Source organism: Paraburkholderia lycopersici, assembly GCF_900096975.1.
GTDB lineage: Bacteria > Pseudomonadota > Gammaproteobacteria > Burkholderiales > Burkholderiaceae > Paraburkholderia > Paraburkholderia lycopersici.
Genome location: NZ_FMYQ01000009.1, coordinates 57,672 through 115,342 on the forward strand (window position 1 = coordinate 57,672; position 57,671 = coordinate 115,342).

46 protein-coding genes (2 of these 46 cut by a window edge) are annotated in these 57,671 nt (G+C 62.4%); 28 read left to right on the forward strand and 18 right to left on the reverse strand.

All coding sequences use genetic code 11. The features are described 5' to 3' along the window. The 19 genes from BLU17_RS12000 to BLU17_RS12105 all read left to right on the forward strand — a co-directional run. Positions 1 to 3,745, forward strand: partial view of a type I polyketide synthase gene (locus BLU17_RS12000; protein ID WP_091996953.1) — the 3' portion only. It extends 3,905 nt beyond the left edge of the window; only the last 3,745 of its 7,650 coding nucleotides appear in the window; its start codon lies off the left edge, out of view; its stop codon occupies positions 3,743 to 3,745. Then, positions 3,742 to 4,668 carry a UDP-3-O-acyl N-acetylglycosamine deacetylase gene (locus BLU17_RS12005; protein WP_091997070.1) on the forward strand — a complete coding sequence of 309 codons (927 nt, stop codon included), beginning with the start codon at positions 3,742 to 3,744 and terminating at the stop codon, positions 4,666 to 4,668. Before BLU17_RS12000 ends, BLU17_RS12005 begins: the two co-directional genes overlap by 4 nt. Positions 4,669 to 4,703: 35 nt before the next feature. Continuing rightward, positions 4,704 to 6,077: an aminotransferase class I/II-fold pyridoxal phosphate-dependent enzyme gene (locus BLU17_RS12010; RefSeq protein ID WP_091996954.1), complete on the forward strand. Its 1,374-nt coding sequence runs from the start codon at positions 4,704 to 4,706 to the stop codon at positions 6,075 to 6,077. Between the two features lie 360 nt (positions 6,078 to 6,437). Further along, a complete protein-coding gene (locus tag BLU17_RS12015; protein ID WP_245746818.1) occupies positions 6,438 to 7,529 on the forward strand; it encodes a polysaccharide biosynthesis/export family protein in 1,092 nt (363 codons plus the stop codon). A 29-nt stretch (positions 7,530 to 7,558) separates the two neighbouring features. After that, entirely contained in the window at positions 7,559 to 8,476 is a 918-nt protein-coding gene (locus BLU17_RS12020; RefSeq protein ID WP_245746819.1) for an ABC transporter permease, read from the forward strand. Next, positions 8,473 to 9,129 (forward strand): ABC transporter ATP-binding protein, encoded by a 657-nt coding sequence (locus tag BLU17_RS12025; RefSeq protein ID WP_091996956.1) that lies wholly within the window; start codon positions 8,473 to 8,475, stop codon positions 9,127 to 9,129. The genes BLU17_RS12020 and BLU17_RS12025 overlap by 4 nt, the downstream gene beginning before the upstream one ends. A 2-nt stretch (positions 9,130 to 9,131) precedes the next feature. Continuing rightward, the gene (locus tag BLU17_RS12030) at positions 9,132 to 10,283 is read left to right on the forward strand and encodes a KpsE/RkpR family capsule polysaccharide export protein (protein ID WP_245746820.1); all 1,152 of its coding nucleotides are present in this window, start codon (positions 9,132 to 9,134) and stop codon (positions 10,281 to 10,283) included. A gap of 19 nt (positions 10,284 to 10,302) precedes the next feature. After that, positions 10,303 to 12,681 carry a coiled-coil domain-containing protein gene (locus BLU17_RS32340; protein ID WP_143189235.1) on the forward strand — a complete coding sequence of 793 codons (2,379 nt, stop codon included), beginning with the start codon at positions 10,303 to 10,305 and terminating at the stop codon, positions 12,679 to 12,681. A gap of 6 nt (positions 12,682 to 12,687) precedes the next feature. Then, positions 12,688 to 13,806, forward strand: a complete 1,119-nt coding sequence (wecB, locus tag BLU17_RS12055; RefSeq protein ID WP_091996961.1) for a non-hydrolyzing UDP-N-acetylglucosamine 2-epimerase — start codon at positions 12,688 to 12,690, stop codon at positions 13,804 to 13,806. A gap of 17 nt (positions 13,807 to 13,823) precedes the next feature. Continuing rightward, on the forward strand, positions 13,824 to 15,086 hold the full coding sequence (wecC, locus tag BLU17_RS12060; RefSeq protein WP_091996962.1) for a UDP-N-acetyl-D-mannosamine dehydrogenase: 1,263 nt from the start codon (positions 13,824 to 13,826) through the stop codon (positions 15,084 to 15,086). 25 nt (positions 15,087 to 15,111) lie between these two features. Then, positions 15,112 to 19,629, forward strand: a complete 4,518-nt coding sequence (locus tag BLU17_RS12065; protein ID WP_176929038.1) for a glycosyltransferase family protein — start codon at positions 15,112 to 15,114, stop codon at positions 19,627 to 19,629. A 148-nt stretch (positions 19,630 to 19,777) separates the two neighbouring features. Then, on the forward strand, positions 19,778 to 21,205 hold the full coding sequence (locus BLU17_RS12070) for a methyltransferase domain-containing protein (RefSeq protein ID WP_091996964.1): 1,428 nt from the start codon (positions 19,778 to 19,780) through the stop codon (positions 21,203 to 21,205). Positions 21,206 to 21,309: 104 nt separating this feature from the next. Then, the gene (locus BLU17_RS12075) at positions 21,310 to 22,239 is read left to right on the forward strand and encodes a polysaccharide deacetylase family protein (protein WP_245746821.1); all 930 of its coding nucleotides are present in this window, start codon (positions 21,310 to 21,312) and stop codon (positions 22,237 to 22,239) included. Between the two features lie 74 nt (positions 22,240 to 22,313). Beyond that, a complete protein-coding gene (locus BLU17_RS12080; protein WP_091996966.1) occupies positions 22,314 to 23,282 on the forward strand; it encodes a polysaccharide deacetylase family protein in 969 nt (322 codons plus the stop codon). Between the two features lies 1 nt (position 23,283). Then, complete coding sequence (locus BLU17_RS12085; protein ID WP_091996967.1) at positions 23,284 to 24,582, forward strand: glycosyltransferase; 1,299 nt, start codon at positions 23,284 to 23,286, stop codon at positions 24,580 to 24,582. 5 nt (positions 24,583 to 24,587) lie between these two features. Further along, entirely contained in the window at positions 24,588 to 25,673 is a 1,086-nt protein-coding gene (locus BLU17_RS12090) for a CgeB family protein (protein WP_091996968.1), read from the forward strand. A 1-nt stretch (position 25,674) separates the two neighbouring features. Further along, positions 25,675 to 27,162, forward strand: coding sequence for a glycosyltransferase (locus tag BLU17_RS12095; protein ID WP_245746822.1), 1,488 nt, complete (start codon positions 25,675 to 25,677; stop codon positions 27,160 to 27,162). A 98-nt stretch (positions 27,163 to 27,260) separates the two neighbouring features. Next, on the forward strand, positions 27,261 to 27,932 hold the full coding sequence (locus BLU17_RS12100) for a GNAT family protein (protein WP_091996969.1): 672 nt from the start codon (positions 27,261 to 27,263) through the stop codon (positions 27,930 to 27,932). 65 nt (positions 27,933 to 27,997) lie between these two features. After that, positions 27,998 to 29,488, forward strand: coding sequence for a hypothetical protein (locus BLU17_RS12105; protein ID WP_091996970.1), 1,491 nt, complete (start codon positions 27,998 to 28,000; stop codon positions 29,486 to 29,488). Between the two features lie 146 nt (positions 29,489 to 29,634). Here the strand turns inward: BLU17_RS12105 and BLU17_RS12110 are convergent, their stop codons facing one another. Continuing rightward, entirely contained in the window at positions 29,635 to 32,265 is a 2,631-nt protein-coding gene (locus BLU17_RS12110) for a heparinase II/III domain-containing protein (protein ID WP_091996971.1), read from the reverse strand. 352 nt (positions 32,266 to 32,617) lie between these two features. Further along, a complete protein-coding gene (locus BLU17_RS32345) occupies positions 32,618 to 32,902 on the reverse strand; it encodes a hypothetical protein (protein ID WP_143189237.1) in 285 nt (94 codons plus the stop codon). Positions 32,903 to 32,935: 33 nt separating this feature from the next. Between BLU17_RS32345 and BLU17_RS12115 the strand changes: the two genes are divergently transcribed. From BLU17_RS12115 to BLU17_RS12125, 3 genes are all read left to right on the forward strand, one after another. Then, positions 32,936 to 33,307 (forward strand): CidA/LrgA family protein, encoded by a 372-nt coding sequence (locus tag BLU17_RS12115; protein ID WP_091996972.1) that lies wholly within the window; start codon positions 32,936 to 32,938, stop codon positions 33,305 to 33,307. Beyond that, on the forward strand, positions 33,304 to 34,047 hold the full coding sequence (locus BLU17_RS12120; protein WP_245746823.1) for an LrgB family protein: 744 nt from the start codon (positions 33,304 to 33,306) through the stop codon (positions 34,045 to 34,047). The genes BLU17_RS12115 and BLU17_RS12120 overlap by 4 nt, the downstream gene beginning before the upstream one ends. Before the next feature lie 126 nt (positions 34,048 to 34,173). Beyond that, positions 34,174 to 35,223: a glycosyltransferase family 9 protein gene (locus BLU17_RS12125; protein ID WP_091996973.1), complete on the forward strand. Its 1,050-nt coding sequence runs from the start codon at positions 34,174 to 34,176 to the stop codon at positions 35,221 to 35,223. 34 nt (positions 35,224 to 35,257) lie between these two features. On the opposite strand, the gene BLU17_RS12130 is transcribed toward BLU17_RS12125, so the two are convergent. Together BLU17_RS12130 and BLU17_RS33760 are read right to left on the reverse strand one after the other, a co-directional pair. Continuing rightward, positions 35,258 to 36,097 carry a glycosyltransferase gene (locus BLU17_RS12130; protein WP_091997075.1) on the reverse strand — a complete coding sequence of 280 codons (840 nt, stop codon included), beginning with the start codon at positions 36,095 to 36,097 and terminating at the stop codon, positions 35,258 to 35,260. Beyond that, a complete protein-coding gene (locus tag BLU17_RS33760; RefSeq protein ID WP_091996974.1) occupies positions 36,097 to 37,359 on the reverse strand; it encodes an oligosaccharide flippase family protein in 1,263 nt (420 codons plus the stop codon). The genes BLU17_RS12130 and BLU17_RS33760 overlap by 1 nt, the downstream gene beginning before the upstream one ends. Positions 37,360 to 37,607: 248 nt before the next feature. Here BLU17_RS33760 and BLU17_RS12140 point away from each other — a divergent pair, with 248 nt between their 5' ends. The 5 genes from BLU17_RS12140 (at position 37,608) to BLU17_RS12160 (ending at position 43,788) form a co-directional block, all read left to right on the forward strand. After that, positions 37,608 to 39,002: a phosphomannomutase/phosphoglucomutase gene (locus BLU17_RS12140; protein ID WP_091996975.1), complete on the forward strand. Its 1,395-nt coding sequence runs from the start codon at positions 37,608 to 37,610 to the stop codon at positions 39,000 to 39,002. Between the two features lie 174 nt (positions 39,003 to 39,176). After that, positions 39,177 to 40,178, forward strand: a complete 1,002-nt coding sequence (gene waaC, locus BLU17_RS12145) for a lipopolysaccharide heptosyltransferase I (RefSeq protein WP_176929044.1) — start codon at positions 39,177 to 39,179, stop codon at positions 40,176 to 40,178. A 253-nt stretch (positions 40,179 to 40,431) separates the two neighbouring features. Next, positions 40,432 to 41,316 (forward strand): Kdo hydroxylase KdoO, encoded by an 885-nt coding sequence (kdoO, locus tag BLU17_RS12150; RefSeq protein ID WP_091996976.1) that lies wholly within the window; start codon positions 40,432 to 40,434, stop codon positions 41,314 to 41,316. A gap of 88 nt (positions 41,317 to 41,404) precedes the next feature. After that, the gene (gene waaA, locus BLU17_RS12155) at positions 41,405 to 42,712 is read left to right on the forward strand and encodes a lipid IV(A) 3-deoxy-D-manno-octulosonic acid transferase (RefSeq protein WP_091996977.1); all 1,308 of its coding nucleotides are present in this window, start codon (positions 41,405 to 41,407) and stop codon (positions 42,710 to 42,712) included. A gap of 32 nt (positions 42,713 to 42,744) precedes the next feature. Further along, positions 42,745 to 43,788, forward strand: coding sequence for a CgeB family protein (locus tag BLU17_RS12160; RefSeq protein WP_176929046.1), 1,044 nt, complete (start codon positions 42,745 to 42,747; stop codon positions 43,786 to 43,788). Positions 43,789 to 43,833: 45 nt separating this feature from the next. On the opposite strand, the gene ureG is transcribed toward BLU17_RS12160, so the two are convergent. From ureG to urtA, 12 genes are all read right to left on the reverse strand, one after another. Next, a complete protein-coding gene (gene ureG, locus BLU17_RS12165; protein ID WP_091996979.1) occupies positions 43,834 to 44,493 on the reverse strand; it encodes an urease accessory protein UreG in 660 nt (219 codons plus the stop codon). Positions 44,494 to 44,507: 14 nt separating this feature from the next. Continuing rightward, positions 44,508 to 45,188, reverse strand: a complete 681-nt coding sequence (locus BLU17_RS12170) for an urease accessory protein UreF (protein ID WP_091996980.1) — start codon at positions 45,186 to 45,188, stop codon at positions 44,508 to 44,510. Continuing rightward, on the reverse strand, positions 45,175 to 45,786 hold the full coding sequence (gene ureE, locus BLU17_RS12175; RefSeq protein WP_091996981.1) for an urease accessory protein UreE: 612 nt from the start codon (positions 45,784 to 45,786) through the stop codon (positions 45,175 to 45,177). The genes BLU17_RS12170 and ureE overlap by 14 nt, the downstream gene beginning before the upstream one ends. A 9-nt stretch (positions 45,787 to 45,795) precedes the next feature. Next, entirely contained in the window at positions 45,796 to 47,502 is a 1,707-nt protein-coding gene (gene ureC / locus BLU17_RS12180; RefSeq protein ID WP_091996982.1) for an urease subunit alpha, read from the reverse strand. A 31-nt stretch (positions 47,503 to 47,533) separates the two neighbouring features. Continuing rightward, positions 47,534 to 47,839, reverse strand: coding sequence for an urease subunit beta (locus BLU17_RS12185; RefSeq protein ID WP_028214300.1), 306 nt, complete (start codon positions 47,837 to 47,839; stop codon positions 47,534 to 47,536). A gap of 11 nt (positions 47,840 to 47,850) precedes the next feature. Next, positions 47,851 to 48,153, reverse strand: a complete 303-nt coding sequence (ureA, locus tag BLU17_RS12190) for an urease subunit gamma (protein WP_091996983.1) — start codon at positions 48,151 to 48,153, stop codon at positions 47,851 to 47,853. Between the two features lie 241 nt (positions 48,154 to 48,394). Next, positions 48,395 to 49,300, reverse strand: coding sequence for an urease accessory protein UreD (locus BLU17_RS12195; RefSeq protein ID WP_091996984.1), 906 nt, complete (start codon positions 49,298 to 49,300; stop codon positions 48,395 to 48,397). 46 nt (positions 49,301 to 49,346) lie between these two features. Next, entirely contained in the window at positions 49,347 to 50,042 is a 696-nt protein-coding gene (urtE, locus tag BLU17_RS12200) for an urea ABC transporter ATP-binding subunit UrtE (RefSeq protein WP_091996985.1), read from the reverse strand. A 34-nt stretch (positions 50,043 to 50,076) separates the two neighbouring features. Continuing rightward, the gene (gene urtD, locus BLU17_RS12205; RefSeq protein WP_091996986.1) at positions 50,077 to 50,958 is read right to left on the reverse strand and encodes an urea ABC transporter ATP-binding protein UrtD; all 882 of its coding nucleotides are present in this window, start codon (positions 50,956 to 50,958) and stop codon (positions 50,077 to 50,079) included. Next, entirely contained in the window at positions 50,955 to 52,130 is a 1,176-nt protein-coding gene (gene urtC, locus BLU17_RS12210) for an urea ABC transporter permease subunit UrtC (RefSeq protein ID WP_091996987.1), read from the reverse strand. The genes urtD and urtC overlap by 4 nt, the downstream gene beginning before the upstream one ends. A 1-nt stretch (position 52,131) precedes the next feature. Next, positions 52,132 to 53,769, reverse strand: a complete 1,638-nt coding sequence (urtB, locus tag BLU17_RS12215; RefSeq protein WP_091996988.1) for an urea ABC transporter permease subunit UrtB — start codon at positions 53,767 to 53,769, stop codon at positions 52,132 to 52,134. Between the two features lie 121 nt (positions 53,770 to 53,890). After that, positions 53,891 to 55,195, reverse strand: a complete 1,305-nt coding sequence (urtA, locus tag BLU17_RS12220) for an urea ABC transporter substrate-binding protein (RefSeq protein ID WP_091996989.1) — start codon at positions 55,193 to 55,195, stop codon at positions 53,891 to 53,893. A 436-nt stretch (positions 55,196 to 55,631) separates the two neighbouring features. On the opposite strand from urtA, the gene aptA reads away from it, so the two are divergent. Next, a complete protein-coding gene (aptA, locus tag BLU17_RS12225; protein ID WP_245746824.1) occupies positions 55,632 to 56,951 on the forward strand; it encodes an omega-aminotransferase AptA in 1,320 nt (439 codons plus the stop codon). 82 nt (positions 56,952 to 57,033) lie between these two features. On the opposite strand, the gene BLU17_RS12230 is transcribed toward aptA, so the two are convergent. Then, positions 57,034 to 57,357 (reverse strand): rhodanese-like domain-containing protein, encoded by a 324-nt coding sequence (locus BLU17_RS12230; RefSeq protein WP_091996991.1) that lies wholly within the window; start codon positions 57,355 to 57,357, stop codon positions 57,034 to 57,036. Positions 57,358 to 57,447: 90 nt separating this feature from the next. Then, positions 57,448 to 57,671, reverse strand: partial view of a protein-L-isoaspartate O-methyltransferase family protein gene (locus BLU17_RS12235; RefSeq protein ID WP_091996992.1) — the 3' end only. 430 nt of this gene lie beyond the right edge of the window; the window shows 224 of its 654 coding nt (coding positions 431-654); the start codon falls outside the window, past its right edge; it ends in the stop codon at positions 57,448 to 57,450.

A 57,671-nucleotide genomic window follows, 5' to 3' on the forward strand; every position in this document is an offset into this window, starting at 1 on the left:
CGTGCGCAACGATGCGGCCTGCGCGGCGATGCCCGCGCTCGACGCGCTATGGCGCGAGGTGCTGGCGGCAACGCCTGCGCTCGTCGCCGAACTGACGCTGCTGGCGCACGTTGGCGCGGCGCTGCCGCGGGTGTTGCGTGGCGCGGCGACCGAAGCCAATGTGCCCGCGCTGCTTTCGCCCACGGGGCGCAGCCTCGTCGAGCAGTTCTTCGACGCTTCGCCCACGTGGTCGCATGCGCGCGCGATGCTCGCGGCCTGCGCGAAGGAAGCGCTGGCCGCATGGCCGCGCGCTCGCCGCCTGCGCATGCTCGAAATCGGCGCGACGAGCGGCGATGTGCTTCAGCCGCTTGACATTGGCGTGCCGGCTTCGCAGTGCGAGCACGTGCTGGCAGGCACGCACCAGCAACTCGCCGCGCTTGATGCGGAAGCGCACGCACACGTTCAAACATTGCAACTTGGCGAAAACGAGCCGCTTTTCGCACATTGCCGCGACGCTGCGCCGTTCGACGTGATCGTGGTGAACCGGATGATCGGCGAACAGGCCGACCCGCTCGGCGCACTGCAGGCCATTGCCGAACGGCTCGCGCCGGGCGGTGTGGTCGTGCTCGCCGAGGCGCGCCACAGCCGTTTCGCCGACATCGTGTTCGGCGTGGCGGGGCACGAAGTCGCCGCCCAAACCTACGGCGCCCTCGCGCCGGCCGCGCTTCAGTCGCTTTGCGAGCGCGCCGGTCTGCAGGACGTCGCGCGCCACACGGAGCAGGGCCTCGATCTTGAGGGCGCGCCGACGCTGATGGTCGCGCGCAAGCCCGCTCCTGCCCAGCCGACGGAACCCGCCCCGGCCCCCACACAGCCCTGGCTGATCGTGCAGACCGGCAACGACGCGTACGGCGCGGCGCTCGCGCAAGCGCTTGCGCGTCATGGCTGCGAGGTCGAATCGGCGAGCGTGCACGAAGCGGCCGCGTGGCTCGCTCACAGGAACACGCAAGCGCAGATCGCGTTCCTCACACCGGTCGCTCGACTTGAAGAAGCCAGCGGCGCCGATTTGATGCGTGCGCAGCAGGGCGGCGCGCTCGCGCTCGCCACGCTTGCACGCGAACTCGACGCAGCCGGCGTGGCCGCACTGGCGCGCCTGTGCGTGGTGACACGCGGCGGCGCACCGTTCGGCCACGGCCCGGGCGCAGCGGCTCAGCCCGAGCAGGCGAGCCTCTGGGGCCTCGGCCGCGTGATGGCGAACGAGTATCCGGCGCTCGCGTTGCGCCTGATCGACGTGGCGTGCGCGGATGGCGAAGCCCTCGCGCAACTGGCGCACGCGCTCACGCACGATGACGGCGAGGAAGAGGTGCTGCTCACGGCGCAGGGCCGGTACGTGCCGCGCATGCTGCCGGCGCAGACGGCGGAGCGTCAGGCGCCGAGCGACGAATCCGCGGCTGGACAGCGGGCCGGCACCGCGCCCGCCGTGCTGGCCTTCGACATGCCCGGCTCGCTGCGCAACCTCGCATGGTTCGCCTTGCCTGCGCGCGAACTGAATCCCGGCGAGGTCGAGATCGCGCCGATGGCGACCGGTCTGAACTTCCGCGACGTCATGTATTCGATGGGCCTCCTCTCCGACGAAGCGGTCGAGACCGGCTTCGCGGGCGCGACGATCGGCATGGAGCTTTCGGGCCGGGTCGTGCGCGTGGGCGAGGGCGTCAAAGACTGGGCGCCCGGCGACGCCGTGCTCGGCTTCGCGCCGGCTTCGTTCGCGACGCGCGTGGTCACACGTGCAAGCGCGATCGCGCGCAAGCCTGAAACGATTTCCTTCGAAGCAGCGGCGACGATTCCCACCACGTTTTTCACCGCGTACTACGCATTGTGCGAGCTCGCTCGACTGCGCCGCGGCGAGCGCGTGCTCGTTCACGGCGGCGCGGGTGGTGTTGGCATCGCGGCGATCCAGCTCGCCCGCCATCTAGGCGCGGAAGTGTTTGCCACCGCCGGCGGCGACGAAAAGCGCGAATTCGTGCGCCTGCTCGGCGCCGACCGCGTGTTCGACTCGCGCAGCCTCGCGTTCGCCGACGACGTGCGCGCCTGCACGAACGGCGAGGGCGTCGACGTCGTGCTCAACTCGCTCGCGGGCGAGGCGATGGTGCGCGGTATCGACACGCTGCGTCCGTTCGGCCGTTTCCTCGAACTCGGCAAGCGCGACTTCTACGAGAACAGCCAGATCGGTCTGCGGCCGTTCCGGAACAACATCAGCTATTTCGGCATCGACGCCGACCAGCTCATGGGCGTGCTGCCCGAGCTGACCACGCGCCTCTTCGACGAAGTGATGGCGCTCTTCATGAGCGGCGTGCTGCATCCGCTGCCGTATCGCGCCTTCCCCGCTGCACGCGCGGAAGAAGCGTTCCGCTACATGCAGCAGGCGCGCCAGATCGGCAAGGTGCTCGTCACCTACCCGTCGGGCACGCCGGCGCCCACGCGCGGCGTTGCGCAGCCTTCGCTGCGCCTCGACCCGCAGGCGGCGTATCTGATTGTCGGCGGCACGGGCGGTCTCGGTTACGCGAGTGCGCGCTGGATGATCGCGCGCGGCGCGCGTCACCTCACGCTTGCGAGCCGCGGCGGCACGCTCGACGCCGCGAAGCAGCAGGAACTCGAACGCATGCGCGCCGAGCAGGGCGTCACCGTGACCGTGGCGTCGTGCGACGTGACCGACGCGGCCGCGCTCGAGCGTCTGGTGGCAAGCATCGAGGCGCGCGGCACGCCGCTCAAGGGCGTGCTGCACTCGGCGATGCGCATCGACGACGGCTTGCTGCGCAACCTCGACGACGCACGCATGCTCGCGGTGCTCGAACCGAAGGTTGCGGGCGCATGGAATCTGCACCGCGCGACGCGACGCTGTTCACTCGACTTTTTCGTGCTGTATTCGTCGGCCACGACCTATCTCGGCAATCCGGGCCAAGGGGCGTATGTGGCGGCCAACAGCTTCCTCGAAGCGCTCGTCGCGCATCGCCGCGCGGCGGCGTTGCCCGCAACGTTCATGGCATGGGGGCCGATCGAGGACGTCGGCTTCCTCGCGCGCAACAGCGTCACGCGCGAAGCGCTGCAGGCGCGCATCGGCGGCGCGTCGATTACCTCCGACGAGGCGATGACGGCGCTTGAGCGCGCGCTTGCAAACGGCGCGACCGGCGAGGCTGTGGTGCGTCTGGACTGGGCGGCAGTCGCGCGCGGCATGCCGGCCGCGCAGGCGCGCCGCTATATGGTGCTGCAAGGCGTCAGCGCAACTGAGGCGACGAGCGAAGACGGCGCGCTGCTAGAACAGTTGCGCGCGCTGCCGAGGACGGAGGCGGTCGCCGCGGTCGAGACCGCGCTGCGCGGCCACATCGCGCGCATTCTGCACATGTCGCCGGAGCGCGTCGCGCTCGATTGCCCGGTGCTCGATCTCGGCATGGACTCGCTGATGGGCATGGAACTCGGGATGGCGGTCGAAGAATCGTTCGGCGTGAAGCTGTCAATCATGGCGATTGCCGAAGGCGCAACCGTGCATACGCTCGCCGTGCGTATCGTCGACATGCTCGACGACGATAGCGGCGAAAGCGCTACCGGCGCGCGGGACGCGGCGAATGGCGCGAACGAGGCAGTCGCTGCGCTGGCCGCGCGCCATGCGCTCGACGAGAACGAAGCGCGTGCGCTGCTCGAACGCAACAAGAACAACGGTCGGGATCAACAGGGAGACGAGTCATGTCAGTCGACGCCGGCGCTTGCGGAGTGATGCTGCCCGCGGGCTGGCAGGCGAACGAAGGCACGCTGGCGCGCCCGCTCGCAATCTCGGGGCATGGTCTGCACACAGGGCGGCGCGTGAACGTTCGCATCCTGCCCGTCGAGGCAGCGGCTAGCGCGGGCGAGCGGCACGGCATCGTGTTTCGCCGCCTGCACAAGGGCCAGGCGCTTGGCACCGTGGCCGCCGATCCGTCGCTGCGCCGCGGCCAGCCGCTCTGCACGATGTTGCGCGCAAACGACGGCCTTGGCGTGCGTACGGTCGAGCACCTGCTCGCGTCGCTGCTCGCGTGCGAGATCGATCACGCGATCGTCGAACTCGACGCAGAAGAAGTGCCGATTCTCGACGGCAGCGCGCAGCCGTGGATCGACGCGATCAAGGCCTGCGGGCGCACCGCGCTGCCGCGGCCGAAGCGCTTCCTGCGCGTGCTCAAAACCGTGAGCGTGGCTGACGGCGAGGGCGCCGCGCGCCGCGAAATGCGCGTTGAACCCGCCGACGACTACGCACTCAGCGTGCACAACAATGACCTCAAGGGTTTCGGCGACATGGAGTGGCACGGCCGGCTCACGCCGCGCGCTTTTGCTGATGAGATCGCTTCATCGCGCTCGTACGGGCAGATCAAGTGGGCGGTGCCTGCAATCGTCGTGGGCTATCTGCGCGGCTGGCCGATTCTGCGCGGCGCACGGATGTCATGCACAGCGGCGATTGTCGGCAATCGCGTGGTGGGTGGCTTGCGCCAGCCCGATGAGTTCGTGCGCCATCGCGTGCTCGATCTTGTCGGCGATCTCGCGCTCGCGGGCGCGCCGCTGCTCGGGCGCGTCACCGCGCGGCGGCCGACGCATGAAATGAACTACAGGCTTCTCGCGGCGGTGCTCGGCACGCCGGGCGCGTACGAGTGGGTCGAGGCGCACGCGTAACGCGCGCGCCGAACAAACAGGTTAGATCAAGTTACATGGGACTCGGGGAAACATTACGCCAGCAACTGGCGGCCAAAGCGCTGAAGCGGCAACTCGAGCGCGCGACCGATGCGCTCGTGGCGCCCGGCGTGCCCAACGCGAAGTCGGTGCGGGCCGCGCAGACGCTTTCCGCGCGTAGCCGCTTCGAAGCGATGCCGCAGTTTCAGCAGGTCAAGCTGATGCGCGAGATGGGCGAGACGCTGCGCGTCGATTCGCCGTTCTTTCGCGTGCACGACGGTATTGCGGGTGCGACGACGCAGATCGGCGGCCGCGAATACGTGAACTTCGCGAACTACAGCTATCTGGGGCTCGCGGGCGATCCGACCATCGCGGCGCGTGCCAAGGCGGCGATCGACCGTTATGGTACGTCGGCTTCGGCGAGTCGCATTGTCGCGGGTGAGCGGCCAGTGCATCGCGAGCTGGAACGAGCACTCGCAGCATTCTACGAAACGGACGACTGCGTCGCGTTCGTGAGCGGCCATGCGACGAACGTTACCGTGATCGGCGCGCTGTTCGGGCCGGGCGATTTGATCGTGCATGACGCGCTCGCGCACAACAGCATCGTGCAGGGCGCACAGTTGAGTGGCGCCAGGCGACTTGGTTTCGCACACAACGACTGGCAGGCGCTCGACGAACTGCTTGCGCGCGTGCGCGGCGAGTACCGCAATGTTCTGATCGCCATCGAAGGTCTCTATAGCATGGATGGCGACCTGCCCGACCTGGAGCGCTTTTGCGAAGTGAAGGAGCGGCATGGCGCGTTCCTGCTCGTCGACGAAGCGCATTCGCTCGGAGTGCTCGGCGCGACGGGCCGCGGTATTCGCGAGCATTGCGGCGTTGCATCGGACCGCGTCGATCTGTGGATGGGCACGATGAGCAAGACGCTGGCGGGTTGCGGCGGGTTCATCGCCGGCTGTCAGCCGCTCGCCGATATGTTGCGCAATCTCGCGCCTGGGTTTCTGTATAGCGTTGGGCTTGCACCGGCGCTTGCCGAGGCTTCGCTCGCCGCGCTCGAATGTTTGATTGCGCAACCGGAGCGGGTCGCGCAACTGCAGGCGCGGGGCAATCAATTCCTGAGGGAAGCACGCGCGGCCGGGCTCGATACCGGTACGAGCGCAGGCTTTGCGGTCGTGCCTGTCATCACGGGCAGTTCGCTGAAGGCCGCCCAGTGGGCAAATGCGCTGTTCGAAGAAGGGATTAACGTGCAGCCGATTTTTTATCCGGCTGTTGAAGAGAAAGCGGCGCGCTTGCGGTTTTTTATTTGTTCGACGCATGAGCCGGAGCAGATTAGCCGAGCGGTTGCGGCAGTGGCGAGCATTTCAGGGCGTACTGGACGCAACGCCGGTGTCGGACCGAGTATTTTGACTATATGACGTAAATAACATGCAGAAACATAGCATTAGGATGCGTACATAAATTTGATTGGATTGAATTATCTCATCTAATGAGATAATTCTTTAAAAAATTGTGCGATAGCACACAGTGCGGCGAGCCGTCCGGGGTGGATCAGATCGCACAAAATTGCGCGGGCAACTAGTTTTTGCGCGCCATTGGAAAGTACGGGGACTGGCGAATAAGTGTTGTGCCAGTGTTGGGTGATCGAAAGAGGCGGCGAAAAGCGACGCCTTTGTTTATCAGATGCAAGTCAAATGAGAGTAGAAAAGCATTTGTCAAAGCTAGGTGAATTTTCGGGGGTTGCCGCCTTGTGCCTGGTTTTGACTGGTTGCGGGACCATGCCGAGCTGGATTTCATCCAGCGGCGCCAGCCGCGAACAGGTGATGGATTTGCCAAAAGAAGGGCGAATCGAAGGCATCAAGCTGGTCGACGTGAACGACGCGCTCGCGAGAAAGCTGGCTGCCAGCAAAGTCTTGGGGCGATTTTCCGATGTGTTTCGCAGTGGCCCCGCAAATCGCTATGTGATCGGGCCCGGCGATATTCTCGACGTGACGATTTGGGAGTCGCCCCCTGCAATGCTGTTCGGCGCCGGTGTGATGGATCCGACCAAGCCTCCGATGCCCGGTGTGTCTTCCGCTGTCACCTTTCCCCAGCAAATGGTCTCTGCCGATGGAACGATCACCGTACCGTTTGCTGGTCACGTGGCCGTGGACGGTCGGGATACCCAAGGGATCGAGAACGATATCGCTCGTCGTCTGAAGGGTAAGGCCAACAATCCCCAAGTGATGGTGCAGGTCGTCAAGAACAACAGCGCCAACGTTACCGTTGTCGGTGAAGTCACCAATAACCTGCAAATGCCCTTGACACCCAAGGGAGAGCATTTGCTGGATGCCATCGCGGCCGGCGGCGGCGTGAAGGAAGCCGTCAGCCGTGTTGCTGTTCAGCTAACCCGGGGCAAGGTCACTTCGACCATGGCGCTTGAGTCCATCATTCGGGATCCCAAGCAAAACGTGTCACTCGAGCCGGGCGATGTGGTGACGGCTCTGTTCCAGCCGGAGAGCTTCTCCGTGCTGGGGGCAACCGGCAAAAATGACGAGATGCCGCTCGAGGCGCAGGGTATTTCGCTCGCGCAGGCGCTGGCGCGTGCTGGCGGGATGATCGATAACCGCGCCGATGCGCGCGGTGTGTTCATCTTCCGGTTTGAGGACGCCAAGCTAGTTGACGGGCGCGACGCGAAAGGTACTGTTCCAATCGTTTACCAGGTCGATCTTCGCGATCCCTCGTCGTTCTTTGTCACGCAGAATTTCCCGATCCAGGACCGGGATGTTATTTACGTGGCGAATTCGCCTGAGGCTGAGTTCAACAAGTTCCTCAGACTGGTCATTTCGGTTGCAGCGCCGAGCGTGACGCTGAACAAGGCACTCGACTAACGGCCGACGAGACTTTCAGGTCGTTGAGCATGAGTGGCTTCATGGTATCCGTCGTCAGCGGCCTCGTTTTTTTTCCGGGCGACCATGGCGAAGGGCGCCGCAAGTTCGTGGGCCGCATTTGTTTCAGACACTTCGACGTTCAGATGACTCTTTTCGAAATACGCTCCAAGTCTCGCAGTTCCTATGCGGTCACGTTTGATGTCTGGCGCGCGCTGTTCCTGCGGGAAGCCTTGGACCGGCTGTTCGACATGCGTGCGGCGTGGTTCTGGCTGCTGATGGAGCCGGCGATGCACATCGGTTTCATCACCTTCGTCTATACGGTCATCCGCGTGCGGACCATCGCCGGCATCGATGCGGTCGTGTGGACAATCGTCGGCATGCTCGCATTTTTTATGTACCGACGCACGGCTATCCAGGTCATGTACGCCGTCGAATCAAATCAGCCGCTGTTTGCCTACCGGCAGGTGAAACCATTCGATGTGGCGCTCATGCGTGCCGCACTCGAGGCGTTTTTGATGATGATCGTATCCATCATCCTACTTGTCGTGGCTGCACTTTGCGGGCGCGCGGCGCTTCCGCAAGATCCCTTGGTGGCACTCGTCGCGCTTTTCGGGTTGTGGCTGTTTGGCGTGGGCTACGGATTAGTGACGTCGGTTCTCATGGCGTTGGTCCCGGAAACCGAGCACATTCTGAAGATGCTTATGATGCCGCTGTATCTGATTTCGGGCACGCTCGTATCCCTCGCTTCTGTACCCGAGCCGTACCAGGGATGGCTGCTTATCAATCCGATCGCACATGGTCTCGAGCTGGTGCGACAGGGCTTCGGTACCGAATACCACATTATGCAGGGCGTCAGCCTTGGCTATCTATACAGCTGGGCTGGCGCGAGTGTGTTCCTCGGCCTGGCGCTGTATCGTCGTTTCGCTCGTCAACTGGTGATGCAATGATCGTCGTTCACGACGTGTACAAGCGCTATCGGACCGAGCATGGCGCGGGCAAATGGGTGCTGCGAGGCGTTGATGTGACGATTCCGCCCATGCGAAATGTCGGCTTGATCGGGCCCAATGGCGCCGGCAAGTCCACACTACTGCGTCTCATTGGCGGTGTGGACCAACCAACTCGCGGATTTGTGCGCCGTCAGTGCCGGGTTTCCTGGCCGGTGGGGCAAGGCGGTCTTGAAGGAACATTGACCGGCCGGCAGAACGCGAAGTTCGTTTGCCGTGTGCACGGTCACCAGGACGATCTTGCTGACCGTCTTGATTTCATCAAGGACTTCTCCGAACTGAATGGAGCCTTTGACGAGCCGGTCAAGACCTATTCATCCGGTATGCGTGCACGGCTGCAATTTGCATTGTCGCTGGCGTTCGACTTCGATGTTTATATCTCGGATGAAGTAACGGCGACCGGCGATGCGGGATTCCGAAAAAAGGCTGCGGGGGCTTTTCGGTCGATGGTCAATCGATCAGGTTTGATCATGGTGTCTCACGACGAATCCACCCTAAAGGATTTTTGCCAATCGGGGATCTGGATTCATAACGGCAAGGCGCATTGGTTCGAGCAACTCGACGACGCTCTAAAGGCTTATCAGGAAACGCTTTAAACATGACTGACACTCAGAATACGAAAGATGCATTAGAGCATTCGTATCAGAACAGGCTGCCCACGCGGATATTTCGTCGGTTGGTTCAGCTTACCTTTGCATTAGGTTTGCTCACGACGATTTATTGGATTTTCTTCGCCTCCGATCGCTACGTGTCGGAGGCTAATGTGATCATCCGGAAGACGGATTCGGCGAATATGCCTACGCTGGATTTGACCGGCCTCGTTTCGGGCACAGGAGCGAATCCCGTCAACCGCGCTGATCAATTGCTGCTGCGCGATTATCTGCTGTCGGTCGACATGCTCAAGAAACTCGACGCCCAACTTGATCTGAGGAAACATTTCAGCGATTCCAGGCATGACTTCGTTTCGCGCATGTGGTTCAAGAATGCTTCCGTCGAGTGGTTCTATCGCTACTATCTGTCGATGGTCGACATCGAATACGACGAATATGCTGGCGTTCTCCGGATCACCGTCCAGGCATACGATCCAAAAATTGCGCATGCAATGGCTGCCATGCTCGTTCAGGATGGCGAGCAATACATGAACCTCCTGGGCCATCAAATGGCAGAGGCGCAAATCAGTTTTCTTACCAACCAGGTGGAAGAGGCACAGGACCGCTTTCAAAAGGCGAGCCAGGCTGTGCTCGCGTACCAGAACAAGGAAGGACTGATTTCGCCGACGGACACGGCGCAAAGCATCGGCACAATCGTGGGGAACCTTGAAGCGCAACGCGCACAACTGCAGACGCAGTTGGCGTCGTTGCCCACGTCGCTGGATCCGAATCACCCCAACATCGTGCTGCTCAAGCAGGCTTTGGGTGCGATCGATCGACAGATCGCGGAGGAGAACGCGAAGCTTGCGAGACCGGCGGGGAAGACGCTGAATGCATCGGTAGAAGAATTTCAGCGTCTGCAGATGCAGATGAGCCTCAGCGAGGATCTGTACAAGTCGGCATTGCTCAGTCTTGAGAAGGGGCGTGCCGATTCGTTGCGCCTTCTGGAAAAGGTGTCTGTGTTGCAGTCGCCAACAATGCCCGAGTTTTCAATGGAGCCGCGACGCCTTTACAACGTCATTGTCACGCTTCTTATTACGTTCATGGTAGCCGGGATTCTGAAGCTGCTGGAGAGCATTGTGCTGGATCACGTGGACTGACCAGTTCCGAGGTAGAGAAATGAGCAACACTTCGTTAAAGCTGCAACCGGGAAAGGCTGGTGGTGAAGCGCGCGACATGGCGGTACTGCGGGACGAGAACGCTCTGCTGTTTGCGCAACTCCATGTGGTGCAGCAGGAGCTGGAGCGCCGCCACTATCAGGACACGGAGATTCAGCGGCCGGCTGGTGCGCTAAGGCTCGTTTTCGACGATAGCCGGTTTCTGGAGGTCGTGGCCGAGAGTCTGCGTTATCAAAAAGCGCTTGTGACGCGTGAGGACATGCATCGTTTGCACGCCGAGCGTTCCCTCACGAATCGTCTCGGTACGGCAGTCATTGAGGGCGTGAGTGGTCCGGCGGCCGTGTTTGGGTTGCCGGGCAAGCTGTGGTCCATCTGGCGCGATGTCAGGAGCTATGCGCCTCCTTCACGCCTGGGCGGCAAAAGCTACGACAAGGTGATCGCCGCTTATCGGGAAGGTGGCGATGTTGCCGTCGACGCGCTGTTGCAGACTCAGCCTGCGAGTGTGAAGGCCAACGCGATGACCATGCTCGCGCGTGACCTCGCCAACGCGGACCTCCAAGGAGCGGCTCGCTACGCGAGGCAGGCGTATGAACTTGATCCGCGTCCGTTCCGGCTCAAGTGGCTTGCGTTCCGCGAGCATGAGGCCGGCCGTCCGGACGAGGGTGAGGCGCTACTCGATGCGTTGCCGGCTAACATGAAGCTCAGCGAATCGGAGCAGCGCCAGGTTGGTATTCTCCGCGCGGATGCCCAGCGTAAGCGTGCGCGCGAAGTATCGGAAAAATACGATTACGCAGCTCGCCGCCGAGAGTTGGAGCAGAGATTCGAGCGCCTGATGCAGGAACGCGCCGACCAGCAGGCACTGCTGGAGCAGCAGCAGGCGCAGCTCGGCGAGCAGCGGAAAGCGTGTACCGATCTGGAAATTGAGCGATCCGCCCTGAATGCGGAACTGGCTACGCGAAAAGTAGAAATTCTTGGCTTGAGCCAGTCGCACGATGTGCTGCGGCGGGATCACGATAATCTCGTTCGGGACCATGCGGCTCTTCTTCAGGTAAGCGAAACGCGCGCGCGCGAAAGCGCGGAGCGTGAGAATCTGCTTCTCGCACAACGTGTGCAAATCGAAGCGTTGGAGCAGGCACGGGCTAAATGGGAACAGGAACGCAAGGAGATCATCGAGCGGCTGGAGTCAATTCGCAACGACGCGCAGGAATCGTCGCGCGCCCACGAAGAGAAAGATGCGCTGATTGCGCAGCAGCGAAGCGATATCGAGGAAAGCGACCGGCTTCGCACGCAGTCGGAAGGCTTGCGGGTTGCGCTTTCCGAGCAAGTCGAAGCGTTGCGTAAGCGTGAGCAGGATCTGGTTCGTGCCCACGAAGAGAAAAGCGCACAACTGGACCAGCAGCAACGCCGCATCGAGGAGATCGACGGGTTGCGACTGCAATGGGAGCAGCAGTGCGCGACGCTGTCCATGCGGCAAACGGCCTTGCAGAAAGACGTGGATGCTTTGTCTCGAGTGCGCAACGAGCAGGCGGAGTTACTCGTTCGCCAGGTGGATTTGTTCGGTTCGATACTGGGACAGCAGCATGAAGTCGCGAATGGGTTCATCAAGCAGATAAGCCCCTCTGGAGCGCAACTTGAGCGACAACTGCGCGCCGCCGTGAAGGAAGAGACGACCAACGCGAACCGCCAAATGCAGGCGCTGATCGGGTTGCAGGGCTATTACTCGAACGGGGAGCTGCCGCTCCTCAATGCTGAGGCCAGTACCTGGCCCGTCAGCCCGGATTTCGCGCTCTATCTCGTACAACTGATCGAGCAAAAGCATTACGACCTGATCGTCGAATTCGGTTCCGGCCTATCGACCGCGGTCATCGGCAAGGCGCTCGCACAACGAAAGGCGCGCAATCCGTCGCAAGCGTCGAGATCGACGAAATTCGTCTCATTCGAACATCTGCCTTCGTATCACGAGCAAACGCTGACTCGTCTGCAGGCCATGGGCGTGGACGAGAACGTCGATCTGCGTCTGACGCCGTTGCTGAACTGGACGGCCGCCGACGGCACGCTGTATTCGTACTATGACTGCGCTCCGGCACTCGAGTCGTTGAGCCGCGCCACGTCGGAGCAGATACCGTCGATTCTGGTGATGGTTGACGGTCCGCCCGCTGGAGTGGGAAAGCTGGCGCGCTATCCGGCGGCACCATTGATGCGGCAGTTTTTCCCGAGGGCGTCGATCGATTTCGTGCTCGATGACTACATCCGAGAGGACGAGCAACGCATCGCCAAGCTTTGGCAAGCCGAACTCGAGGCCAGCGGCTTTGTGTGTCAGGTGTCGGAACGTAGGTTGGAAAAGGGTGCTTGTCTGATTTCCGCGAATATCAAGAATTAACAAACGATGAAAATCCTTACCGTATTTGGAACTCGCCCCGAGGCCATCAAGATGGCGCCGGTCGTGAAGGCGCTGGCCGCTGATAGCAGTCTGGACGCCAAGGTTTGCGTGACAGCACAGCATCGGCAGATGCTCGACCAGGTACTCGATATTTTCGGGATCAAGCCTGATTTCGACCTCAATCTGATGGCGCCGAGTCAAGACCTTTCCGACATCACCAGCAAAGTCGTGCTGGGTATGCGCGACGTCTTCAAGGATTGGCGTCCCGACATGATTCTGGTCCATGGCGATACGACGACGACACTCGCGGCCAGTCTCGCGGCTTATTACGCGAAGGTTCAGGTGGGTCATGTGGAAGCCGGCTTGCGCACCAATAATAAATATTCGCCGTGGCCGGAAGAAATGAATCGGAGGCAAGTGGGGGCGATGGCCGATTTTCATTTCGCACCGACCGAAAAGGCGCGCCAGAACCTGCTGGGCGAAGGCGTGGCGGACGGTTCCATTCATGTGACGGGCAACACGGTGATCGATGCGCTGTTGAGCGTCGTTGACCGTGTGCGCCAGGACGAGAGCCTGCGAACGAGTTTCGCGTCGCGATTCGATTTTCTCGATCCGGCCAGGCGCATGGTGCTTGTCACCGGGCACCGTCGCGAGAATTTCGGTGCAGGTTTCGAGCAAATTTGCCTTGGTCTGCGCGATATTGCATCGCGTGGGGACGTTCAGGTCGTCTACCCGGTGCATTTGAATCCGAACGTCCAGGAGCCGGTTCACCGGATTCTCTCTGATGTGGCGAATGTGCATCTCATCGAACCGCAAGATTATTTGCCATTTGTTTATTTGATGGACCGGAGTGCGTTGCTGGTTACGGACTCGGGCGGTGTGCAGGAAGAAGCGCCCTCGCTTGGAAAGCCTGTGCTCGTCATGCGCGATACCACCGAACGTCCCGAGGCGGTCGAGGCGGGCACGGTCAAGCTGGTAGGAACCGACAGTGACGTCATTGCCCGTGAAGCGAATTGCCTGCTGGATAACAAAGCTGCATATGAAACGATGGCGCGTGCCCACAATCCGTTCGGAGACGGTCGTGCGGCTTCGCGAATTGTGGATATTTTGAAACAACATCACTGAGAGAGACGGGGTCAACGGTGTTCAATACGATTTCAATGATTGGGTTGGGGTACATCGGTTTGCCCACTGCCACGCTGTTCGCTTCGCGCAAGAAGAAAGTGATCGGCGTGGATGTAAACAAGCGAGCCGTTGAAACGATTAATCAAGGCAAGATTCATATCATCGAGCCCGAACTCGACATCCTGGTTCACGCCGCGGTGACGGAAGGCTATCTCGTTGCGACCACTTCGCCCCAGCCGGCCGACGCATTCCTGATCGCGGTGCCGACGCCGTTTACCGATGGCCACAAGCCTGATCTCAGCTACGTCGAGGCTGCGGCGAAATCCATCGCCCCCGTTTTGCAGCGCGGCAACCTCGTCGTGCTGGAAAGCACGTCGCCGGTCGGTACGACCGAAAAGCTTGCGAAATGGCTTGCCCACGCGCGTCCGGATCTGACATTCCCGCAGCAGGTGAACGAAGAAGCCGATGTCCAGATCGCGTATTGCCCCGAGCGTGTGCTCCCTGGCCGCGTCGTGCACGAACTGGTGGCCAACGATCGAGTGATCGGCGGTATGACCCGGACTGCATCAGCCAAGGCGACCGAGCTGTACAAGGTTTTCGTCGAGGGCGAACTGATCACGACGGATTCGCGCACCGCGGAAATGTGCAAGCTGACCGAGAACAGCTCGCGCGACGTGAGCATCGCCTTTGCGAACGAGCTTTCGCTGATCTGCGATCAACTCGGCATCGACGTCTGGGAACTGATTCGCCTCGCCAACCGCCACCCGCGGGTGAATATCCTGCAGCCCGCCGCTGGCGTGGGGGGGCACTGCATCGCGGTCGATCCGTGGTTCATCGTCGATTCGGCTCCGGAAGTCGCGCGCATGATCCGCACCGCCCGCGAGGTCAACGACTACAAGCCGGTATGGGTCGTGGAAAGGATCAAGGCGGCCATTGCCGATGTGTTGTCGCATAAGCCGAATGCGAGAATGGGCGACGTCAAGGTCGCGTGCCTGGGTCTGGCGTTCAAACCCAACATCGACGATCTTCGCGAAAGTCCCGCGGTAGAAGTCGCAAAGCAGATCATGAAGGTCGGCTGCCAGGTGCTGGCGGTTGAGCCCAACATCGAGGAGTTGCCCGTTCGCCTCACGGATGGCATGACCCTGGTCACGCTCGAAGGCGCTTTGGCGCAGGCGGATGTGCTTTGCGTACTCGTCAAGCACCAGCCGTTTGTCGTGTCGGTCGAGGAAATCCGCAAGCACGCGCGAAGCGTTGACGTCGTGGGGCTCCTCGCGGCTTGAATTGTTGGATGCTGGAGTGATGACAATGCAACAATCCTTGGTACGTGACGCGGAAAGCGAATATCTGCGCGGTAACTATCGGGCTGCGAACGAGCTGTACGAACAGCTGGCAGTACTGTTGGGAAAGCAGTATTTCGAGGCGAATATCAAGCTGTGCGAGCGCCGCCTCGCGCAGCTTGAGCGCCCGGTGGTCATCAAGCAATTGAGGATCGCCGCAGTGATGGATGACTTCACGCATCACGCCTTCGCTTCGGAATGCAAACTGCTCCCGCTGTCGGCGGTGAACTGGCAGGCGCAGATCGACGACTTCAAGCCGGATATCGTCTTCATCGAATCAGCTTGGCGCGGCCTGGACGAGTCGTGGGTCAAAAAGATCAGCGATCCTTCCGACGAACTGCGTGGACTGCTTCAGTGGGCCAAGGAAAAGCGGGTGCCGACCTTGCTTTGGTGCAAAGAGGATCCCGTTCATTTTTCGCGGTTTCTGCCCGTCGCCCGGCAGGTGGACCATGTGTTCACGACGGACATGGATTGCATTGCGAAATACAAGCGCGCGCTCCGGCACGAGCGCGTGTACTTGCTTCCATTTGCGGCGCAGCCTGCCTTGCACAATCCACTGGCAACGGTGGAGCGCCGCGAGGGCTTTTCGTTTGCGGGCTCCTGGTATCCTCGTTATCTTGAGCGCCAAACCGATTTCCGCACCTTGATCGGCGTGGCGCGTAAGCTGAAATGGGTCGATATTTTCGACCGCAACGGCAATCGACCGCTGCCGCATGATTTCGTTTTTCCGGAAGAATTCCACGCCGACATTCGCGGTACGCTTCCTTATACCGAGATGGACAAGGGGTATAAGGGCTATCGCTATGGCATCACGGTCAACACGGTCAAGCAGTCGCAGACCATGTTCGCACGTCGCGCCCTGGATCTGATGGCCTGCAACACCGTTGTCGTTAGCAACTTTTCGAAGGGGCTGAGACAGTTGTTCGGCGACCTGGTGATCGCTTCGGACAATCCGGTGGAACTGGAACGACGCCTCGCGCCGCTTGTCGACGACGACATGGCTTATCGCAAGTTCCGTCTGCAGGCCTTGCGCAAGGTGTTGGCCGAGCACACTTATTCGCATCGGCTGGCGTATATCGCGAGCAAGCTGTTCTCGCGCACGGTGAATCCCGAAGCGCCGAGTGTCGCGATGCTCGCGGAAGTCTCGTCGCAGCAAGAGGCCGCAGTCGTTACCGATGCGATGAAGCGGCAAGCGTGGTCGCACGTCTCACTCATTCTGGTGGCGCCTGCGGGCATTGGCGGCCAACCCGGTGTCGAAATCGTCGGCGATCGGCAGTCGGCCTTGTCGCGTGCCATGGAATTCGACTACGTCGCCCCTGTCTCGAGCGCCGACTACTACGGCCGACACTATGTGAGCGACATGGCACTCGCAACGGCATTTGCTTCAGGCGAGGGCTTGACCAAGGGGGCATTCTTTGGTCTCGCAAGTGACGGATCGCTAGAGGCCAAAGATACCGAACTGGAGTACGTACCCGTCCAGCGCGCCGCACTGCGCCGTAGCTTGTTGAGGCCGCAACTTTTGCAGCCTTGGGCTGAGAAAGCCGCCATTCGGCTCGACGACGCCGAAGTTACGTCCACGTCCATCGTTTCGGTCGATGCGTTCAGCTATTGCGCACTCGGCGCTACGAGCGACGCTGTGCCTGCAATCGTCGACGCCGAAGATATCCTGCGTGCTGGTGCGAGCCTGACGGGGGATATGCAGCTTCGCGCGCAGCGGGTTCAGGCGTTGAAGATCGACGAGAAAGTGGCGCTCGAGGCCGCCGCGTGGTTCCGTCTGTTGCCGAAATCGATCGACCACCACTTGAAGCTGAGCCTGGATAAGGGCGGTCAGGTGGAAATCAAGAGCACGTTGCCGGCCGATGTACACAAGTACGTCTACTTGTCCCGTAAGTTCTCTGCCGCGGAAGTGACGGTGCGCAACGCTTTCGGCTTCGTGGCCGAGGGCGACGCGCAAGTCGAGATGAGGCTGGTTTTTGTTTTCCTCGACGCCGACGGTCAAAAGATTTCGCATTTCATGCATCCGTTGGGAGCGTGCGAGTCTGTTTCGTTGCCGGTGGGGACGGCCTCGATTCGACTGGGCTTGCGCATTCAGGGAACGGGGCGTGCCAACGTAGGCTGCATCGCGTTTTCGGAATCGCCACCATCGGAACGTGATCTGCTGCCGTCTTCGCGGCAATTGGCCGTGAGCCGGCAATACGCCAGCTATGATGATTTGTATCGCTACGGATTCGTCCATGCGCGCGTGAAAGCGTACAACCGTTCAGGCTTGCCGACGGAAGTCATGCGGATTACGCCGTCCGGGGGTGGGCGCTTCCGCGAGTTCGAAAATGTCGATGTCATCGAGACTGGCATTGGGCAGCTTCAACGCAGCCTGGCGGATGGCACGTACAACAATCTGGCGATGCATATCATCGATCGTCAGCTTTGGGATACCGTGCGAGAGCATCTGGATCGTGTGCGTGTCGTCATATGGGCGCATGGAGCGGAGGCGCAGCCCTGGTGGCGCCGGGCGATGAATCACACCACCGATCAGGCGCGCAATGCCGCGAGGCGTGACGCGGATGCTCGTATGTCAATGTGGCGTGAGATATTGACGCTGCGTCATCCCAACTTGAGTGTCGTGTTCATTTCCGAAAAGCAGGCGATGGAGGTGTTGTCCGACTTGCGCCTGTCCGTCGCCGAAGTGGGCAAGTTCGCGGTCATCCACAATTTCGTCGACGGCGAGCTGTTTGAGTATGCGCCCAAAGACGCCGCTCAGCGATTCAATCTGCTGTCGATCCGGCCTTTCGCGTCGCCGGTCTACGCCAACGATTTGACGGTGCGCGCCATTGAAAATCTGGCGGACGAGCCATTCTTCGACCAACTGCGTATACGCATGGTAGGTGATGGACCGCTCTTCGAGCAGACTGTCGAGCCGCTGCGCCGATTCCCGAACGTCGAACTGTCTCAGGGCTTTTTGAGCCAGCGTGAAATCGCCGATTTGCATCGGGAGTACGGGGTTTTCCTCGTGCCGTCGCGCATGGATTCCCAAGGCGTGTCGCGCGACGAAGCGATGGCTTCCGGCCTCGTCCCGATTACTAATCGTGTGGCGGCCATTCCAGACTTCGTCGACGACGCATGTGGCATTCTCGCCGAGCCGGAAGACGCCGCCGGAGTGGCGGAGGGTGTGCGCCGTCTGGTCGCCGAACCTGGCGATTTTCTGGCCATGTCGCGAGCCGCTGCGGAGCGTGTGCGCGCTCAATCGGGCTATTCCCAGACTATCGGGAAAGAACTCGCGCTGTTCAACCGACAAGAAGCAGATGAGGTCTGTGCCACGGCGGCCAGCAAACTGGGGGCAAGGGATGCTCACGCCTTCGAGATCGCGCTGTACGGTGACGTGAACCTCAATGTCATGGACGGCTCGGCGATATGGGCGGCGTCACTGGCGGAGGTGCTGGGCGGGATCAGCGATACGCGTGTCTCCTTGGTATTGAAAGCGAGGATCCAGCGCACGCAGATCATCTCGCGCCTGCTCGATCTCACGCCTTCGGTGTGGCTGATCGAACCGGAGGTCGAAGAGCCACGGGGTCTGTCACAAGATGCAGCGGTGGCCTGGCTCGAAACGCTGGACGAAGAGCGTTCGTTCAATGCGTTCATCATGCGTGGTCTGGAAGTGTGCAGCCGCGCGGCGCGGTCTCCGCGGTTCGCCGGGCGGATCTGGGCATACCTGACCGATATTCCGCAGCAAATCGAACTTTTGGACGAAGAGACTCGGGAAAAAATTTCGACCATTGTTTCGGCGAGCCAGTACATCCTCTGCCAGACGCCGCAGATGCAGGAGTATTTTTCTCGCGTGTTTCCGCACGCGGCAGAACGCGTCAAGCTGCTGCCGCCGATGATTCCCACGACGGAACTGGTCGACGCCTCGGTCGGTGCGGCGGCACCGTTCCGATATTGCTACGCGGGGAAATTCGCTCCCCGCTGGGGCATCAAGGAACTATTCGACTCGCATGCGCAGTTGCGTGCCGTTGAGCCCGCGTCCGAGCTGCACGTGTTTGGCGACAAGATTCACAATCCCGCCGACGATCCCGAGTTTCACCCGACTGTGCAAATGCGGTTAAATGGGGGAGAGGGCCTGCAATGGCATGGCGCTGTTGACCGGAACGGCCTCATGCGCCAATTGCGGGGCATGCATGCGAGTTGGGCGTTTCGTGATCCCGCTTTCGAGCGCGAAACGTTGGAGCTGTCGACCAAGGTCCTCGAGTATGCAAGCCTTGGTGTCCCGGTGATTCTCGCGCCCAGCGCGGTGTTCAAGTCGGTTCTGGGCGAAGACTATCCCCTGTTCGCTGAAACGCAAGAGCAGGCCGCTGCGCTTCTTCGCGAACTCGCAGCGTCTGTGGAGTTGCGTGCAAACGCCGCTGCGCGCCTGAGAACAGTGGCTAGCCGCTATAGCTTCGACTCCGTACGGCAGAGGATTTGTGAGCAGGGCTTGATCCCCGGTTATTGAACGGCGGCGCGCGCCGGGTGATTTCCCGTCGCGGAGAGTAGATGCAACGATATAAGGGGCTGTATCCTCGTTATTCGATCCTTCCTGACTTGTGCAATTCACGGAAGATGTGGCAATAGTGCACAAATGAAGCAAACGTAAGGTGAGCATGCGCAACGAGTATGACGAATTGATCAAACTGCTGCCGGACGACGCGTCACAGGGGTCCGACATGCATTACGTGAGGGAAGTCCTCGCAGGTGCAGGGCCTTTGTCCGTGGTCGATCTGGGTTGCGGCGCCGGGACGTCGTTCCGGCAATTCAAGACGATCAATGCTCAAATTGGGTGGATCGGGATCGATTTCGAGGAATCTGCGGCCCGTCGGGCGCCGGACGTCCCCTTCAGCGCGTGGGATGGGCACGCAATTCCGTTAGGCGACGCTACCGCTGATGTTGTGTATGCGCATCAATTGTTGGAGTCCGTTCGCTCGCCAGATGTGGTAATGAAGGAGATCGCGCGAGTGTTGAAACCCGGCGGCTATTTCATCGGCTCAACATCTCAGCTTGAGCCAGGTGTATCCGGTAGCCTCTGGAACTTCAAGCCCTTGGGTTTCAAGTTGATTGTTGACGATGCGGGTCTTACGCTGATGCAGGTACGTCCCGGCATCGACGGCGCGACGTTGATCGCGCGCGCATTCCTCGGCAAGCCAAAATATATGTCGCGGTATTTTTCGTCAGAATCGCCGCTAAACAACTATATCGACACGCAAGCTGCCAAGGAAAATCTGAGTGGTAAAAAGGCAGCGATGCGGAAGATGCAATACTGCGGGCAGTTTTCATTCAAGGCGAAGAAGGAGATTTCGATGTCGCGAGGCTTGCCGATCATTACGTATCACCATCATTTGCCGAGCGAACTCAAGGAGGCGAGCCGCTTCAAGAACGGGACGGTCACCAATACGGTGGAGAGCTTCGAGGCGCAAATGGCGTGGCTGCATGAGAACGGCTATCAGTCGATGAAGCTGGCTGAGGTCGAAGATTACCTGACTGGTCGCGATTCGCGGCCGGCAGGAAAGCGGCTTCTGATTACGTTCGACGATGGGCATCTCAGCACAGCCCGCTATTGCTACGAGATTCTCAAGCGCTATGGGTTCACGGCCGTTGTGTTCCTGATTACGGGCAAGCAGCCGGAGAAATCCATCGAGGTACTGGAGCCTGATCTGCTGCAATACCTCTCCAGAGAAGAAATGACCGCCCAGCGCGACGTGTACGAATATGCGGCTCATACCCATGATTTGCACTCGCGCGACGAAGAGCATCGCTCCAACCTCGTAACGCGCGATGCACAGGCAGTAATGGACGACGTCGTGAAGTGCCGCGCCCTTGTGGGCGATTCGACCCACTTCTGCTTTCCGTTTGGTCAATATACCGATAGCGTGGTCGATGTCCTGATCGACGCCGGCTATCGATACTTCTATACGACTGACAAGGGGCTCGCTTATCCGGAGCCGGGCAAAGACGCTTATTTGATCAAGCGGCTGAACGTTTCACCGCGGATGAACGTTCAGCAGTTTGCCGATCTGGTTGAGCGATCCGAGTAAATGCAGAACGAATGCGCCAACGGATCATGGGGTAACACGGTTGCCGCCCGGGTCGCCGGCCTGCGCGCGGCCGTAGCGTGATGAGACGGTATGCACTGCTGACGGTGGATACCGAGGCACTGCCGAGGCGGGCGGACACGGATCATGTTCAGCGCCTCATTTGGGGTCGGCATGAGGCGGGTACGGCGGGCGTTCGCGAAATGTGCTCGATTGGTGCTGAATTCAATGTTCGGCACACGTTTTTTGTCGACATGTGCGCCACGACACGCTATCCGGCCGAAATGCGCGAGGTGGTGCGATGGCTGGACGATGCCGGCCAGGATGTGCAGCTCCATTTGCACCCGGAAACGTTGCCCAAAAGCTTCTGGTCGGAGCATGGTCTTGATGGGACGCCGGCATACATTAATGAGTTTGTCGGACAGGATCGCGCAGAATTCTTGCTTAGGCACTTCGGCGGCCAGATAAGCGAAATAACGGGGAAGCGCGTGCTGGCCTGCAGGGCGGGGTCCTTCCGTTGGAATGCCGATTTTATCCGCGCGCTCAAGACAGTGGGCATCCCTTTTTCGTTCAACAATTCCATGCGGGGGTACACAGCAGGACGCTCCGCGTTTGGGCTGCCGACGAATCTGCCCTACGTCTGGTCAAACAACGTAGTCGAAATCCCGGTCACGGAAAAATGGATTGCTGCTGATACGGGTAGGCCAGGGCGTTGGGCCAGCCTAACATATCCGGAGTCGAGTTATTTTTCGTTCCGGACGCGACGCTTCCGTGCGCTGCCCAGATTCCTGTCGCCGGGGCCAAAGTTTGCCGTCCTCCTGCTGCATTCGTGGTCGTTTCTTCACTGGAACGAGAGGCGGCACGCGACATACGTCGATGAGCAGAGACTGGAGGGTTACCGCAAGCTACTGTCGCGGGTGTCGTTGGACTACGACGTCATTACGTCTGCGGAGCTTGGGGAATTGCTCGCGCGTGGCAAGATCCCGATCAACTCGGTGGTGGATCTTGCCCAGGCGGATTCGGAAAAGCCTGCGTGATTGAGGATGGTTGCCATAAACTTGTTGAGAATTGCTACGTGTAGCACTCGACTGAATAAGAGACTGTAGAAGCGATGCGGAATCGTTATGCATTAGTTACCGTTGATACCGAGGCTCTGCCAAAACGTGCCCTTGGCGATCATGTCAAGCGTCTCATGTGGGGCGAGCACGAGAACGGCACCGCCGGCGTGCGCGAAATGTGTGCGATCGGTGACGAATTCGGCGCGAAGCATGTTTTTTTTGTGGATCTCTGCGGCGCCTACGGACAGCTGGAACAATCGCTCGAAGTTGTGCGCTGGCTTGATGCCGCTGGACAAGACGTGCAGTTGCATACTCATCCGGAATATCTCCCCAAGGAGTTCTGGGGTGAGCACGGACTCGATACACGTCCGGAGTACATGAATCAGTATACAGATGACGCGCGAGCCGAATTCGTTCTCCGGTATTTCGGGAATTTGATTGCCGGGGTGACAGGCAAGAGCCTATTGGCATTTCGGGCAGGCTCGTTCCGCTGGAACGCCAGCACGATACGCGCGCTCAAGTCGGTGGGTATACCGCTGTCGTTCAATAATTCGATGTGTGCGGTATACGCACGCCAGAGTCTCTTCGCTGAGGCGACCAACGCGCCTTACATGTGGTCGAACGGCGTCATAGAAGTACCGATGACCGAGAAGCGCATCCTGCCGAAAATTGGCAAGGACGAGTGGTGGGCGCGGCTAACCTATCCAGAGTCGAGTTACTTCCGGTTCCGCCCGTGGTGGGGCAAACTTTTGCTCAACACGCTTAGCGGAAGTCCGGATTTCTCGGTATTCCTGCTCCACTCCTGGTCCTTGCTCTATTGGGATGAAAAAGGGTATGGCTCATATCGAGACGATCGGCGTATCGAAGGCTACCGCAAACTGATGGCGCAATTGACGAAGGACTACGACGTTATTACGACCAGCGACTTCCTCGACCTGTATTCCCGCGGAAAAATTTCCGAGCCTCGTACAGTCGATGTGGCGCGTGCCGAACTAGCTCTGGCTGCCGGCAGAGGCCGTTGATATGGTAGTGCTCAATTGGCTGAGCCAGCCGTGGTGGGCGCTCAACCGGCTGCTCACGACGCGGGCGCTCAAGCGCCGGGTCCGTCGGCCCGCTGGCACGACACCGTATCATCCGGAGCCTGGCAGCCTGCTGTACGTAGCGGCCAGCGCATTGCCCTATCATGTGAGCGGATATACGACGCGGACGCATGAAGTGATTCGTGCGCTGCGCTCGATTGGACCCGATGTGCATGTGATGACACGTCCCGGTTATCCATGGGACCGTCGGGACAGACTGGCGGACACAGACAGCGCGGAAACGGCGGTGGGAGGCGTTGCCTATAGACACGTAAAGTCCCCCTCCAATATGCGGCCGGTGCTCCAGTACGCCTTGCAAGCTGCGCAATCCGTGGTACAGGAAGCCGTACGTAATCGCGTTTCCGTGATTCACGCCGCGTCGAATCACGTCAACGCGCTGCCCGCGCTGTTGGCGGCGCGGCAACTGGGGATACCGTTTCAATACGAAATGCGCGGCTTATGGGAGTTGACGCGCATTTCACGCATGCCGCACTACGAAAAACACCACGGATTCAAGCAAGGTCTGGAACTGGAAGGACTCGTCGCGTCCCATGCGGATCGGTTGTTCGTTATTTCCGAGCAACTGGGCCGCTTCGCGCGGGACCGCTGGGACATTGCTCATGGCCGCATGTTTCTGCTGCCTAATTGTGTGGAGCCCGAACAGTTCGCGTTGCTGGCGCCGCAAGTAGTCGAGCCGAACATGATCGGTTACGCAGGTTCGCTCGTTGGGTACGAAGGTCTGGACACACTGGTCGATGCCGTGGCTCAACTGCGCGCGCGCGGGGCGCAGCCGGAAGTCATCATTATTGGCGACGGCGAAGCGCGTGCAGCGCTTGAGGAGCAGGTGGTACGCCTCGGCTTGTCCGAGTGCATCCGTTTCCTGGGGCGCATGCCGCCCCAAATAGCGCAGGAGACGCTTAACCGTTGCGCAATCGTGTGTATTCCGCGCAAGCCGTTCAAGGTCTGCGAAATCGTGCCGCCCATCAAGCTCGTGGAAGCCATGGCGATGGGCAAGCCGGTTATCGTGCCGGACTTGCCAGTGTTTCGCGACGAGATGGGCGCGCGTCCCGCAGGTTGGTTCTTCAAGGCCGGCGATGCCGCGGATCTCGCGAACGTGATCGAAACCGCATTGAGCGATCACACGGCGCTGACCGTGCTCGGTGGGCGAGCGAGGGAATATGCAATTACGCACCGTCGCTGGCGCGATTTTGTTATCAAGGCACTGCCAGAAAGTGCGGGGTAAGGGGAATGGTCGGAAGAGTCATCAGAAAACTGGGTTCGTTCGTCTACGACTATCCGAAAGTGTCGGAGGATGCGCAGCGAACGGGGCGATTCGGTCGTTTGAAGATCGCGCTCGTCACCGACTATTTCACAGCTGATTGCCTCTCTGCGGAATGCCGCGTGCGCGTCATGACGCCGGCGAACTACCGGGACGTCATCGGCAACTGGAAGCCGGATTTCGTGCTGGCGGAATCGGCTTTTCACGGCGTGGACGGTAGCTGGCGTTATGAACTCGCCAAGCAGCCGAAAATGTTGCGTCTTACAAAGCCGAAGGCGATTTTCAGCCTCGTGGAGTACGCCAAACAGGCGGGCGTTCCGACCGTATTCTGGAATAAGGATGATGGTCCATTCTTCGAAGCATTCATCGACGTTGCGAAGGCCTTCGAGTACGTGTTTACGACGGACGAAGAATGCCTCGACCGTTATCGTCAGCATGTGCCGGAGCAAGTGCGTGTGGACACGCTGGTCATGCCATTCCAGCCCGCATTTCACAGCTTCACGGGCTTTAACTTCACGCGTAACGAGGTGTGCTTTACCGGTAGCTACTATCGACGCATACTCAATGAGCGGCGCCGCTTCCTCGATATGGTGTTCGAGATCTGCGAGCGCAACGAACTTCCTCTCAATGTATTTGACCGGAATCACGACAGGCTGTCTCACCGGTTCGAGTTCCGCTTTCCGACGAGCAGCCAGGTGCGCCTGCATGGCAAAGTGGCTCACCGCAAAACGGCAAGCATCTACAAGTCACATCTAGTGTCGATCAATGTGAATTCGGTCACGAGTTCAGAGACGATGTTCTCGCGCCGCCTGCTGGAGATTTTGGCCTGTGGCGGCATTGCAGTAACAAACCCGAGTCGCGCTGTCGATCGCCATTTCCGCAATTTTTGCCACGTCGTGAATAGTTATGATGAGACGCGAGATCTGTTCGCGCGCTTGCGACACGGTCCCTCGCAGGAAGACCTGGATCGTGCGGAGGCCGGTGCGAAATACGTGCGTGAGAACCACACCTGGGCGCACCGGTTGGAGCAGATCTGCGCCGTCGTAAAGATTTAAGGTGCCGATCACGATGCTCGCGTTACTGTCCTGGGTTTGTCAGTTGGTGTTTCTCCTCGTAGTCGCCTATTTTGCGCTTTACGTGCTCCTCGAATTGCGGGTCTTTCTGATCTCGCGAAAGGTGGAGCGGCGCAAATTGACCGAACTCGCGCATTCAACTACCGATGCCCATACTGATGTCTGGCCGCGAGTGAGCGTGTTGTTGCCGATCTGTAACGAATCAGAGGTGGTGGAGCGCCTTATCGATGCGGCATGCTCGCTCCGCTATCCTGCGGGCCTTGTCGAGATTCTGGTGCTCGACGATTCAACGGATGGCACTACCGAGCTTGCGCGCGTGAAGACCGACTATCACGCGGCTCAGGGCGTCGACATTCGCCTCGTCAAGAGAAGCGATCGCAGAGGCTACAAGGCTGGAAATTTGATGAACGGAATCCAGCAATCCCGCGGCGAATTCTTTGCGATATTCGACGCCGACTTCGTGCCCCCGGCCGATTTTTTGCTGAAATCCATTCCATGTTTCAAGGATGCGAAGCTCGGCTTTCTGCAAACAGGTATCGGCTACGAGAATCGCGATGCATCGTTTCTCACGCGCTTTCAGGCGATGGAGATGGGGCATCAGCAATATGTTACAGTGGGCTTGAGCGAGGACGGCGATATGGCCTCGCTTAGCGGCAGTTCGTGCGTGTGGCGCAAGGTCTGTGTCGACGCGCTGGGTGGCTGGAATGCTTCGACGGTCACGGAGGACGTCGACCTAGGCTATCGCGCGCAATTCGGCGAGTGGAAATATGCATACTTGCGCGACGTGGTGTCGATGTCAGTACTGCCCGAGACTATCAGCGCATTTCGTATACAGCGCGAGCGCTGGGGACGTGGACTGATTCACAGCGGCTTCAAGCACGTCAAACAGATGTTGTCGCAACGTATGCCTCTGATGAAGCGGATGCATGCGGTTTCTGTGATGTTCTCTTCGGTGCTCCTCGCTTCGATTTATGTGCTCATATTGTTGAGCTTGCCGATCACGTATCTCGTGCACTTCGACAGCGCATTCATGCGTTGGGGTGCGCTTGCCTTCTTCGGACTCGTGTTGCTTTGGGGTCTTGAAAACGCCTTCGGTGCACGCAAGGGGGCGGGATTCGACGGCAAGCCGAACGTGCTGAAAGATTTATGGAATACCTACCGCTACATTGCGCTGTTTCTGCCGATGGCATGGTACTACTTCGTTGGTGGTGTGCGCGCGCTGTTCGGTGTGTACGGAGATTTTCACAGAACACCAAAGGGCAGGGAAGGTTATCGCGCCGTGGTGCCGCGTATTAATACAGTGTTGCTGGCGGGCGAGGCCATCACGTTCCTCTATTCGATCGCTGCGATCGGGGTCAGCTTTTTAGAAGGGAACTATTTCCTGCTTCCGCTCAATGTCACGGTATGTGTCGGCTTTGGGATGGTGTTGTATTGGTCTTCGCTTGAAAAGTGGGCGCATCGGCGTACCTGAGCGATTGGGATTGCGGATATTTCACGACCCGTTGGGGCGTGGGTGCTGTGGCAGCATGAAGGATAAGGGAGATGGCGATGAGTTTTGGTCTGCCACACATGGTGACGGATAATCCGCGGGAGCGCATGCGCGGCGTGACTATCCGGCCTGCACAGGCGACTGATGCGGCGGCATGTGCGCCGCTTGTGTTTGCGTCGGGCGAGCACGAGTTTCGATTCTTTCTCGGTGTGCCTGCCGAACGATGCACGGCTTTTCTCGTGCACGCGTTCGCACTGTCGGGCGGCCGCTTCTCATGGCGGCGCCACGAAGTGGCAGTCGACGCGCGCGGCGAAATCGTAGCGGTGCTTGCTGCTCACGACGGTCGCCGCGTCGTCGCTGACGATCCACACATTTCCTGGACCCTGCTGCGCTATTTTGGTCTGTTGCGTGCCGTGCCAATGTTGTTGCGTGGCCTCGTGCTTGAAACGGAGCTGCCGAAACCCAGGCGCACACAAACGCTTCTCGCACATTGTGCGACACGTGCCGAGGCACGCGGCCTCGGCGCGTTTTCTACGCTGTTCGAGCAGGCGTTGTGCGGCGCGAGCGCGGCCGGGCGCGGCCTGATTCCGCACGAGCGAGAAATCGTGCTGGACGTGCTCGTGAGCAATACGCGCGCGGCGGCCCTATATCAGCGACTCGGCTTTGTGGCATTGCCGCGCAGGCGGCCGCGATCCCGCTTTCTGCCAGCTCAACTCGAGTCGGTGCGTATGCGGCTTGTGGCGCATCGCTAGATCCTATTGAGTCGCGTGGCGAACCTCATTGGGAATAAAAATATATAGAAACGGATTTTTACTGTATGAAAAAAATAATAAATTCAGAAAAATATAGAATTGAAGTAAGTAACGAGCACATCGTTATCTCGTTGAATACGCCACAAGAAGATGAACTGTACGCGGTCTACCTGAAAACGGGCGATGACCGGGTGATTGAGAAGAAGCCATATCAGACCACCGAGACGTTCACCTTTTCGATCGTACCCAATGGCGCGTACTACTTCAGGGTCTTTGTAAGAAAGGGCGAGGCCCAGCATGTCTGGAGTACAAGTTTGTTCCTGCTGCCGCAAGGTGTAGAAGTTGCCGGAACCGATAGCTTGATGGATAAAATAATCGCTGATGGCGATGTAGACGGCAACCTGTCTCTTATCCTGCAGGACGAGTATTTCGACGCGAAGAAGGCGTTTCGCCGTGTAATGGACGCAGTTCATCGTGGGTTAGCGTGGAGAAATAAGGAAGATTTCGGCCAACGCCTGCTTCAATATCTGAAAGACAGTGTTGATTTCAGAAAGAGACGTTTTGCTCTGTCATGCCTTGTCTATGCTTCGGAGAGTGAATTTCTTCGGGAAAATTATCTTTTCGTGAAGGAATCTATAGCTGCCTGCGGCGAGGGTCTTGATCATGAGGCCGCATATATCGGCGGCCTTCTTGAATACCGCGTGGGAAATTTTCACAGCGCTGAACTGCTATTTCAAGGGATAAAAAAATCGCCGATGCTTGAGTACCATCAGGCACCGTCTCGCTCGTATTTTTATAGATGGAGTCCAGATGGGACTCGGGCGGAGTTTGGCGATTTTAATTTACTAAGAAAATGCGAAGGGGGCGGCGACGGAGTGGTGCTAATGTCGTGCGACTACGGCTATTTTGCTGCCTATTTTCAGAAGAGTATGGATGCGCTTCTCAGGAAGGAATGCTCGGTCCATGTGCACTTCGTCCTGCCACAGGGGTTTGATCTAAATCGAATATCAGTCAGCGCGCTAGGGGAAATTGGCGTAAGTTATGAATTCGAGCCTCGCAACGTCTCGGAAGAGTTAAATATAAAGACTTACTATGCGGCCTCTAGATATCTTGTGCTGGATAAAATAATCCAGACATACGAAAAGCCCGTGTTGATATCTGACATAGATATAGATTTTTCGCCAATGGATTTGAAAGGCCTTTTTCACATGCTTCCTGCCGACGAGATCGCCTTGGTATTCGGTATCAGGAACTTGCCTTGGCTTAGTATTTTGGCGGGATTCAACCTGTTTGGTCGCAATGTGGCCGGCGGCCCATTTGTGGCGTATCTAAAAAGCTTTTTAAGCTATTGTTTCGCGACAGGGAGGGACGCCTGGATGCTTGACCAGGTTGCTCTTGAAGTCAGCTATCAGAATCTCTCAACGATCCATAAGCGAAAAATTAGGCCTATGTCCGAAATAAAGAATTTTCCGCTTAGGCAATATGGTGACGTGGATCGCTATCGCACTGTCGCGCGCCAGGCCCGTCTCGATCTCGCTCTGTCGATGTCTGAGTAGGCCGGAACGATAAAGCACTCAACGTCGGGATTTTTCGCCGGGGAAATGAATCGGCTCGCCGTATGAGGAGCGAGCCGAGTTGGTTGTCTATCGCATGACGATGGACGAAATCGCGACATAGTCGTAGCGGGCCCAGGTCTCGCGTGTCAGGGCATTGGTGCCGTCCCGACTGAAGCCGTCGCTGCCAGCCTGTAGTCGTGGCTGCTGACCTCGCGCGCGAAGCCTCTTATGCTCGCATCTTGTGGCGCGATGTCGGCCGGCCACGCAAATCGAACGGTCGAGGACTCTTCATACCAACGCACTACTTTCTTTTCGTCGTTGATCAGCAGATAAAAGGCATATTCGACCGGCTCAGTGGACCACCCCTCTGGCAAAGTAATCTGGCCTACGACTTCGTCGCCTTCCCGCCAGGCTGACACAACCAGAGTTGGTGCGGCACCCGGATAGAATTTGCGCATCTTTATTCCGAAGACATCACGAAGCGCGTTTTCGAGGAAGGTAGGGAAGTGCTGACCGAGTTCGCTGTGCTCCGAATACTCGCCCACATCCAGTTCAACGCACCCGCCTTGCTTTTGGACATGCTCGACATATGGGAGGGCATGGCTTTCGTAGTGGTGGTCGCCTCTGCCAACGTGAATGCGGCAACTCACATGCTCATGGACAGGCAAGTCGTAGATCAGCCTGTTTAGCTTTTCTTCGCTGCTTTCGCCCGGAAACATATAGTTCGCCAGTCGAGGACCATTTTCCAGATCCTGACGCAAGAGGAAATGTCCGATCCGGGTTTGGGGGGCTCCCGCCAGGATATGCCCATATCCCAGGCGATTTGCAAAATACAGCGCGGACGCACCGCCCTTTGACGAGCCCATGAATATGACTCTGCTCTTGTCGATACCTAGCTTGATCCGGAAGCTCTCGATCAACGAGCATACGGCTTCGCCCAGTTCCAGATTGCCATTCGACGCTATCAAGTATGACCCTTGCGGACCAAAATCGTCGACCACGAAAAGCTGATTGACGGGGGCGCCGCGCAACACTCTGCGATAGTTGATGCGGTATTCGAATTCAGGAGCGAGCGCGGGAAATACGACGAACAAGGCGTCGCTGTTTCCACGGGGCTCAAACAAGTACTGGATCGGCCAGTCTCCCGGAAACGTCTCGAAGGGGAAGTTGATCCCCTTGACGGAACGCGCCGGGAACGTGACGGTGGTCCGGCATTGCCATGATGACGTTTCCCCGGATGCAGCCTTGAGCACCGCTGTCGCCATCGCTTCGCCAAGTCGCGGAAAGACGTAACCCGCGGGGGATTGATCGCCTTGCCCCAAGGTCAGGTCAACGGGAGTCTCGGACTGTACGGATATTTTGGCGACTTTTATATTTTCCTTCAGCAAATGGACTTCGTCGCCGATTTTCACAGCCTTGAGACCGGGCGCCAACTGCCACAGCAAGGACATATTGCGCGGGGCATCGCATTTGACCTTGTCTACGATATCTACCACCGGTTTGGATCGATGGACCGTCATGGCGCGCTCATGCTCCACACCGGCATATCTAAGGTTCCTTCCCTGAACCTGAACAAGCTGCCGGGTTTCCCTCGACTCTTCAAGTGAAACTCGCCCCGTCTCATTGCTGGGTTCCACGCCATCGAGCATCAACGTGCTGTGAGCCGCCGTTGAGTAGCCATGCTTGGATAACGGATGTGCGTAGTCGTACCCGTATGGGCCGCTCTCGTAAAGAATCCATTCGCCGGCGTACAACAAAACAGACAAGTCGTCCTGATGCTTGTGGTAGTCACCGTGATGGCCCGCGCACATTACTGCATAGGTTTGCTGATCGCGCTTTTCCGGATCGTCTCGCAGAACCGCGAAGCCGCCGTCAAAGAAGAACGCGGAACTATCCGGTGTCGTATGCTGGAGGCCGAACGCCGTATAGTAATGGGAGGGCGGGGCAACAGGCTGTGTGTCTCCCAGTGGCGGATACTTTAGTTCTGGCGTGAGAATGTTCAGGCCAAAGCGGCCCATCTTTCCGGTCAGTTCGCCCAGAGCCTGCGCGTTTGCCGGGTCCAGGCGCTCGATTAGCGGCCGATGGCGGTAAATGTTGTCCGCGACTAGAAAGTGGTATGCGGGAGAATGTTCCTTATGAACGCCGTCGCGACAAACTGACTGAGAGAAGTACTCGCCCAGTCGCTTCAGCGATTTCGTCTGAATGCCCTCCACATCTTGCGTGCAGACACAAAAATATAGCAGTGCCAGGTCCTGGAACATGCCGTGGTTGTTTGGCCCGGCATGGAAACTGTCTTCACTCAGGATAGCAACGATGGCATTGATCTTTTGCCACATGTGGTCGGCAAGTTCCTGCTCACCTGCCGCTCTAAGCGCAAAGTAGAGACGCAGCCAATAGCCTAGACGGCGGGCAACCGTCTCATCATGGAACGCCATGATGCGGGCGTCCCGGGGAAACTCAAAACGGCTGCACCAGTCATCGACGAGTTCGATCGCGCATAGCAACCAGCCGCGCAGCGGTTGTTGCTCGTAAGCAGCGACAAGATCGCCGATGAAGGCGTGCATATGCAGAGAGCGCTGGTGCATCCGCGAGAGCGCCTCAGCTCCATCCCAGTTTTCACGTATCTGAAATGGGATGCCTCCGTGCAAGTTTACAGTGCGTTGTGCGACTATTTCTCGAGCGGCGGCAAGCGGGTCCAGGCTGACACGTCCCGGCAAAAGCGATTTCAGGATCGCCATCGCAGCGGCGACGTCTGAGTCAGGCAGCGGTCTTCTCATTACATCAATGTTGGTTGTCGTTATCGCGATTCGAGGGGCATCCCCACATAAAACCCTTCATAATAACAGGATTTAGTCGATCTTCATTAGCATTTTGTAAGCTGGAAAATCGATAGGTTGAATCTTCGATGCATCCTCCCATCAATCTGCCGTCGATGGCGAAAGCACCTTGGTGCGAGCTTTAATCGCCGGGGTGCGCGACTCGCATGGGGTTACGAACAAAAGCGGGCAGCACCGTCGGATGCAAAGGCGAATCGCAAGCGCCGAGGTAACCGGATCGGAGACGAGGTCCGCCGCCTCCTCTGCAAATTCGTTGGCGATTGAGCTGCGGTGGCGTGAAGCGCGTGTGCGCTCAGTTTTTCATGAAAGCAGCAAAGAAAGGATCTTTAACTAAAGTGACCAGACGAAAAGACGGCGTTATCGGGTCGCAGTACCCATCGTCAGGATTCAGACCGCGCTCGCGTCGCGTGCGTTGATTGGAATGCCGTTTGATTGCTGGAACCCATTGCGGCACAGGCACAGTTAGCACGGCATTGGGTTTCGGATTGCCATTGCGCCCACCAGTTCGCGTACCTATGGTGTGACGCGAAAGCACGCTTGAGATGCTGTGCAGCCCAGCGAGTTCAAGTAAACTCACGCCCCGCGCCGTTCCCTTTGCCCGGAGTGCCTCATGCTTCGTTCCCTAGCCGCCCTCCTGATCTTCCAATGTCTCGGCGAGAGCGTGTCCTATGTCTTCTCGCTGCCCGTGCCCGGTCCCGTGATCGGCATGCTGCTCCTGTTCGCCTTCGCAATGATGCGGCCTGCCGCCGTCGAAGCCATCGAACCCACCGCGCTCGAATTGCTGCGCCATCTTTCGCTGCTCTTCATTCCGGCGGGCGTGGGCATCATGGTTTCGGCGCAGACGGTGCGCGGCGAGGCGCTTGCCGTGATCGCGAGCCTCGTCGTGAGCACGACGCTCGGCATCGCCGTGACGGCGCTCGTCACGCGCGCGCTGCTGCGGCGCCAGCGGCGCAACGAAACGGCCGGGGAGGGCGCATCGTGAACAGCCATCTGCCGCTGACGAAACTCGACGCCATCTGGGTCTATCTCGCCGCGACGCCGCTGCTCGGCCTGACGGTGACGCTCGTCGCGTATCTCATCGCCATCAATATCTACGCGCGCGCGAGTCACAATCCGCTCGCGAACCCGGTGCTGATCGCCGTGGCGCTTGTTGTCGCGGCGCTCAAGATCACCGATACGCCGTATCGCACGTATTTCGAGGGCGCGCAGTTCGTGCATTTCCTGCTCGGTCCCGCGACGGTCGCGCTCGCCCTGCCGCTGTATCGCCAGTGGGGCAAGTTAAGGCGCGGCGCGCTGCCGCTGCTCGGCGGCCTCGTCGCCGGCTCGCTGACGGCCATTGTTTCGGCCGTGGGCGTCGCCAAACTGTTCGGCGCTTCGCACCAAATGCTTGCGTCGCTCGCGCCGAAGTCGGCCACGACGCCGATCGCCATGGCCGTCGCCGAGAAGGTGGGGGGCATTCCCTCGCTTACCGCGGTGCTCGTGATCTCGACGGGCGTATTCGGCGCGGTTACCGCGCGCTGGATCCTCAACCTGATTCGTGTGCGCGAGACCGAGGTGCGCGGCTTCGCGATCGGCGTGGCGTCGCATGGCATCGGCACCGCGCGTGCGTTTCAGGTGAGCGAGGAAATGGGCGCGTTTTCGGGCCTCGGCATGGGTCTCAACGGCGTGTTCACGGCGTTCGTCGTGCCTGTGCTGCTGCCGGTGCTTTTGCGGTGGCTGTAGAGCGTTTCCGGTAACGCCGGCGTGACTGAATTGACCCCCGAAGGTAGGACAGCGACCTCGACGGGGCATGGGAAGATACACGGCTGAAGGCGCGGATCGCCGCCTTGAATTCAACGGGATGAGCCCATGACGCCACTGGATCAGGTTGCCGCGCTTACTCATCCGGGCTCGCTCCTGTCCAGCGAGGGCGATATTGTCGCCTCGTACGACGTCGAGGTATCGGGCGCGCCGGCAGAAGGCTTCCGGCCGCTTTCCATCGTCCCGACGATCAGGAACGCTAACGTTTGTCCATTCGAGGTCGATTATGCGCGCTTGACCCGTGCGCATGTGATTAACGGCTTGGGCGTCACGCTGGGGGACTCGATCATCGGGCTTACGGCGTTGTCGGCGTTGAGAAAGAAGCACCCGACGCTCTTCTTCACGATCTACCGGCCACGTCTGGTTCCGGCGTACGTCAGGCAGGTCTACGAACTCGCAGCGCCGATCTTCGGCTGCGTGAGGGACCTTCCGGTTCGTGTCGAGGCGCTACCCGATGGAGCGTTTCAGGTCGATGTCGGCAACCATCTGTTCTGGCCGAATTTCTCGTCGATGCCCATGATCGATTTTTTTCTGTGGGCCTTGGGGGTAGAGCCGGACAGCGTGCCTTCAGTCGATAAATCGAATGACTGGCTCCGCAAGGTCACGGTGCGGGATTCGCAGGGGAAGTGGGCACAGCAGCCCTATGTTCTGTTCTGTCCCGTCGCCAGCACACCCGTACGCAGCATCCCTCGCTCGTTTCGCAAAGAAGCCGTGGAGCAGCTTTGGCAAGAATTTCATTTGCCGGTGCTGGGCTTCGGGGACGTCGAGCATGATCGGTATACCGATGTTCGCAGTTTGTCGAAGGACACGGCCTCCTTTCTTGCCTGGGTGAAAAATGCCAGATTCGTGCTGACATCGGACACGGCCGCTGTTCATATCGCGGCCGGTTTCGACGTGCCGACGGTGGCCTTTTTTACGACGATCCCACCCGGTCTCCGCGTCCGGGATTATGCGTACTGCACTCCCATTACGCTTCGTCTTCCGGAGCTACGGGGAATCCAGGCCAGCGCGCGGCCGGGCGATATCGAAATCGTCGAACGCTCGTATCGTGAGCTATCCGGTCATGAGTTGAGGCGGGCGCTTCAACTGCAAGGATGATGCCCCCGCGCAGGGGCTGGATCGTCGCGCCGCGTCACCCCGCGCCGCGCGCGAACATCGTGCGCTTCATCTTCTGCAAGGTGCGATAAGGCGTGACGAAGTGCAGCAGGCTCTTCGCCACGCCGGCCCAGTCGCGCCAGTTCAGCACGTTCAGATAATGCAGTTGCAGACGCAGCGTGGAGACGATCTGCCGCCGCCGCTTCGTCGCGCTGATGCCGCCTTCGTTCAGTTCGTAGTACAGCCCGAGTTCCGGCAGATTCGCGCATTCGTATCGCTCCATCAGGCGCAGAAACAGGTCGAGGTCCTCGGCGGCCGGATACTTCACGCGATAGTTGCCTACCGCGAGCACCGCCTCCACGCGCAGCATCACCGAGGGATGCACGAGCGGCGAGCGCAACAGGCGCGTGCGCCGCAGGGCGCGCGCATCGGCGCTCGGGCGCAGCATGAAGAGCGGCTCGCCCGCGCGATTGACCACCTGGGTCCACGTGCCGAGCGCCGCGAGCGCGGGCTCGGCCTGCATGCGCGCGCGCTGTTTCGCAAGCCGGTGCGGCGCGGCGAGGTCGCCCGCGTCGATGCGCGCGGCGTAGCGAAAGCCGCGCGCCGCGAGCGCTTCGACGCCCGCCTGCAAGGCGCGCTCGATGCCGCCGTTCTTCGGCATGCGCAGCACTTCGACGCGCATGCCCGGCACCTCGGGCGCGACGATGGGCGGCGTGCTGCCGTCGTCGACGACGAGCGCGTAGATCGTTGCGTCCTCATCGAACGAGGCGAGCGTACGCGCGACATCGTCCTGGCCGTTGTAGGCGGGCATGAGCACGGCGACGTCGGCGAGCGCGCCCTCGCGTTCGTCGCTTGCCGGGAGCGCGGCGGAATTCATCATGAAACGAGCTTGAAGCGGATGTAATAGAGGTTCACGCAGGCCGCCGCGAGGTAGCCCGCCGCGAGGCCGCAGAGCGCGCCATACGCGCCGAGGCGCGCGATCGCCACGAGATTCACGGCGAACGCCACGGCGAGCGCGAGCAGCCATTTCGCGAGCAGCACGAATTTCGCCTGATATTTGAGCACGACGAGATTGCCGATCGCCTCGAGCCCGGCGGGCACCGAAAGCCACACGGCCCAGCGGAAAATGCCGATCGCGCCTTCGTAGTCCGGCCCGAACACGCGGCCGATGATGAAGCCCGCGAGCGCGTCGAGCACGAGCGCGCCCGCCACCATCAGCGCGGCTGTCATCGCGAAGAGGCGCACGAGGTTGCGGCGCAGTTGCGCCGTTTGCTGCACGCGGTAGACGAAGGCGGGCGCGATCGTCTGCGAGAGCATGAGCGCGAGCGTGATCCAGTTTTCGTTGAGCTGCTGCGCGGCCGAATAACGGCCGAGATCGGCGAACGAGATCGTGCGCTCGAGCATCAGGCGGTCGAGTTTCAGGAACAGGTACATGCAGATGAGCCCGAGCCAGAACACCGTGCCCGCGCTCGCGAAGTGCCTGAAAAGCGAGCGGTCCACGTGCCAGCCGAGCGTGCCGCCATGGCGGCGCCGGAAGTAGAGCACGAGCGCCGCGCCGATCGCCGCCGCTTCGAGCGCCCAGAGCCAGCCGAAGGCCGCGGGCGCGAACGCCGCGCGCGCGAGCAGATAGACGAGCAGCGCCTTGACCACGGCGGTCGTCATGCTCGCGAGCAACTGCGGCTTGCTATACGTCATGCTCTGCAACCAGGCGTTGATGACGCCGACGAACGGCTCGCGAAAGATCATCGTCACCGCGAGCCCGGCGAGCATCGCGCCGACGAGCGGATCGGTTGCGCCGAGCGCGATGCCGGCCCACGTGGCGAGCAGCGCCGCCGCCGACACGCCGATGCGCAGCGCGAACGCGCTGCCGAGCACCGTGCCGAGTTGCGCCGGAGGTTGGCTAACGATGGTCGGCACGAGAATCTCGGCGCCGCATACCCACGTGATCGGCGCGAGCACGAGCAGCAGCGTGTTGGCGTACTGCCACTTGCCGAATACGTCGGGACCGAAATAGCGCGCGAGCACGCCGCTGATGACGATGGCCACCGCGATCTGCGTGACGCGCTCGAGCCCGAGCCACACGATGTTCGCAAACGCGCGCGCCACATCCGGGTTGCCGAAGCGCTTGAGGCTTAGCATCGGGCCTCGCCATCGCGCGAGGCGCCAAAAAGGGGGCAGGCACGCGGCGTGCGCATTCTCTCCGCCTTTTTGGGCGAATATTTTGGCAATAAAAGGAAACGGCGAAGCATTAAAATGGGTACACACCACTGCCGAAAAACGGCAATTATAGTTTGTAACGGATCGCACTTTTCGTAACGGCAGAGGCGTTCGGCCGCGTGCCCGTGTTACGAATAGACCCGAATTCCCATCTGGACGGTGAGCCCAACATGATTTCGAAATCGATTTTCAAGGCATACGACATTCGCGGCGTGATCGGCAAGACGCTCGACGCCGACACCGCGCGCGCCATTGGCCGTGCGTTCGGCAGCGAAGTGCGTGCGCAGGGCGGCGAAGCCGTGGTGATCGCGCGCGACGGCCGGCTCTCGGGTCCCGAACTCTCGCGTGCGCTCGCCGATGGTCTGCGCGAGGCGGGCGTGGACGTGGTCGACGTCGGCATGGTGCCGACGCCCGTGGGCTACTTCGCCGCGAGCGTGCCGCTCGAGCTCGTGGGCGGCGAGCGCAGCGTGGACTCGTGCATCGTCGTGACGGGCAGCCACAATCCGCCCGACTACAACGGCTTCAAGATGGTGCTGCGCGGCAAGGCGATCTACGGCGAGCAGATCCTGGCGCTCTATGAGCGCATCGTCGCGCAACGCTTCGACGCGGGCGAGGGCAGCTACACGAAGTACGACATCGCCGACGCGTACCTCGATCGCATCGTAAGCGACGTGAAGCTCGCGCGCCCGATGAAGATCGTGGTCGACACCGGCAACGGCGTGGCGGGCGCTCTCGTGCCGCGCCTGTTCAAGGCGCTCGGCTGCGAACTCGTCGAGCTTTTCACCGACGTGGACGGCAACTTCCCGAACCACCACCCGGACCCTGCGCACCCGGAGAACCTGCAGGACGTGATCCGCGCGCTCAAGGAAACCGACGCGGAAATCGGCTTCGCGTTCGACGGCGACGGCGACCGCCTCGGCGTCGTCACGAAGGACGGCCAGATCATCTACCCCGATCGCCAGCTCATGCTGTTCGCCGAGGAGGTGCTCTCGCGCAATCCGGGCAAGCAGATCATCTACGACGTGAAGTGCACGCGCAATCTCGCGAAGTGGGTGAAGGACAAGGGCGGCGAGCCGCTCATGTGGAAGACGGGCCACTCGCTCGTGAAGGCGAAGCTGCGCGAGACGGGCGCGCCGCTCGCGGGGGAAATGAGCGGCCACGTGTTCTTCAAGGACCGCTGGTACGGCTTCGACGACGGCCTCTACACGGGCGCGCGCCTGCTCGAAATCCTCTCGCGCGTGGCCGACCCGAGCGCGCTGCTCAACGGCCTGCCGAACTCGCACGCCACGCCCGAGCTGCAGTTGAAGCTCGAGGAAGGCGAGAACTTCGAACTGATCGCGAAGCTGCAGAAGAACGCGAAGTTCACGGGCGCCGACGAGGTCATCACGATCGACGGCCTGCGCGTGGAATATCCGGACGGTTTCGGTCTCGCGCGTTCGTCGAACACCACGCCCGTGGTCGTGATGCGCTTCGAGGCCGACGACGATGCAGCGCTTGCGCGCATCCAGGCCGACTTCAAGCGCGTGATTCTGGCCGAGAAGCCGGACGCGAAGCTGCCGTTCTAGGCCCTCGGGAACCTCTGCGGCCCTTGCGGCCACGTGACGCGCCTAACGGCGCCGCGCCAGCACGAGCGCGGCGCCGTTTGCGTTTCGTTGCGCGCATTTCCGCGGTTTTTCTTCGCCTTTGCGTGCGGCGCGCTAAAATTGCGGACCTTTTTTAATCTGTCCGCCCACAGAGCCTTGAGCGTGCAAAAGATCCTCATCGTGCGCGTATCGTCGCTTGGCGACGTCGTCCATAACATGCCCGCCGTCGCCGATATCCGGCGGCGGTACCCCGACGCGCAGGTCGACTGGCTCGTCGAAGAGAGCTTTCAGTCGCTCGTCGAGCTCGTGAACGGCGTGGGCCGCGCGATTCCGTTTTCGCTGCGCCGCTGGCGCAGGGGCCTCTTCTCGGCCGCGAACTGGCGCGAGATCGGCGCGTTCCGGCGTGCGCTCGCGGCCGAAAAGTACGACCTCGTGATCGATTGCCAGGGGCTCATCAAGACGGCCTGGGTGGCGAGCTGGGCGCACGGTCCGCTCGTCGGCCTCGGCAACCGTACCGACGGCGCCGGCTACGAGTGGCCGGTGCGCTTTTTCTACGACCGCTCGATCCGCATCGAGCCGCGCACCCACGTGGTCGAGCGCACGCGGCAACTGGTTGCGGGCGCGCTCGATCTCGCGCCGCCGTCGCCCACCGACGACATCGACTTCGGCCTCGACACCTACCGCGCCGCGCAGGCGCTCGCGTGCGTCGGACTGAATCTGCCCGTGCCCTACGTGGTGTTCGTGCACGCCACGTCGCGCGCGGACAAGGAGTGGCCCGCGCAGCACTGGATCGAGCTGGGCCAGGCGCTCGTGCGCCGCGGCGCCTCGCTCGTGCTGCCGTGGGGCAGCGAGACGGAGCGCGCGACGAGCGAGCGCCTCGCGCGCGAATTCGGCGAGGCGGCGATCGTGCCGCCCAGGCTGTCGCTGCCCGCGGTGGTCGGGCTGATCGACGGCGCGGCGGCCACGGTGGGCGTGGACACGGGGCTCGTGCACATTGCGGCCGCGCTCAAGCGCCCGACCGTCGAGTTGTACAATTTCGCGACCGCCTGGCGCACGGGCGGCTACTGGTCGCCGCACGTCGTCAATCTCGGCACGGCGGGCCAGCCGCCCACGCTCGCGCAGGTGAAGGGCGCGCTCGCGAGCTTCGGGTTGCTGTAGCGGGGCGCCGCCGCACGCGGGGCTGCGCCCCGTCAAGGCGGACCCCGCGGGGTTGGGGGTATAAGAGCCGGCGCGCAAGAGCACATCCGAGCGCGAGGGCCTGGCCGGTGCGAGCCGCGCGTCTTGGCGACGAGGCGAGCCGCGCGCAAACCGCCCGTGCATCGCATGCGAATCGCACGAGGCATAGTGCGTGATTCGCACGCGCATCGCACGAACCGGCAGGCAATCAGATCCATCGCTTCCAGGGGCGACCATGAACGAATCCCAGATCATCGAAATCACTTCCGCCGACTGGCACGGCCAGCAACTCTCGCAGCCGCGCGCGTCGCTGCTCGACGCCGTCGAGCAGGGCAAGGTGCTGTACTTTCCGAACCTGGCCTTCCCGATCGAAGGCGGCGAGCGCGCGCTGCTCGACCCCGCGATCGCCGACCCCAAGCGCAAGAACATCAGCCTCGACCCGAACGGCGGCGCGCTGCACGGCGTGCTCGGCGACAGCGTCACGCAGTCGGCCGTGCGCGCGCTGATCGCGCGCTATCAGGCATGCGCGCGCACGCTCGTCGACGGTCTCTTCCCCGAATACGGCGGCAAGCTGCGCGTGGCGCCCACGAGCCTGCGCCTGCACCAGGTGGAGACGCGTCAGACCTCGTGGCGCAAGGACGATTCGCGCCTGCACGTCGATGCGTTTCCCTCGCGCCCGAACTATGGCGAGCGCATTCTGCGCGTGTTCACCAACGTCAACCCGGACGGCGTGCCGCGCGTGTGGCGCGTGGGCGAGCCGTTCGAGGACATGGCGAAGCGCTTCCTGCCGAACATCAAGCCGCAGTTTCCGGGTTCGGCATGGCTGCAGCATCTGCTGCACATCACGAAGTCGCCGCGCAGCGAGTACGACCATCTGATGCTCAATCTGCACGACGCCATGAAGGCCGATCTCGACTACCAGAAGACGAGCCCCCAGCAGACCATTGGTTTCCCGCCGGGCTGCGTGTGGGTGTGCTTCTCCGATCACGCCTCGCATGCCGTGATGTCCGGCCAGTTCATGATGGAGCAGACCTTCTTCCTGCCGGTGAAGGACATGGTGCATCCCGAGTGGGCGCCGCTCGGCATTCTCGAACGCCTCAAAGGCAAGGAACTGGTTTGAGTCCGCGCGCTGGCGTGAGACTGTGCCGTAAAGCCACCTGCCGCGCGGCCGCGGCGTTTCGCATGACCCCGGCCGCCGCGGAGGCCCGATGCTGAGAGCGATCTATCGCGCGGCCTGGTGGCTCATCGCACCGTTCGCGGTGCTGCGCCTTTTCATTCGCTCGCGCCGCGAGCGCGGCTATCGCGAGCACATCGGCGAACGCTTCGGCTATTCGGCGGGCCGTTTGCCCGAGGACGACGCGCCGCTCATCTGGGTGCATGCCGTCTCCGTGGGCGAGACGCGCGCGGCGCAGCCGCTCGTCGACGCGCTGCTGGCGGCGCGCCCCGACGCGCGCCTGCTGCTCACGCACATGACGCCGGGCGGCCGCGCCACCGGCGTGCAGCTGTTCGGCGAGCGCGTGCTGCGCTGCTACCTGCCGTATGACATGCCGCACGCGGTGCGGCGTTTTCTGCACGCGTGGCGTCCGTCGCTCGGTCTCGTGATGGAGACCGAGGTATGGCCCACGCTCATTGACGAATGCAGGCGCGCCGACGTGCCGCTCGTACTCACGAACGCGCGCATGTCCGCGCGCTCGTTCAAGCGCGCGGCGAAGTTCGGCGCGGGCGCGCGCGAGGTGTTCGGCGGCTTTACGCGCGTGCTCGCGCAAAGTCCCGCGGATGCCGAGCGCCTCACCGCGCTCGGCGCGCGCAACGTGGCCGTGCTCGGCAATCTCAAGTTCGACATGGCGAGTCCGCCCGCGTTGATCGCGCGCGGCCGCGACTGGCGCCGCGCCATCGGCGAGCGGCCGGTATGGGTCGCGGCGAGCACGCGCGAGGGCGAAGAAGAGCTCGTGCTGCAGGCTTTCGCGGCGCTCGACGTTCCCGATGCGCTTCTCATTCTCGTGCCGCGCCATCCGCAGCGTTTCGACGAGGTGGCGGCGCTCGTCGAGCGCAGGAACTTCAAGCTCGAACGGCGCTCGCGCTGGGCGGCCGCCACCGTCGCGGCGGCTTCCGCGCACGAGGGCGCGCGTGCGCTGCCCCGGGACGTGAGCGTTCTGCTTGGCGATTCGATGGGCGAAATGGGCGCCTACTACGCGGCCGCCGATCTTGCGTTCATCGGCGGCAGCCTGTTGCCGCTTGGCGGCCAGAACCTCATCGAAGCGTGCGCCGTGGGCGTGCCCGTGTTGATCGGACCGCACATGTTCAACTTCACGCAGGCCACCGCCGACGCCACGGCCGCCGGCGCGGCGCTCCAGGTGCAAGACCCTGCCGGCCTCGCGCGCGCCTTGCGCGAGCTCTTCAACGACAAGCCGCGCCGCGTGGCCATGGGCGCGGCCGCCGCCGCGTTCGCGGCGCGCCACCGTGGCGCCACGGCGCGCACCGTGGACGTCGTGCAGGCTCTCGTCTCCGATGTATGACCTCGCGCGCCCGCGCATACCGACAAGATCTTATGACGAAGACGATCTCGCGAATCCTGATCGCGCATCCGCGCTTTCCGCCATTGGCTGACGACTACGCCGATGCTTTCGGCAAGGCCGGTGTGGAGGCGAAGACCTTCATCATCGAAGATCAGGTCCACTGGGTTTCGCGCTACGTCTTTCGCAGAATCAACAAGCTCGCCCGTGCGCTTCGCCTGGTCCCGAGAGGCCACGATTTATTTCGCAGGCACCCTCTCGGCGAGGCGAATCATCTCGCCACCCGGCTCAGCGAGGAAGTCGCAGCTTACGAGCCTGACGTCGTGCTTTGCATTCATGGCAAAAGAGCCGAAATCTTCCGGTTGCGAGAATCGAAAGTCGTGAAGATCGGCTGGTGGGTAGAGCAAAACAACGACTGGCCCGAGCTCGAAGCCGCCACGCGCGGCTTCGACTTCTATTTTGCATTTGCGCCCGATGTCGTCGACACGATCACGGCGCACGGCCGCGAAGCGCGCTATTTGCCGCATGGCGCAAATGTTCGTCAACATTATCCGATTGCCGGTAGTGCGAAGGAAGTCGACCTGGTATTTGTCGGCGCGTGGAGCCCGTGGCGCGATCAGGTCATTGCGAGCGCTTTCGAGGTGACTCAGGACATCGCGCTTTACGGGCATTCGTGGCTCAAGAAAAGCCGGCTGCCTCGCGACGTGCTGCGCCGCATCCACAAGGGAGAATTGATCCTGGGCGCACAGCTGAACGCGCTTCATAACAAGGCCCGCGTGGTCCTCAATGCCGACCGGACCGTCAGGCTGGGACTGAACATGCGGTATTTCGAGGTTCTCGCCAGCCGGTCATGTCTGCTGACGGACAATGCCCTCGATCTTCACACCTATTTCACCGATAACGAACATCTGTGCGTCTATCACGATCTCGAGGACATGCAGCGCAAGCTGCGATCGCTTCTCGACAATGAGGACGAGCGGCTGCGCATCAGCGCGAACGGTTTCCGGGAAGTTACGCAGCACCACACGTGCGACCACCGGGTCCAATCGATGCTCGCGGCGATCGGCCCGTCGCGATGACCGCGGCAGGTCGGCTTCGGCGGGGGGGCGTCCGGTCGCAGACGGTCACCGCGCAGACGCCGCGGGTTCGACGAGCAAGCCCCGCTTTTCAATGAACGCGACCACCTGATCGAGGCCGCCGAGCGCCTTCAGGTTGCACATCACGAAGGGCCGCTCGCCGCGCATCTTCTTCGCGTCGCTCGCCATCACGTCGAGGTTCGCGCCCACGAGCGGCGCGAGATCGGTCTTGTTGATGACGAGCAGGTCCGACTTCGTGATGCCGGGTCCGCCCTTGCGCGGAATCTTTTCGCCGCCCGCCACGTCGATCACGTAGATCGTGAGGTCCGATAGTTCGGGGCTGAAGGTGGCCGCGAGATTGTCGCCGCCCGATTCGATGAAGACGATGTCCGCGTCGGGAAAGCGCGCGAGCATCTGGTCGACGGCTTCGAGATTGATCGAGGCGTCTTCGCGGATCGCCGTGTGCGGGCAGCCGCCCGTTTCCACGCCCATGATGCGCTCCGCGGGCAGGGCGCCCGCGACGGTCAGGAGGCGCTGGTCTTCCTTCGTGTAGATGTCGTTGGTGATGGCGACGAGGTCGTAGCGCTCGCGCATCGCCTTGCAGAGCATTTCGAGCAGCGTGGTCTTGCCGGAGCCGACCGGGCCGCCCACGCCGACGCGCAGCGGCGGCAGTTTCTTCGTTCGTTTGCTGGATGCGTGCGAATTCATGGTTCGTGTGGGTTTCAGGAGCGAAAGAGCCGCGAGTACTGCGATTCGTGCCGCGCGGAGAGAATGCCGAGTTGCGGCGCAAAAGTGTTGAGCGAATCGGGCGGCGTGGCGAGCGCGCGCGCCACGGCGGCTTCGATGGCGGGCCGCAACGCGACGATGATGCGCTGGCCCGCGAGCTGGCCGAGCGGCACGGCCTTGAGCGCGGCGGCCGTCTGGTTCTCGATCCAGCTGAAGGCGTAGGCGGCGAGCGCGGCGTCGGGCGCGGCGTCGTGGGCCCAGGCGGCGAACGCGAAGGCCGTGGGTTGCGCGATGGGCGTCATGCGTTCGAGCGTGGCGCGCCGTGGCGCATCGCCCCATTCGAGCTGCGCGCAGAGCTGGCGCAGCGACCAGCCCATCTGCGCGGTCTCGCGCCGCAGTTCCGCCGACTCGCGGCTCGCGACGAATTCCCCGTTCGCTTCGATCAGCGCGCGAACGTCGTGCGCGCGCCAGCGTTCGAGCTGGTGTGCGACGAAAGGCAGCTCGCCGTTCGCCAGCACGTTCGCGAGGCCGCCCGCGATCCAGTGCGCGGTGTCGTCGGCGTTCGTGACGAACTGCGCGTCGATCGCCGCTTCCAGCCCTTGCGAGTAGCTGAACGCGCCGATCGGCAGCGCCGGCGACGCGAGATGCAGCAGCGCCGTGAGTTCAGCGATGTTCATGGCTGTGGTCGTGCGCGTGGCCGTCGCAATGGCCGTGGTCGTGACCGCAGTCGTGGCCGTGCGCGTGATCGTGCGGATGCGCGTGGCCGTGATGCTCGTCGTACACGCGCTGCGCGAGCGCGTAATCGTCGGCGAAGGTCGCGTCGTGGCCGTGACGATGGCCGCCGCCGTATGCGCCGGCTTCGGGCTGAAACGGCAACTGCACGCGCTCGACCTGTGCGCCAAGACGCTTGAGCATGTCTTCGAGTACGGGGTCCGCTTCGAGCTTGAGCGTGTCCACGCCCACTTCCACGGGCGTGTGGCGATTGCCGAGATGATAGGCGGCGCGCGTGAGCGTCAAGCGGTCTGGCGCGCGCACGAGCAGCACGCTTTCGGCCGCCGCGATCACGCGCACGAGGCCGCCGTCGTCGGCGACGAGCATGTCGCCGTCGTGCAGCACCGTGCCGCGCGGCAGCACCACGCCCACCTCCTCGCCGCTGTCGAGCGTGGCCGCGAAGCGGCTCTTGCAGCGCGCGTCGTAGGGCAGCGTGAGCGTCGGCGCGCGCTTCACGAGCACCGGCGCGAGCGTGGCGTTGAGTCGTTTGTCGATCGTGCGCATGTCGAAGCTTTAGAACAGGAAGTAACGCTGGGCCATCGGCAGCACCGTGGCGGGCTCGCAGGTGAGCAACTGGCCGTCGGCGACGACCTGGTAGGTCTCGGGATCGACGCTGATGGAAGGCTGCCACGCGTTGTGGATCATGTCGCGCTTCGTCACGCTGCGGCAGTTGCGTACCGCGACCACGCGCTTTTGCAGGCCGTATCGCTCCGCGACCCCTTTGTCGAGCGCGAGCTGCGAGACGAAGGTGAGCGAGGTCGCGGCAAGCGCGCGCCCGCGCGTGGCGAACATCTCGCGATAGTGCACGGGCTGCGGCGTGGGAATCGAGGCGTTCGGGTCGCCCATCTGCGCGAGCGCGATCATGCCGCCCTTGAGGATGAGCGACGGCTTGATGCCGAAGAACGCCGGCTCCCAGAACACGAGATCGGCCCATTTTCCCGGCTCGACCGATCCCACTTCGTGCGCGATGCCGTGCGTGAGCGCCGGATTGATCGTGTACTTCGCCACGTAGCGCTTCACGCGGAAGTTGTCGTGGCGCGCGCTGTCTTCGGGCAGCGCGCCGCGCTGCACCTTCATCTTGTGCGCCGTTTGCCACGTGCGGATGATGACTTCGCCCACGCGGCCCATCGCCTGGGAATCCGAAGAGAGCATCGAGAGCGCGCCGAGGTCGTGCAGGATGTCTTCGGCGGCGATGGTTTCGCGGCGGATGCGCGACTCGGCGAACGCAATGTCCTCGGCGATCGACGGGTCGAGGTGATGACACACCATCAGCATGTCGAGATGCTCGTCGAGCGTGTTGATCGTATAAGGCCGCGTGGGATTGGTCGAGGAGGGCAGCACGTTGGCTTCGCCGCACACCTTGATGATGTCGGGCGCGTGGCCGCCGCCCGCGCCTTCGGTGTGGTACGTGTGGATCGTGCGGCCCTTGAACGCGGCCACCGTCGCTTCCACGAAGCCCGATTCGTTGAGCGTGTCGGTGTGGATGGCCACCTGCGTGTCGGTTGCGTCCGCGACGCTCAGGCAGTTGTCGATCGCGGCGGGCGTCGAGCCCCAGTCCTCGTGCAGCTTCAGGCCGATCGCGCCGGCGGCGATCTGCTCTTGTGCGGGCGCGGGCAGGCTCACATTGCCTTTGCCGAGAAAGCCCAGGTTGATCGGCCAGCCGTCGGCGGCCTGCAGCATGCGCTCCATGTGCCATGGGCCCGGCGTGCAGGTGGTCGCGTTGGTGCCGGTGGCGGGGCCCGTGCCGCCGCCCAGCATGGTCGTGACGCCCGAGGCGAGCGCCTCGTCGATCTGCTGCGGGCTGATGAAGTGGATGTGCGTGTCGATGCCGCCGGCCGTCACGATCTGGCCTTCGCCCGCGATCACTTCCGTCGATGCGCCGATGGGGATCGTCACGCCCGGCTGCACGTCGGGGTTGCCCGCCTTGCCGATCTTCCAGACGCGGCCGTCCTTGATGCCGATGTCGGCCTTCACGATGCCCCAGTGATCGACGATCACCGCGTTCGTGACGACGGTATCGGCGACTTCGGCGTGCAGGCGCTGCGATTGGCCCATGCCGTCGCGGATGACCTTGCCGCCGCCGAACTTCACCTCGTCGCCGTAGACCGTGTAGTCGCGCTCGATCTCGATGACGAGTCCGGTGTCGGCGAGGCGCACGCGGTCGCCGGTCGTGGGGCCGAACATCTCCGCATAGGCGCGGCGGCCGATCTTCAATGTCATGTCGGATTCCTGATGAATTCGGGGGCTGCGCTCAGAGCGGGCCCATCACCTTGCCGTTGAAGCCATAGACGGCGCGCTCGCCTGCCAGCGCGACCAGCTCGACGGTGCGCTCCTGGCCGGGCTCGAAGCGCACGGCCGTGCCCGCCGCGATGTTCAGACGAAAGCCGCGCGCGGCTTCTCGGTCGAACGAGAGCGCCGCGTTGACTTCGTAGAAGTGGAAATGCGAGCCGATCTGCACGGGGCGGTCGCCCGTGTTCGCCACCGTCACGGTCACGGTTTCGCGGCCTGCGTTGAGTTCGATTTCGCCGTCGTCGATCAGCATTTCGCCGGGGATCATACGCGGACCTCTCACGGAATCGGATGATGGACGGTGACGAGCTTGGTGCCGTCCGGGAAGGTCGCCTCGACCTGAATGTCGGGGATCATGTCGGGCACGCCTTCCATCACGTCGTCGCGCGTGAGCAGCGTGGTGCCGTAATGCATGACCTCGGCGACGGTCTTGCCGTCGCGGGCCGCTTCCATCAGCGCCGCGCTGATGAAGGCGACCGCCTCCGGGTAGTTGAGCTTGAGGCCGCGCGCGCGGCGCCTTTCGGCGAGCAGCGCGGCGGTGAAGATCAGGAGCTTGTCTTTCTCGCGTGGCGTGAGCTTCATCGTTCCGGGTCGGTTGTGGGCAAGTCTGCCGACCCAGCTTATGCGAGCGAGGTTACGCGCAGCTTGCGGCTTCGCGCGCGGGGCGCGCGAATCGGTGCAAGCTCTCAGCAAGGTGTGTGCCAATGATGGGGACAGCGTGCGCGCACCAGTTGGGTGGGGCGTTTGCACTGCGGTGGGGTTTCTGCGCCGCAATGGTGTGCACGGACGCGCATTCGCGCACCTGACTGGTGCGAATGGCGCGTCAGGTCGTCCACAAGCGCAGCGGCGCGGCCGCCACGCCGTGCACGAACGGACGCAATGCCGTCCAGCACTGCGCGAGCGTGTGTTGCAGCGGTTCCATCGAGCGCCCGACCACGCGCACGAGCAGGACGCCGGGCGCGACGCAGCTCGCGCCCGAGCGCAGCGTGTCGTCGAAGGGGAGGGTGGCCGCGAGATCCGAGGCGAGCGCGTCGGTGCAGGCGGGGCCGACCGCCCACAGCACGCCGAAGGCCGGGTAGCCCGCGAGCCCTTGCGGTGCGTCGCGCAGCGGGTCGGCGGCGTCGATCAGCGCGCGCTCGAACCAGAGCAATTCGTCGTCGTCATCGTCGCCGCGCGCGGCGCGAGTCACGCGCGTGAGCGCGCGCACCATGCCCGAGGACCACCGCTCGCCCGCGGCCTGGCGGCCCAGCTGCGTTGCGTCCCAGCCGATGGCCGTCGCGCCCGCGCCTAACGCGAGCGCGAATTCGAGCTCGGCATGCGCGTGATCGAACACGAGGTTGTTCTGCGGCAGCCAGTCGAGTTTCGCGCCCGCGCCCAATCGCACCTTGATGCGCTGGCGAGCCACGCGGCCGTTGGACTTGTACCACTTGGTCGCGCCGGGCGTGGTGAGCACGGCGTGCGCGCCGTCGCCCACGTTGACGTCGATGTCGAGCCGGTCGCCGCCCGCGATGCCCGCGGGCGGATGCACGATCACTGCGTGACAGATCGCGTCGCCTTCCGGGTAGAGCGCCCGTTGCACGCGCAACGGCCCGAGGTGCCGGCGATGCGCGAGTGTCGTGCGCTCGCCATGCCGCTCGAAGCCGAGTTCGAGCTTCGCCGCCCATTCCTGATGCGCGGTGCTGCGAAACGTGGTGCTGGCGAGTGCGGCGTGATCTTCGTGAAGCGACATGCGGGGCGTGGGGGAAGGGCCTGGAATGGCGTCGAGAATAGCACGCTCAAACCGCGATCAGCTCCCGCACCCCGTCCGCGTCCATGCTCGCGCCCGCGCCGCCCGCCACGATCTCGCCGCGGCTCATCACCCAGTAGCGGTCGGCGATGGCTTTCGCGAAGTCGTAATACTGCTCCACGAGCAGCACCGTCATCTGCATGTCTTCCACGAGCCGCCGAAGCGTGCGGCCGATGTCCTGGATGATCGAGGGTTGAATGCCTTCGGTGGGCTCGTCGAGGATCAGCAGTTGCGGATCGCTCATCAATGCGCGGCCGATGGCGAGCTGCTGCTGCTGACCGCCCGAAAGGTCGCCGCCGCGCCGCGTCTTCATGTCCTTGAGCACCGGAAAAAGCTCGTAGATGTGGGCGGGCACGCCCGAGGGCATGCGTTTTTTGCTTGCCGCCCCCACCAGCAGATTCTCTTCGACGCTCAGGCGCGGAAAGATGTCGCGTCCTTGCGGCACGTAGGCGAGGCCATGCGCCACGCGCGCATGGGTGGGCAGTTTCGTGAGCGCTTCGCCGCGCCACGCGATCGAGCCGTTCCTCGTCGGCACGACGCCCATGAGGCAGCGCAGCAGCGTGGTCTTGCCCACGCCGTTGCGGCCGAGCAGCACGGTGAGTTCGCCTTCGGGCACCGTCAGCGAGACGTTGCGCAGGATGTGGCTGCCGCCGTAGAACTGGTTCAGCGATTCGATGGTTAGCATGGCTAATGTCTTGCCGCGGTCGGGTCAGAAGGGCCTAGCGGCCCAGATACGATTCGATCACCGTTTCGTCGCGCTTCACGTCTTCGAGCGTGCCGTGCGCGAGCACGCTGCCTTCGGCCATCACCGTCACGCGGCCGGTTTCGCCCGCGAGCGCCGCGACGAACTCCATGTCGTGCTCGACCACCATCATCGAGCAACTGCCGCGCAGCCGGTTGAGCAGCGTCGCGAGCTCCATCGTTTCGTCGTCGGTCATGCCGGCGGCGGGCTCGTCGAGCAGCAGCAGTTGCGGCTTCTGCATGAGCAACATGCCGATTTCGAGCCGCTGCTTCTGGCCGTGCGAGAGCTCGCCCGCGAGGCGCCGTGCGTCGCTCTCCAGCCGGATCACTTCGAGCGTTTCCTCGATCTTCGCCTGCGCCGCGCGCCCGAGGCGCGCACGCAATGTCGCGAACCAGCTCTTGTCGGCCTTCATCGCGAGTTCGAGGTTTTCCCACACGGGATGCTGCTCGAACACCGTGGGCTTCTGGAACTTGCGGCCAATGCCCGCGCGCGCGATGGCGGGCTCGTTCATGCGCGTGAGGTCGAGCGTCTGACCGAGAAAAACCTTGCCCGAATCGGGCGCGGTCTTGCCGGTGATGACGTCCATCATCGTGGTCTTGCCCGCGCCGTTCGGGCCGATCACGCAGCGCAGCTCGCCGACGTCGATGGTGAGCGTGAGCTTGTTGAGCGCGCGAAAGCCGTCGAAGCTCACGCTCACGTCTTCCAGATAGAGGATCGTGCCGTGCGAGGTGTCGATCGCGCCGGGCTCGACCACGTGCCCGAGATCGGCTACGCCAGAAAGCGCGAGCGCGTCGAGCTTGAGGGCGTCGTCGAAGGGATTGTGGTTGAGCGGATCGTTGAGCAGGATATGTCCGTTCATGGGCGCTGGCTCCGCGTGGCGAGGCGGCTGCGGACGAGATCGGCGAGACCCATGATGCCGTTGGGCAGCAACAGCGGCACGAGCACGAACATCAAGCCGAGAAAGAACAGCCAGTACTCGGCGAAATACGCGGTGAAGAAGCTCTTCGCGCCGTTCACGGCGAATGCGCCGATGATCGGCCCGATGAGCGTGCCGCGCCCGCCCACGGCCACCCAGATCGCCATTTCGATCGAGTTGCCCGGCGACATCTCGCCCGGGTTGATGATGCCCACCTGCGGCACGTAGAGCGCGCCCGCAATGCCGCACAGGACGGCCGAAACGGTCCACACGAAGAGCTTGTAGCCGAGCGGGCTGTAGCCGAGGAACATGAGGCGCGTTTCGCCGTCGCGCACGGCCGTGACCACGCGGCCGAGCTTCGAGGTGACGATGGCGCGCGCGCCGAGAAACGCGAGCACGAGCACGGCGAACGTCAGCAGGAACAGTACGGTGCGCGTGCCCGGATGCGTGATCGGCATGCCCGCTATGCGCTTGAAGTCGGTGAAGCCGTTGTTGCCGCCGAAGCCTGTTTCGTTGCGGTAAAAGAGCAGCATCGCGGCGAACGTCATGGCCTGCGTGATGATCGAGAGATACACGCCCTTCACGCGCGAGCGGAATGTGAAGAAGCCGAAGATCCATGCGACCGCGGCGGGCACGAGCACGACGAGCAGCAACGCGTACCCGAGATGTTCGGTGCCCTGCCAGTACCACGGCAGCGTATGCCAGTCGAGAAACACCATGAAGTCGGGCAACTCGCTGCCGTACTTGCCGTCGTGGCCGATCTCGCGCATGAGGTACATGCCGATGGCGTAGCCGCCCAGCGCGAAGAAAAGGCCGTGGCCGAGGCTCAGGATTCCGCAGTAGCCCCACACGAGATCGAGCGCGAGCGCGGCGATCGCGTAGCACATCAGCTTGCCGCCAAGCGTCATCGCATAGGCGGAAAGATGCAGCGCGCTCGCCTGCGGCAGCACCAGCGCGCACAGCGGCACGCCGATGCCGGTCACGAGAACCAGCACGAGCAGCGCGAGCCACGCCCGCGGCGAAAGCAGGGCGGGCCGCGCGGGCAGGCCGAGCGCGAATGTTTCGGTGCGCTCGACATAGGGACGATGCGGCGAAGTGGAAGTGACGCTCGTCATGTCATGCCTCCGCGCTGCGGCCCTTGAGGGCGAAAAGGCCCTGCGGGCGCTTCTGGATGAAGAGCACGATCAGCACGAGCACGGCGATTTTCGCGAGCACGGCGCCCCAGAACGGCTCGATGGCCTTGGAGACGAGCCCGAGCCCGAAGCCGCCGATCACGGTGCCCGCGATCTGCCCCACGCCGCCCAGCACCACGGCCATGAACGAATCGATGATGTAGCTCTGGCCGAGATCGGGGCCCACGTTGCCGATCTGCGAGAGCGCGCAGCCGCCGAGTCCCGCCACGCCCGCGCCGAATGCGAACGCCCAGGCATCGACGCGCGCGGTGCGCACGCCCACGCACGCGGCCATGCGCCGGTTCTGCGTGACGGCGCGCACGAACAGGCCAAGGCGCGTTTTCGCGAGCACCCCCCACGCGACGGCGACGACGATCAGCGAGAACGCGAGGATCGCAAGGCGGTTGTACGGCAGGATGAGGTTTTGCATGACGGTGACGCCGCCGCTCATCCAGGAAGGGTTTTCGACCTGCACGTTCTGCGCGCCGAAGATCATGCGCGTGGCCTGAATCAGAATGAGGCTGATGCCGAACGTGGTGAGCAACGTCTCCAGCGGACGGCCGTAGAGATGGCGGATCACGAGCCGCTCGATCACCGCGCCGACCAGCGCGGCGGCAGCGAAGGAAGCGGGAATCGCAAAGAGCGGATACCAGTCGAACGCGCCGGGCGCATAGCGCTGCACGAGCGTCTGCACCACATACGTGGCGTACGCGCCGATCATCAGGAACTCGCCGTGCGCCATGTTGATGACGCCGATCAGGCCATAGGTGATGGCGAGCCCGAGCGCCGCGAGCAGCAGCACGCTGCCGAGCGAGAGGCCCGCGAACAGCGTGCCCGCGATCTCGCTGCGGCGCTGGATCGCGTCGAGCGCGTCGAGGCCGTGTTGCGCGGCGGCGCGCACGCCGGCGTCGGGCTCGTTGTACGCCCCGCTCGCGTTCTTCGCGACGAGCGGGCGCAGCAGCTCGTACATGTCGAGGTCGTCGCGCGCCGCGACGAGCTTCGCCGCTTCGAGGCGCGTTGCCGGATTCGGGTCGTGCAGCGCCGTCATGGCCCAGAGCGTGTCGAGGCGGCGCTTGAGCGCGGCGTCGGTTTCCTTCGCGCGCGCGGCGTCGATCATCGGCTTCATGGCCGGGTCCGGGTTCTTCAGCAGCCCGGCGATCGCGGCGCGCCGCGTTTGCACGTCGGGCGAGGCGAGCTGCAGGCCGGATACCGCGCCCGCCACCTTCGAACGCAGCAGGTTGTTCAGCGTGACGGGCTGCGCGCTCGATGCGACGTTCGTGGCGACCGGTTTGCCCGTGGCCGCGTCGTGCGCGCCTTGTCCGTCGCCGCCGTCCTGCACGAGCACCTCGCCTGAATCGGTCGCGGTGACGTTGTCTTCGGCGAGCGCCTTGAGCAGCGCGAGCGAGGCGGTGTCGTGCGTGGCGATGAGCTTGTCGACGGCGGCCGATTTCGCGTCGAAGTCGTCGCCGCCGAGCGGCGCGATGTCGGCGGCGTCGAGCGCGTGCGCGGACGTGCATAGCGCCGCGGACAGCGCCGCCGTGGCGAGCGCGTGGCGCGCGTACCTCGGGAGTGAGAGAGCCATGATGATTGCTTGTCGGTGAGGGCCGTCACGAAGCGTTGTCGCCGCGCCGCGGTCCCGGGGGCAGGTCACGCGGGCACGCGCGCCTGCGCGCCAGGTGCGGCGCGCGCGGCGTGCCACGTCGTCAGGCCACGCGCGAGCGGCGCACGAACGCAGGCAGGGTGCTCGAACTGACCACGTCCGGCTTGCCTTCGTTGCCGGCGATGAACGGGCTCCACGGTTGCGCGCGGATCGCCGTCTTCGTTTTCCACACCACGTTGAACTGGCCGTCGCCGCGAATCTCGCCGATCATCACCGGCTTGTGCAGGTGGTGGTTGCCGTCCATCGTGAGCGTGAAGCCCGAGGGCGCGGCGAAGGTCTGGCCGATCATCGCCACGCGCACCTTGTCGACGTCGGTGCTCTTCGCCTTTTCGACGGCCTGCTTCCACATGTGGATGCCGACGAAGGTCGCTTCCATCGGGTCGTTGGTCACGCGCTTGCCGCCGCCGGGCAGGTTCTGCGTTTTCACCCATTCGGCGAACTCGTCCTTGAACTTCGTGTTCGTCGGGCCTTTCACCGACATGAAGTAGTTCCACGCCGCGAGGTGGCCCACGAGCGGTTTCGTGTCGATGCCGCGCAGCTCTTCCTCGCCGACGGAGAACGCGACCACGGGCACGTCGGTGGCCTTGATGCCCTGGTTGCCGAGCTCCTTGTAGAACGGCACGTTCGAGTCGCCGTTGATGGTCGAGACCACGGTGGTCTTGCCGCCCTGCGAAAACGTCTTGATGTTCGCGACGATGGTCTGATAGTCGCTATGCCCGAACGGCGTGTAGACCTCCTGAATATCGCTGTCCTTCACGCCCTTCGAGTGCAGGAAGGCGCGCAGGATCTTGTTGGTCGTGCGCGGATACACGTAGTCGGTGCCGAGCAGGAAGAAGCGCTTCGCGCTGCCGCCTTCGGCGCTCATCAGGTACTCGACGGCGGGAATGGCCTGCTGGTTGGGCGCGGCGCCCGTGTAGAACACGTTGCGCGACATCTCTTCCCCTTCGTATTGCACGGGGTAGTAGAGCAGGCCGTTCAGCTCCTCGAACACGGGCAGCACCGACTTGCGCGACACCGATGTCCAGCAGCCGAACACGCAGGCCACCTTGTCCTGGGTGAGAAGCTGGCGCGCCTTTTCGGCGAAGAGCGGCCAGTTCGAGGCCGGATCGACCACCACGGGCTGGATCTGCCGGCCCATCACGCCGCCGTTCCTGTTGATGTCGGAGATCGTCATGAGCGCGGTGTCTTTCAGCGAGGTCTCCGAAATCGCCATCGTGCCCGAGAGCGAATGCAGGACGCCGACCTTGATCGGCCCGCTGCCGGTGTCCGCGTGCGCGAACGGCACGCGCCCCGCAACGGCGAGCGCGCCCGACATCGTCCCGAGTTTCAACAGACTGCGACGTTTCATTTATTTGCCCCTTGTCGGTGAAATGAGTCGTGGGCCGTGGCGCGTGGTCGTTTGTCGTCTTGCGCGCCGCCCGGTGTGTGGCCAGTCTTGCGCAAACGCTTCTGCAAACGCTGTGCCAGCGCGGGATCGAACCGCGAGGCCTGCCCCACAAGGGACGCGGTGATGCGCGGCGCATGCGCCGCCGCGCAGGAGCCGGGCGATTGTGGTGCAATGAGATGCATGTTCGGGCGCACTGCATCGTCTCAGTGCGCGCGTGCGCGACGGAAAACGGCAGGTGCGCGGGGCCACGCTGCATCGTTGTGCATGACCGGCGCGCTCTTTAAACTGGGCTTCGCCCGGCGTGCCCGCGTCGTCGTCGCCGGTTGCCGTTGCTGTTTGTCCTTTGTCCGCGTGCTGTTTTCAGCCGACCTCGTTACCGTCCAACAAGGAGATGCAGATGAATGCCAGCCTGCCCGACCTGTCCGCGTTCTGGATGCCCTTCACCGCGAACCGCCAGTTCAAGAACGCGCCCCGCCTGCTCGTGAGCGCAAAGGGGATGTACTACACGTCGCATGACGGCCGGCGGATTCTCGACGGCACGGCCGGGCTCTGGTGCGTGAACGCGGGCCATTGCCGCGACGAGATCGTCGCGGCCGTGAAGGCGCAGGCCGAGGAAATGGACTTCGCGCCGACCTTCCAGATGGGCCATCCGAAAGCCTTCGAGGCCGCCGGGAAGATCGCGCGCCACACGCCGGGCGACCTCAAGCACATCTTTTTCACGAACTCGGGCTCCGAGGCCGTCGATACGGCGCTCAAGATCGCGCTCGCCTACCATCGCGCGCGCGGCGAAGGGCAGCGCACGCGCTTCATCGGGCGCGAGCGCGGCTATCACGGCGTGGGCTTCGGCGGCATTTCCGTGGGCGGGATCGCGCCCAATCGCAAGGTGTATTCGGGGCAACTGCTGCCGTCGGTCGATCATCTGCCGCATACGCTCAATATTCGCGAGGCGGCCTTCTCGAAGGGGCAGCCCGCTTGGGGCGCGCATCTCGCAGACGAGCTCGAGCGGCTGTGCGCGCTGCACGACGCCTCGACCATCGCCGCCGTGATCGTCGAGCCCGTGGCCGGCTCGACCGGCGTGCTGATCCCGCCGCAGGGCTACCTTCAGCGGTTGCGCGAAATCTGCGACAAGCACGGCATCCTGCTGATCTTCGACGAGGTCATCACGGGCTGGGGCCGGCTGGGCACGCCGTTCGCGGCCAACTACTTCGGCGTGACGCCGGACCTGCTGACCATGGCCAAGGGCACCAACAACGCCGCCGCGCCGATGGGGGCCGTGGCCGCGAGCGGGCGCATCCACGACGCCATCGTAAACGGCGTGCCGGGCGGCATCGAGCTGTTCCACGGCTATACGTATTCGGGACACCCGATCGCCGCGGCGGCGGCTTGCGCCACGATCGACCTGTACGAGCGCGAGGGCCTGTTTGCCCGCGCCGCGCAAATGGCGAGCGTGTTCGAGCGCGAGATTCACAAGCTCAGGGGCGAGCCGCACGTGATCGACGTGCGCAATCTCGGACTCGTCGGCGGCGTGGAACTGGAGCCGCGCGAGGGCGCGCCGGGCGCGCGCGCCTACGAGGTATTCGTGCGCTGCTACGAGAAGGGCGTGCTCACGCGCTATACGGGCGACATCCTGGCGTTCTCGCCGCCGCTCGTCGTCGAGGAGGCGCAGATCGAGGAAATTTTCTCGACCGTCGCGCTGGTGCTGCGCGAAGTGGGCTGAAAGACGCCGCCCGGAAGCAATAAAGGGCGCGGCCCCGGCCGCGCCCTTTGTGGGTTTCAGGCTTTCGCCTCGCGTGCTGCGCTCAGTACGTCGGCACCTTGGGATCGACCTGACGCGACCAGGCGTCGATGCCGCCCTGCAGGTTGAACACCTTCGAGTAGCCGCGCGATTCGAGGAACATCGCGACCTGGGCGCTGCGCGCGCCATGGTGGCAAATGCAGACGATCTGCGCCTCGTCGTCGAGCTCCTCGCTGCGCGCGGGAATCTCGCGCAGCGGGATCGACGTGCTGCCGGCGATCTTCGCCGTTTCGATTTCCCAGGGCTCGCGCACGTCGAGCAGCACGGGGCTCTCGCGCGACGTGTCGGCGAGCCATTCGGCGAGGGCGGGGGCGGTCAGATTCTGCATGGGACACTCGATCAGGTAAAAAAGCCGGGCCGTCCACGAAGGCGCCCGGCGGTACGACGGGTTGGCCGCGAGCCGGCCCGGACCCGCGCGTCAGAACTTGAAGCGCGGCGGATGCACGGCATTCCGCAGCACTTCGACATACGTCTCGAACACGCCCGCAATGCGGTACTGCTTTTCGTCGATGCGCGTGATGATCTGCGCTTCCATGACGGGCGCGCCGCCCACGAAAGCGGCGAGACGCCCGCCCACCTTGAGCTGCTCGAGCATTTCCTGCGGCACGACCGGCAGCCCGCCCGAGACGCAGATCACGTCGT

Bases quoted from the DNA above. Each gene is read 5' to 3' on its own strand.
- aptA (WP_245746824.1), top strand. From the start codon at position 55,632: ATGAATGCCAGCCTGCCCGACCTGTCCGCGTTCTGGATGCCCTTCACC.
- BLU17_RS12105 (WP_091996970.1), top strand. From the start codon at position 27,998: ATGAAAAAAATAATAAATTCAGAAAAATATAGAATTGAAGTAAGTAAC.
- BLU17_RS12080 (WP_091996966.1), top strand. From the start codon at position 22,314: ATGCGGAATCGTTATGCATTAGTTACCGTTGATACCGAGGCTCTGCCA.
- BLU17_RS12030 (WP_245746820.1), top strand. From the start codon at position 9,132: ATGACTGACACTCAGAATACGAAAGATGCATTAGAGCATTCGTATCAG.
- BLU17_RS12140 (WP_091996975.1), top strand. From the start codon at position 37,608: ATGATTTCGAAATCGATTTTCAAGGCATACGACATTCGCGGCGTGATC.
- ureE (WP_091996981.1), bottom strand. From the start codon at position 45,786: ATGCGCACGATCGACAAACGACTCAACGCCACGCTCGCGCCGGTGCTC.
- ureC (WP_091996982.1), bottom strand. From the start codon at position 47,502: ATGACATTGAAGATCGGCCGCCGCGCCTATGCGGAGATGTTCGGCCCC.
- wecB (WP_091996961.1), top strand. From the start codon at position 12,688: ATGAAAATCCTTACCGTATTTGGAACTCGCCCCGAGGCCATCAAGATG.
- BLU17_RS12100 (WP_091996969.1), top strand. From the start codon at position 27,261: ATGGTGACGGATAATCCGCGGGAGCGCATGCGCGGCGTGACTATCCGG.
- ureA (WP_091996983.1), bottom strand. From the start codon at position 48,153: ATGAAGCTCACGCCACGCGAGAAAGACAAGCTCCTGATCTTCACCGCC.
- BLU17_RS12090 (WP_091996968.1), top strand. From the start codon at position 24,588: ATGGTCGGAAGAGTCATCAGAAAACTGGGTTCGTTCGTCTACGACTAT.
- waaA (WP_091996977.1), top strand. From the start codon at position 41,405: ATGCTGAGAGCGATCTATCGCGCGGCCTGGTGGCTCATCGCACCGTTC.
- BLU17_RS12110 (WP_091996971.1), bottom strand. From the start codon at position 32,265: ATGAGAAGACCGCTGCCTGACTCAGACGTCGCCGCTGCGATGGCGATC.
- BLU17_RS12170 (WP_091996980.1), bottom strand. From the start codon at position 45,188: ATGAACATCGCTGAACTCACGGCGCTGCTGCATCTCGCGTCGCCGGCG.
- urtE (WP_091996985.1), bottom strand. From the start codon at position 50,042: ATGCTAACCATCGAATCGCTGAACCAGTTCTACGGCGGCAGCCACATC.
- urtB (WP_091996988.1), bottom strand. From the start codon at position 53,769: ATGGCTCTCTCACTCCCGAGGTACGCGCGCCACGCGCTCGCCACGGCG.
- urtC (WP_091996987.1), bottom strand. From the start codon at position 52,130: ATGACGAGCGTCACTTCCACTTCGCCGCATCGTCCCTATGTCGAGCGC.
- BLU17_RS12195 (WP_091996984.1), bottom strand. From the start codon at position 49,300: ATGTCGCTTCACGAAGATCACGCCGCACTCGCCAGCACCACGTTTCGC.
- ureG (WP_091996979.1), bottom strand. From the start codon at position 44,493: ATGAATTCGCACGCATCCAGCAAACGAACGAAGAAACTGCCGCCGCTG.
- BLU17_RS12085 (WP_091996967.1), top strand. From the start codon at position 23,284: ATGGTAGTGCTCAATTGGCTGAGCCAGCCGTGGTGGGCGCTCAACCGG.
- urtD (WP_091996986.1), bottom strand. From the start codon at position 50,958: ATGAACGGACATATCCTGCTCAACGATCCGCTCAACCACAATCCCTTC.
- BLU17_RS33760 (WP_091996974.1), bottom strand. From the start codon at position 37,359: ATGCTAAGCCTCAAGCGCTTCGGCAACCCGGATGTGGCGCGCGCGTTT.
- BLU17_RS12010 (WP_091996954.1), top strand. From the start codon at position 4,704: ATGGGACTCGGGGAAACATTACGCCAGCAACTGGCGGCCAAAGCGCTG.
- BLU17_RS12160 (WP_176929046.1), top strand. From the start codon at position 42,745: ATGACGAAGACGATCTCGCGAATCCTGATCGCGCATCCGCGCTTTCCG.
- BLU17_RS12065 (WP_176929038.1), top strand. From the start codon at position 15,112: ATGCAACAATCCTTGGTACGTGACGCGGAAAGCGAATATCTGCGCGGT.
- BLU17_RS12230 (WP_091996991.1), bottom strand. From the start codon at position 57,357: ATGCAGAATCTGACCGCCCCCGCCCTCGCCGAATGGCTCGCCGACACG.
- BLU17_RS12125 (WP_091996973.1), top strand. From the start codon at position 34,174: ATGACGCCACTGGATCAGGTTGCCGCGCTTACTCATCCGGGCTCGCTC.
- kdoO (WP_091996976.1), top strand. From the start codon at position 40,432: ATGAACGAATCCCAGATCATCGAAATCACTTCCGCCGACTGGCACGGC.
- BLU17_RS12070 (WP_091996964.1), top strand. From the start codon at position 19,778: ATGCGCAACGAGTATGACGAATTGATCAAACTGCTGCCGGACGACGCG.
- BLU17_RS12130 (WP_091997075.1), bottom strand. From the start codon at position 36,097: ATGAATTCCGCCGCGCTCCCGGCAAGCGACGAACGCGAGGGCGCGCTC.
- urtA (WP_091996989.1), bottom strand. From the start codon at position 55,195: ATGAAACGTCGCAGTCTGTTGAAACTCGGGACGATGTCGGGCGCGCTC.
- BLU17_RS12025 (WP_091996956.1), top strand. From the start codon at position 8,473: ATGATCGTCGTTCACGACGTGTACAAGCGCTATCGGACCGAGCATGGC.
- BLU17_RS12185 (WP_028214300.1), bottom strand. From the start codon at position 47,839: ATGATCCCCGGCGAAATGCTGATCGACGACGGCGAAATCGAACTCAAC.
- BLU17_RS12015 (WP_245746818.1), top strand. From the start codon at position 6,438: ATGCCGAGCTGGATTTCATCCAGCGGCGCCAGCCGCGAACAGGTGATG.
- BLU17_RS12115 (WP_091996972.1), top strand. From the start codon at position 32,936: ATGCTTCGTTCCCTAGCCGCCCTCCTGATCTTCCAATGTCTCGGCGAG.
- BLU17_RS32340 (WP_143189235.1), top strand. From the start codon at position 10,303: ATGAGCAACACTTCGTTAAAGCTGCAACCGGGAAAGGCTGGTGGTGAA.
- BLU17_RS12020 (WP_245746819.1), top strand. From the start codon at position 7,559: ATGAGTGGCTTCATGGTATCCGTCGTCAGCGGCCTCGTTTTTTTTCCG.